The 57,671-nt window shown below is 73.7% G+C and carries 23 protein-coding genes (2 of these 23 running past the window's edge); 10 read left to right on the forward strand and 13 right to left on the reverse strand.

Translation table 11 applies throughout. The annotated features are described in order from the left end of the window. On the forward strand, positions 1-11,038 hold the 3' portion of the coding sequence (locus PWG71_RS11240; protein WP_274809616.1) for a WXG100-like domain-containing protein. Its footprint begins 899 nt before the window's first position; 11,038 of the gene's 11,937 nt are visible here — the last part of the coding sequence; its start codon lies beyond the left edge, outside the window; it ends in the stop codon at positions 11,036-11,038. A 123-nt stretch (positions 11,039-11,161) separates the two neighbouring features. Further along, positions 11,162-11,512, forward strand: a complete 351-nt coding sequence (locus PWG71_RS11245) for a hypothetical protein (protein WP_274809617.1) — start codon at positions 11,162-11,164, stop codon at positions 11,510-11,512. A gap of 88 nt (positions 11,513-11,600) precedes the next feature. Here the strand turns inward: PWG71_RS11245 and PWG71_RS11250 are convergent, their stop codons facing one another. From PWG71_RS11250 to PWG71_RS11305, 12 genes are read right to left on the reverse strand one after another with little or no spacing between them, the layout of a single operon-like run. Then, positions 11,601-14,966 carry an OmpA family protein gene (locus tag PWG71_RS11250; RefSeq protein ID WP_274809618.1) on the reverse strand — a complete coding sequence of 1,122 codons (3,366 nt, stop codon included), beginning with the start codon at positions 14,964-14,966 and terminating at the stop codon, positions 11,601-11,603. Between the two features lie 19 nt (positions 14,967-14,985). Beyond that, entirely contained in the window at positions 14,986-15,396 is a 411-nt protein-coding gene (locus PWG71_RS11255) for a TadE/TadG family type IV pilus assembly protein (RefSeq protein ID WP_274809619.1), read from the reverse strand. Beyond that, the gene (locus PWG71_RS11260) at positions 15,393-15,803 is read right to left on the reverse strand and encodes a TadE/TadG family type IV pilus assembly protein (RefSeq protein ID WP_274809620.1); all 411 of its coding nucleotides are present in this window, start codon (positions 15,801-15,803) and stop codon (positions 15,393-15,395) included. The genes PWG71_RS11255 and PWG71_RS11260 overlap by 4 nt, the downstream gene beginning before the upstream one ends. Continuing rightward, on the reverse strand, positions 15,800-16,162 hold the full coding sequence (locus tag PWG71_RS11265; protein WP_274809621.1) for a TadE/TadG family type IV pilus assembly protein: 363 nt from the start codon (positions 16,160-16,162) through the stop codon (positions 15,800-15,802). The genes PWG71_RS11260 and PWG71_RS11265 overlap by 4 nt, the downstream gene beginning before the upstream one ends. A 9-nt stretch (positions 16,163-16,171) precedes the next feature. Then, positions 16,172-16,384, reverse strand: coding sequence for a hypothetical protein (locus tag PWG71_RS11270; RefSeq protein ID WP_274809622.1), 213 nt, complete (start codon positions 16,382-16,384; stop codon positions 16,172-16,174). A gap of 25 nt (positions 16,385-16,409) precedes the next feature. Beyond that, the gene (locus PWG71_RS11275) at positions 16,410-17,303 is read right to left on the reverse strand and encodes a type II secretion system F family protein (RefSeq protein WP_274809623.1); all 894 of its coding nucleotides are present in this window, start codon (positions 17,301-17,303) and stop codon (positions 16,410-16,412) included. Continuing rightward, a complete protein-coding gene (locus PWG71_RS11280; protein ID WP_274809624.1) occupies positions 17,300-18,148 on the reverse strand; it encodes a type II secretion system F family protein in 849 nt (282 codons plus the stop codon). Before PWG71_RS11280 ends, PWG71_RS11275 begins: the two co-directional genes overlap by 4 nt. Next, positions 18,145-19,503, reverse strand: coding sequence for a CpaF family protein (locus tag PWG71_RS11285; RefSeq protein WP_274809625.1), 1,359 nt, complete (start codon positions 19,501-19,503; stop codon positions 18,145-18,147). Before PWG71_RS11285 ends, PWG71_RS11280 begins: the two co-directional genes overlap by 4 nt. After that, complete coding sequence (locus tag PWG71_RS11290) at positions 19,500-20,246, reverse strand: hypothetical protein (RefSeq protein WP_274809626.1); 747 nt, start codon at positions 20,244-20,246, stop codon at positions 19,500-19,502. The genes PWG71_RS11285 and PWG71_RS11290 overlap by 4 nt, the downstream gene beginning before the upstream one ends. Continuing rightward, positions 20,246-20,917 (reverse strand): SAF domain-containing protein, encoded by a 672-nt coding sequence (locus PWG71_RS11295; protein ID WP_274809627.1) that lies wholly within the window; start codon positions 20,915-20,917, stop codon positions 20,246-20,248. The genes PWG71_RS11290 and PWG71_RS11295 overlap by 1 nt, the downstream gene beginning before the upstream one ends. Positions 20,918-20,941: 24 nt before the next feature. Next, complete coding sequence (locus PWG71_RS11300; protein ID WP_274809628.1) at positions 20,942-21,820, reverse strand: hypothetical protein; 879 nt, start codon at positions 21,818-21,820, stop codon at positions 20,942-20,944. Then, positions 21,814-22,320, reverse strand: a complete 507-nt coding sequence (locus tag PWG71_RS11305; RefSeq protein WP_274809629.1) for a hypothetical protein — start codon at positions 22,318-22,320, stop codon at positions 21,814-21,816. The genes PWG71_RS11300 and PWG71_RS11305 overlap by 7 nt, the downstream gene beginning before the upstream one ends. Before the next feature lie 598 nt (positions 22,321-22,918). On the opposite strand from PWG71_RS11305, the gene PWG71_RS11310 reads away from it, so the two are divergent. Together PWG71_RS11310 and PWG71_RS11315 are read left to right on the forward strand one after the other, a co-directional pair. Further along, positions 22,919-44,419, forward strand: a complete 21,501-nt coding sequence (locus PWG71_RS11310; protein WP_274809630.1) for an ADP-ribosyltransferase — start codon at positions 22,919-22,921, stop codon at positions 44,417-44,419. A gap of 290 nt (positions 44,420-44,709) precedes the next feature. Then, positions 44,710-45,987, forward strand: coding sequence for a S8 family serine peptidase (locus PWG71_RS11315; protein ID WP_274809631.1), 1,278 nt, complete (start codon positions 44,710-44,712; stop codon positions 45,985-45,987). Positions 45,988-46,252: 265 nt separating this feature from the next. Here the strand turns inward: PWG71_RS11315 and eccCa are convergent, their stop codons facing one another. Then, positions 46,253-50,224: a type VII secretion protein EccCa gene (gene eccCa, locus PWG71_RS11320; RefSeq protein ID WP_274809632.1), complete on the reverse strand. Its 3,972-nt coding sequence runs from the start codon at positions 50,222-50,224 to the stop codon at positions 46,253-46,255. A gap of 223 nt (positions 50,225-50,447) precedes the next feature. On the opposite strand from eccCa, the gene eccD reads away from it, so the two are divergent. The 6 genes from eccD to PWG71_RS11350 form a co-directional block, all read left to right on the forward strand. Beyond that, positions 50,448-51,848 carry a type VII secretion integral membrane protein EccD gene (gene eccD / locus PWG71_RS11325; protein WP_274809633.1) on the forward strand — a complete coding sequence of 467 codons (1,401 nt, stop codon included), beginning with the start codon at positions 50,448-50,450 and terminating at the stop codon, positions 51,846-51,848. A gap of 1 nt (position 51,849) precedes the next feature. Further along, positions 51,850-53,289 (forward strand): type VII secretion protein EccB, encoded by a 1,440-nt coding sequence (eccB, locus tag PWG71_RS11330; protein WP_274809634.1) that lies wholly within the window; start codon positions 51,850-51,852, stop codon positions 53,287-53,289. A gap of 24 nt (positions 53,290-53,313) precedes the next feature. Further along, entirely contained in the window at positions 53,314-53,640 is a 327-nt protein-coding gene (locus PWG71_RS11335; RefSeq protein WP_274809635.1) for a hypothetical protein, read from the forward strand. A gap of 116 nt (positions 53,641-53,756) precedes the next feature. Beyond that, positions 53,757-54,053, forward strand: coding sequence for a WXG100 family type VII secretion target (locus tag PWG71_RS11340; RefSeq protein ID WP_274809636.1), 297 nt, complete (start codon positions 53,757-53,759; stop codon positions 54,051-54,053). Between the two features lie 213 nt (positions 54,054-54,266). Beyond that, positions 54,267-56,756: a hypothetical protein gene (locus tag PWG71_RS11345; RefSeq protein ID WP_274809637.1), complete on the forward strand. Its 2,490-nt coding sequence runs from the start codon at positions 54,267-54,269 to the stop codon at positions 56,754-56,756. Positions 56,757-56,804: 48 nt separating this feature from the next. Continuing rightward, positions 56,805-57,671, forward strand: the start of a protein-coding gene (locus tag PWG71_RS11350) for a hypothetical protein (RefSeq protein WP_274809638.1). The gene runs 2,364 nt beyond the window's last position; the window shows 867 of its 3,231 coding nt (coding positions 1-867); it begins with the start codon at positions 56,805-56,807; its stop codon lies off the right edge, out of view.

The following is a 57,671-nucleotide window of genomic DNA, read 5'->3' on the forward strand; positions in this document are numbered from 1 at the left end:
CGACGGCCCGACCCCGCCGCCCCGGGATCCCCCCGGCGACGGACCCGACGTCCCCCCGGTGCGCGTCCCGACGCCCCCGGGAAGCATCACCCCGGAGTTCAACCGCGACCTGGTCAACCTGTTCGCGCGCAACTCCAACGAGTTCCTCGGCGCGGCCCAGCGACCCAACACCGCGAGCGTGGGCCTGGACCACGCCCGGCGGTTCGTCGACGGGTCCGGCGACATGTTCGCCCGCCACTTCGGGGACACGATCGGCGACGCCGCCGCCCGGAACCTGGGACGGGACTACGCCAAGACGCTGCTGCGCACCTGGAACACGCCGCGCATGACCTCCTCCCTGGACGACGTGCTGGCCTCCGCGCCGCTCCCCCAGAGCACCCGGGACCACCTGGCGCGGGACGTGCCGGAGGCCTTCGGCCGCACGGTGGCCGACTTCGGCGCCCGCTGGCGCGACCGGGCCACGTCGCTGGGCATCGGCGCGGCCTCCGGGGCGTTCGAGGGTTACGTGGGCGAGGGACTCACGAACCTGTGGTTCTCGCCCGAGCAGGAGTGGTCGGCGTCGGGCATGTCGGCGGTCGCCGGGGCCTCGACCTCGGTGGTCCACGACCTGGCCGTGGCCGGCGGCCTCAAGGGCCTCGACTCCCTCAGCCACCTGCGCGACCTCAACGACCGTCCGGCACTCGACCTCGACGGGCCGGGGCCGGGCCGCCCCGACCCGGGGTCCCGGGGGACGGTCTCCGACGACGACGCCTCCAGCGTGTCGTCGGGCTGGGAGACGCCCCCGCCACGAGGTGGGAACCGTGGTTTCGAGTCCGACGACGGACCGATCCTGCGCCTGCGGGGCGGCGGCGGGGACGACATGTCGTCCTTCGAGAGCTACGACGGGGACGGCGACGACGTGTCGACCATCGCCCCGTCGGACCTCTCGGACCGGTCGGACGACGGGGACGGCGGGGACGGCGGGGAGACGTCCCGGGGCGGGGAGGACTCCGCCGCGCGCCCGAGGGGTGACGAGGACCCGGGACGGCGGGCCCCGGGCGCCCCGCACGCGGAGTCCGGCACGGGCGGACGCGGCGGGGAGCGCTCCGCGCCGCAGTCCGACGGTACGGCCGCCTCCGGCGAGGGAGACCGGGACCGGCCCGGCCGGCCACCCGCCCCGGCACCGGAGCGCGAGGGGGCGGACGACACCACGGGCGGGGACCGCACCGGCGGGACCGGGCGCACACCTCCGGCCACCCTGGTGGAACCGCCCCCCACGGTCCGGGACACCGGCGGCGACCGGTCCGCGCAGGCACCCCCGGACCGGGAGCGCTCCGAGGAGGAGACCGCCCCGCCGACGTCCGGCGCGCCCACCGCTCAGGGGCACGGGGGCTCTCACGGGAACGGTTCCGAGACCCCGATCTCCCCCTCGTCCGAGGACGGGTCGTTCCACGGGGAGGGCCGGGGCACGGGCGGGGACGCGGACGCCGAGGGGGGCCTCCCACGTCTGTCGCCGGACGACGGGTCCGGACGGTTCGACCCGCGCTCGTCGGAGGGCCCGGCCGAGGGCATCGACATCGGTGAGTTCTTCCGCTCCCTGAACGGTGACGTCGGGGGGACCGGCTCCGAGGGCGCGCCCGTGCCGCCTCCGGTGGTGGCGGCTCCCGCGCCGCCCTCCGGGTCGCCCGCGTCGCCGTCCCCGTCCTCGGGCGCGCCCGGGGCTTCGGCCTCCGGACGTCCGGAGGGTGCGGGCTCGGGCCCGTCGCGGGACGGTGTCCACGACACCGCGGAGACGGGCGGCTCCGAGGACACCGCGCACGAGGACGTGCTCGCCTCCTCGGATCCGCCCGTGGTGACGGGCGGCCCGCCCGTCACGGAGGCGGACGGCACGCCGTGGGACGCCGAGCGCACCTCGGACGAGGTGCGCGCATCGCGAACGGAGAGCACGCCCGCTCCTCCGGAGGCGGTCCCCGCCGCGCCGTCGGCGGAGCCGCCGTTCTCGGACGGCCGCGGGCCGGAGGCCACCGGCTCGGACTCGGCCGCGCCGCCCACCGGGGAGGAACACGGTCCGGTTCCCCCGGTCCGGGAGGAGGGCGGCGAGGAGGACGCGGGGTCCCCCCTCCCCGATCCGGAGAACGACCTCACCGGGCACGAGGAAACCCCCGCCGCCCAGGGCGAGAGCACCCGGGGCGAAGGGCACGGGGAAACCCCCGTCACCGACCCCACCGAGGACACCGGCGTGGAGAAGGGGGGTGAGAAGGGGTTCTCGGTCGCCGACCGCGAGGGCGAGGCCTCCGCCCGCCAGGACGACCCCGTGTCCCTCCATCGGGAGGAACCGGCCGCCGAAGGCGAGGAGACCCCGGACACCGGGGGCGCCCCGCCCTCCTCGGGCGAGTCCGCCGAGACGACCGTGTCCGACACCTCCGTCGTGGGAGCGCCCCCGCCGGTCGAGTCCGCCGACCGCAGGAGCGGCTCCGAGGCGGAGACCTCGCGTGCGCCGAAAACGGGCGGTGGCCGCGATCCGCTCCAGGGGCCGCCCCGCCGCGAGAGGGAGCCGGGCCTGCTGCCGGAGTCCGGTCCCGAGGAGACGCCCGGTACCAGCGGCCTCACCGAGGAGCCGGGCCCGCCCACTCCCCCGGCCACGGAGTCCGAGGTCGCGGCGGAGGACGTGTCCGTCGGCTCCGAGGGCGGATCGGTCGACCCGCGAGGCGAGCGCGACGGCCTGCCGGACCCCTTCACGGAGGTGAAGGACCCCGAGGCGGAGGAATCCGGGGCAGGGGGATCCGAGGAGAAGACGCCCGAGACCAGGGAACCGAAGGGCAAGGAGGTCGAGACCGAGGAATCCGGCGTGAAGGCACCGGAAACGGAGAAACCCCCGGCCGAAGGCCCCGAGGCAGAGGAGTCCGAGGCCGAGGGATCCGAGGAGAAGACGCCCGAGACCAGGGAACCGAAGGGCAAGGAGGTCGAAAGGCCCCCCACGAAGCGGCCCGAGCCGACGGCCGAGCGGACCGGGACCGAGGCGACCGGCGGTGAGACCGGCGGGGACCCGGAGTCGGGCACGAGCAGGGCTCCGAAGGAGACCGAGGCTCCCGAGCCCGCCCCGAAGGCCCCCGCCCTTCCGGAGGGACCTCCGGGCAGGGTCCCGCCACCTCCTGTGGGCACCTCCCGTACCGAGGGGGACCCGGACGCCCTACGGCTCAACTACCTGATCGAGTCGCGGTGGATCGAGTCCTACGGCGTCCGGGTCGACCCCGACGCCGTCCTCGACACGTTCCCGGGGCTGCCCGACGACGTCCGCGCCCTCCTGGGGAACGGACTCACCACCGACGCCCGGGACTTCTTCTCCCCCGACGGCGTCAGCCGGACCTCCTCCGACGGCAGGACCTACACGCTGCGTCTGAGCTCGGAGAACGCGTGGCGCAGCGGCGGGCGGGACCGGCCTGGTGCCGCGACGGCCAAGTACAAGGGCCTGCACGACGAGCAGACCCAGACGTCGAGGGGCGAGTCCGGACTCTCCGGTAAGGCCCGACGACCGGTCGTGGGCGTCCAGGCCAACCTCTTCGGCGTGGACGCCATCCCGGCCCCCGCGGTCGGCGGCCGGGTGTCGGCCTTCGGGGGTTCGGCGGTACAGCAACAGTCCGGCGACACGAACCACACTCAGCTCCTGACCACGGAGATGGCCGGTGCGGGGGAGACCTACAACAGCGACCTGACCGCCACATGGCAGGTCGAGGGAGGCCCGCGCCCGGCGAGGGCCACCCCCGAGGCGACCGGTGGAACCGGGCGGAACGACTCGGGGGACCCGCCACCGACCACCACCGAGGGAACCGGTGGTACCCGAAGGGACGCCTCGGGGGATCCGCCAACGGCCACGACCGCCACCGAGGGGGTCGACGGCATCGAGCTGCTCACCCGGCGGAACCCGCCACCGACCACGACCACCGCCGACGGGACCCCACCGGACACCTCGGGAAACCCGCCACCGACCACGACCACCACCGACGGAGGTGGCGGGACCCGACGGAACGCTCCGCGGACCCCGCCCCCGGCCCGCATTCCGCAGGGGGTGGAACTCGTCCTGATGGGCGGGGTGCAGCACCGTGACGACCTGCCCGCGCGGATCACGTTCACGGACCTGTGGGCGCCGCCGGTGACACCGCCCTCCAACGGCACCGGAACCGGTGGGGCCGGAACGAACACCACCGGTACCGATGGCACCGGGACCGGCAACGGCACCGGAACGGGCACCTCCGGGAACAACGGCACCGGCTCCACCACCCACGGCACCGGGGCGGACACCGCCACCGCCACCGGCACGAACACCACGGAAACGAACACCACCGGCGGCAACGGGACCGACAACACCCGCGATACCAGGACGAACAGTGACGACCGCAGGTACGGCGGCTACCTGGCCAACTCACACCCCATCGCGATCGACTCCATCACCCGCCGCGCCACCGGCGAGTCCGACGGGTCCGGTTCCGAGGGGAGCGGCACGTCCCGCTCGGAGGACGACGCCCCGCCCACCACGTTGAACTCCTGGATCGCCGAGCGTCTCGGGTTCGAGCCGCCGGGGACGGGCGCCGGCACCCGCAGGGTGCTCCACCGCACCCGGGGGGACGCTGACGCCCCGGCCGTGGTGTCCCAGCCCAAGACCGGGTCGCGGGCCCTGCACCGCGAACTGGACCGACGCGGTGTGATGGAGGTGTTCTCCGACGACATCGTCATGACCCAGCTGCCCACCATGACGAGCGAGCCCCGGACCGTGAGCGTGCCCGACGCCGAGGGCGGCTCACGGCTGATCACGCTCTGGTCCCATCCGATCTCCATGGAACTCGTCCCGGACATCCCCAAGAACTTCAACATCAAGATGACCGACCGCCTCACCCGTGGGTCCGGTCAGCTCTCCAACCGCCTCAAGGGCTTCTTCGTCGGGGTGTCGGCCGGCATCGTGTCACGGTTGCCCGGCGACATGTTCCGGGTGGAGGCCCCCTCCTTCGAGACGCGCTTCCAGAAGGTGTGGACCCGCGGCCGGGGGCGCTCGGACAACACGTGGGACTCGCACCTGTTCCACAGCACCGACACGGCCGTGTACAGGACGCGGCGCACGATCGCCGTGTGGCTCGACGGCGACACCGCTCCCACCCTGTTCGACGTCTCCGCGACCGAGGCCCTCACCGCGGACGACGTCCGCCGGCTCGCCGAGGGAAGGCCCGAGACGAAGCCCGTCACTCGGACGGGAGACCCCTTCCTGGACCGTGAGGGCGGACCGACCCACCTCGGCGACGCCCTGGTCCGCGACGTGACCCACCCCGACGGCACCGAGATCCGGACCCCCGACGAGGAGCCGGCGCGCCCCTTCTTCCGGGACTACGCGCACCGGCTTCTGACGGAGATCGACCGGCAGTACCCCGGTCTGGTGCTGCCGCACCTCGCCCTGCCCGGCACCCCGGAGCCCAGGCGCTCGCACGCGGGCTGGAACCACCGGCGCAACAAGGCCCAGGCCCGGAAGAACACCGAGGCGCTCCTCGCCAAGGTCAACGCGACCTCCTTCCGGTCCGACCCGGACGCCTGGCTGTCCGGGCAGCTGGAGATCAAGCTGGTCGAGACGAAGGTGCTGCCCTGGCTCAACGAGTTCAGGGAACGCCGCGTCACGGTCCACGACCACATCTCCGTGTGGCCCCGGGCCAGGATCACCGGTTACTCCGAGGCCGATCCCCTTGAGAAGTCGCACACCGGCACCACCACCGGTTCGTCGTCGGGCCTGAACCGCCAGGCGGGCAAGATCACCTCGGTCACCGCCGAGGGACGGTTCGGTTTCACGGCCCGCAGCGTCGGCACCGGCCTCGACTCCTTCGGCAACCCCTCCGAGGCGGGCGGTGTGTACGTCCGCGCCTCCAACGAGTTCCGCGCGAGGCAGCGAAGCGAACACGGCGTGTCGTCGACGGGCGAGACCAACGTCAAGGACAAGAGCGGTAGTCGCCGTCTCTTCGCGAACGCGGAGTTCTCGGCGTGGTTCGGCCCCAAGGACGGCCTGGTCCCGCGCTCCTCGCGGTCCGAGGCCGTGTCCAGCACCGGCATGGGGCGCGAGATCTTCGGCAACGGCGACGGGGACGTCCCTTCGCCCCGGGCCCGGGTGGAACTGCACACGCCCCGGGTGGGACGCCGCGTTCCGCTCGACGTCCCACCCGCCGAGAATCCGGCACCGCCCCGGAGACTCCCGGCGCCCACGGCCTCCCGCCTCTTCCGGGAGGGGCCCGACGGTTTCGTCACCACCGGCCCGCGCATCGTGCGGATCCACGGGTCGGCCCCGCACGCGCTGGAGACGGTCACGGAGGTACCCGAGCCCCGGGAGTCGGCGCCCCGGACCGACGGTGGGAACCCGCCCCGGACCACCGGCGGCGATCCGCCGGGGACGACCACCGTCACCACGCCCCGCGCCACGACCGGGAACCCGCCCCGGACCACCACCCCGGGCGACGTCACCGCGACGACGACGGGGCGGCAGGAGGGGACCGACCGTCGGACCACCGGAAACGACACGACGGGCCGCACCCCGCGGGGGCGCGACGCCACACCGCCGCCCCTGGCCATCCGACGCACCCCCCGGGCGGAGCTGCTGTCCGACACGTTCGGCACGGTCCAGGCCTTCAACCCCGCCGTCTTCCGCCGCGGCGAGCACGTGATCACCGTGGGGTCCCTCACCTACGCGGCCCTGGACCGCGACCACTGGTCGTTCTCGCGATCGGTGGCCTCCCGCGACGGCAGCGCGGCCATCATCGCCGCCCACACGTCGTCGCAGACGCTGGCGGCCTCGCCCGGCCTCACGCGGAGCACCGGCGACCGGTTCCGGCTGCAACTCGACGACGGCATCGCCCCCCAGCGGACCCGTCCGACCACGGTGACCTGGTACGTGCCCACCCACGTCGTGTCGGCCGTCCTGCGCGAGTTCGCGGTGATGGAACCCAACCGGGTGCGGGAGATCTCCTTCGGCTTCGGGCGCTCCCACGAGACCACGTTCACGATCTCGGTCGCCGCCCGAGGGGCCTTCAACCCCCAGCCGACGGCCGAGACACCCGGCCAGGCCCCGCGCGGCACCTCCGGGCCCATCGTCCAGCCCGGCCTGGAGGCCCGGTACACGCCGTACGGGCACGGTCAGGGCCAGTCGTCCTCGGTGTCGTACCGGACCCGACACGAGGTGAAGTTCACCGGCGCCACCTTCGAGTTCGTCACCGACGGCGTGATCATCCAGGCCACCGAGCACAAGAAGGACTTCGACCTCCTCTTCTCGGTTCCGCGGTCCACGAAGGAGAGCGATCACTCGGCCTGGTTCGCGCCGGTCAAGGACGCCCAGAAGATGATGGTGCCCGCGCTGTGGGTGTTCTCGCAGGGGCTCGTCCACGACCGCCTCACCTGGCTGCCCGACGGCACGGTCGTGCCGGGTACCCAGCGCCCTCCCCAGGCTCCTCCCGGCGGTCTGGGCGTCAAGCCGGACCTGGCCGGCAAGGGGTTCGACTCACGCCCCGTCCGGGTCCCCGCACTGGTCGACGACCTGGTACGGCAACTGGAACGGGACGGGTGGGAGCTGACGGTCCACTCCCGCGAGGATCTCATCAAGGAGGTCGGCGAACACATCGAGGGCAACCGGTCGAGCATGGACGTACTGGTGAAACCCACGGGGACACGGCTGGACCCGCTCGAACCGGATCTGCGGATCAAGAACCGGTCACGCGTCGCGAAACTCACCCTCGACATCGAACGGGGACCCGCCCGCGTCGACCAGCTCGGCGGGCAGATGGAGTACGTCGACCGCAACATCAAGATCACCGCCGACTCCGAGACCAACACGAGGATCCGGGGTCGGGGCTTCGGCGGGGCGGTCGACCTGCTCGCGCCCATCGGGAACAGGGAGGACCCCGCGACCGGGAGACAGACCGGTGCCGTCAACGCGGGCGGCACCCCCGCGTTCCGACGGCAGTCGTTCACCGAGGACTCCTCCTCCGGGGGCACCGCGCGCGAGGAGACGCAGGAACGGGTGCTGTTCTCTCCGTACGCCAAGGTCACCACGTCGATCCGGGTGAACGCGCACCTGTCCATCGGCGATCGGGTGTACACCGCCACGGCCGACGACACCGGGCAGGAGAGCGTCCATCCCCTGCCCTACCTGGAGACGACGGAGCCCACGGGGGACGCCCCCCGGCCCGGCCCGCACTACGAACCGGCGGTCATCGACCTGGACGGCTCCGCCTACGTCGACACCTGGGTGGCGGGCCGCAAGGGGCCGCAGGGGACCGGCTTCCAGGACGGGGAGGGTGGCCTCGCCGCGATCCCCGTCGCGATCGAGGGCGAGGCGAAGGTCCTGCTCGACGCCGCCGTGGTCAACACCGCCCTGATCAACGGGTGGACGAGTCCGAACGGCAGGCTCGACCTCAACGCCGCCGAGGTCGCGTCGGCCACCCGGTACCTGGACGACCGCATCTCGAACATCGACCGGGCCGAGGGGATCACCGCGCGCAAGGACGAGATGCTGTTGCTGTCGCTGACCCCCGACGCGACGCGGGAGCCCACCGTGCTGGCGGAGTTCGGGAAGTCGGTGGTCAAGGCGCGGGCCCTGCTCGACACCGGGTCGGCCACGATCGAAGGCGTCAGCACCGACAGCCGCGCCCGCGACTCGGACCAGGAGGGCGGGCGACAGTCGCACACCACGGCGGAGCAGAAGGTGGGCAACCTGGGAGTGGGCGGCCAGGCCACGGAGACCGGGCGTCCGCAGGACCGCGTCCGCGAAGCCGGGGAGGCCGAGTCCGCCGCCCTGAGCGGTGCCCGCGGAGGCAACTCCGCCGCACAGCGGCACGGAGCCGTGGCGAGCGGCCCGGGGACCAAGCGGATGTTCCTCGTGCGCGTCCCGGCCCGCTGGCTCATCTGGGCGGAGAGCACGAACGGCACGGCCCTTCCGCGAGGGGGACAGGCCAACTCCTCGGTGCTGCGCTGGGTCGACGCCGACCAGGCGCGGTCCTGGGGGCTGGACACCGACTCCCCGGCGATCGAGCGGTACGCGAAGGCGGAGTCGGCGTTCACCAAGGCGGACGCGGCGTACTTCAAGACGCGCGGGGAGCTGTTCTCGTTCGTCGGCCAGGTCGACGACCCCGGCGCCGGCGGTCTGAGCCTCCAGCAGCGCTACCGCGAACTGGAGGACGCCTACCACGCAGCGGAGAGGGTCCGGAACTCCACGATGCGGGATCTGGTCGACGCGTTGCGCGACCTGCGGGGGGCGCGGACCCCGGCGGTGCCGCAGACGGAGTCGGAGGGCGGCCCGCCGCGCGGCGGGGAGAGCGACGCGAAGGCACCGGAACCGACGCTCCACGACGACTTCTTCGTCTCGGACGGTGTCGGCGGCTCCGAGCGGCCCGCGTGGAGCATCGGGCTGCCGCCGTTCATGACGTCCCCGATGGGCCTGGCGGAGGAGGGTCACGGGAGCGAGGGGCCGACGGGCAGCGTGCTTCCGCCACCCGCGCCCACGGCCGAGACCACCCTCGACGACACCGACATCTACGACGCCACCCCACCCGGCTCACCCCGCCCCCGACCCGCCCACACCCCGCCGACGCCCCTCCCGCCCGACCCCGGACACGCCGAGACCGACCCGACGGACACCGCGCCCACGGGAGAGACCACCGGAACCGAAGGAACGACCGGCGGCGAGACCCCGACACCACCGGCCCCGAAGCCGGCGAGCACGGTCTCGGAGGAGACCACCTCCCACGAGGACCCGCCCGCACCGCGCACCGACCCGCGCACCACGACCGAGGAAGGCTCTCCGCCGCCCTCACCGGAACCGCACGCGACCGAAACGGCCGAGGAGAGCAGCGGAACCGAGGAGCGCGGCACCCTCGGGTCCCTCCCCCCCGCCCCTCGGGAGACCGAGGTGCCCGGTACCGAGGACACCACCGCCCTCACCGGCCCCGCCCCCGACGCCTTCTCGCGCGACACGGGCCCGACCGACGAGGCGGCGTCGTCCGAGATCCCCGACCACGGTCTGGGGCGGCGGGACTCCACGGGGATCCTCCGGTTCCCCTCCGAAGCCGACGTCCTCCCCTACGGCCGGCTCCTGCACGACCCCGGCTTCAACGCCAACACCTACGACGCGCTCCCGCCTCGGACCCGCAGATTCGTCGACGCCTACACGGCCGAGGGCTGGGTCGCCGAGTTCTCCCGTCTGCGGCCACTGGACGAGGCCACCGTCCAGGCCGAACTCGACCGGCGACGGGAGGAGAGCCGCGCGCACCCCGGCTGGACCCTCTACGAGATCAACGGCGGCCGGTGGCCGGCCCTGGAGATCCTGCCGCGGCTCCTGGACGGCGGGACGCTCACCCCGGAGCAGGAGGCGGTCGTCAGGAGCGTCGTCGACGCCCCCCATCCCGACGTCGCCCTGGAGAACCTCCGGAGCCGCGCGGGCGGCGCGGGCCTGATCGCCGACACACTCCCCGACAAGAGGGGACGCGGGAGCTACCCCGACGCGCGGGACGTCCTGAACATCATCGAGCACCTGGACCGCGCCACCGGGCAGAGCCTGCCGGAGGGGGTCGAAGCGGTACGGGGGGTGTTCGGTTTCGAGCACCTGGCCCCGGGCGGCACGACCGACCCCGCGTCCCTGATCGGTCGAACCTTCACGGATCCGGGCTACATGTCCGTCTCCCTGGGCACTCGTCCCGGCGCGGCGGGCGGCTCCCCGACCGATCTCATCCGCTTCTCCCTACCGCCGGGCACGCGGGGCCTGTGGGTGGGCGACCGGAGCCTGTACCCCGGCGAGCGCGAGATCATCCTCGCCCGGGGGGCCTCCTACCGGATCCTCTCCGTCGAACCGTGGGGCCGGGGATACGTCCTGCACGCCGAGATCCTCCCCGCGGGACACGCCTCGGAGGCCGTCGGCGGGCCCCCCGGCCCGACCGCGTCGACGGCCGCCCCCTCCGCCGAAACGGGCGGCGAGGCCGGGCGGTCCCGGCAGGAGAAGCTGAACGCCGCGTTCTCCGACGTCCTGAGTCCTTCCCAGGGCGCCTGACGCGCGTCCCCCCGTGTACACCCGAGCGTCGACGGCCCCACGCGTTCCCTTCACCCTCCGCCGCTAGAACGTGGAGGGAGCACGGACGCGCCGGGGCGGCGCCGCGCACGGCAGGGGAGGACGATGACGTACAACAAGCTGACGGTGAACCCCGAGGAGATGGCCCGCGCCGGGGAGGCCCTGCGCGAACCCGGGCAGATGATCCGGAAGGCGTTCACGCGCCTGGTCTCGGAACGTGGCGAGTTGAGGAGGATCTGGGGGTCCGGCGACGAGATCTCGGACTCGCTCAACAAGAACCTCACGCCCCGGGTGGACATGCTGGACCAGTTCGGCGAGGCGCTGGTCGTCGCCTTCGACCGCACCGCGGACGAGGTGATGCGGTCGGCCCGCAACTACCAGGTCTCCGACGAGGAGGCCTTCGACATCAGCAACACCCTCGACCTCCCGACGGGGCCCGGCGGCGGACGACGCTGACCCGGCCGTACGGAAGGCTCACGCGGGCGACCCACGCGCATGCGCGTGGGTCGCCCGCGTCATCGGGCGGGGACCCGACAGGCCGCGCTCAGTCCTCTTCCCTAGGCCTCCACGCCCGCCCCCGACCGGCCTTACGCGGCTTGGCGGGCTGTGGGCGCTCGGAGGGCGGGGCCTCCTCCTGGCCGACCAGGACCTGTGCGGCGACGGCGGCTCGGGCCTGCTGCTGTGCCCGCCGGGTCGCGCCGGTGTCCTTGAGCGGCTGGGCCGCGCGTGGCCGCACGGGATCGCGGGTCGACCGTTCGCCCTGCTCCGGAACCGTCGGCCGGTCCACGCGGACCACGCGGACCCGGCCGGCCTTGCGGCCCGGCACGCGCTCGTGGCGGACCTTCGTCTCCCCGCCGTGGTCGTTCGTCTTCGGTGCCCGCCGGGCGCCGGCGGCGTTCCGCGGCGCGGCCGCCGGGGGCGCGGGGCGTGCGGCGCCCTTGCGCCGCGCTGTGGTCGCCGCCCGGTCCTCCTCGGTCAGGGCGGCCAGGAAGCCCTCCGAGGTCGGGTTCGCGACCGGCTCCGCCGAGCGCTCGGCACCCGGGCCGGTGACGGCGTCGCCGGAGCCCTCTGCGCGCGCGGTGGTGTCCGCACCGGCCGCCGTGTCTCCGGACGGGGCGGCGGTGTTCTCCGCACCGGCGGCGCCCTCGGGCTCCCGGGCGGGAGTGTCCCGGTCACCGTCGCGGTGGGCACCGGACCCACCCGACAGGTCGGCGAACGGTCCGGCGGCGTGCGCCGCGCCCGAGTCGGCCTCCGCCGGGGTGGCCTCCGCCGGGGCCGCGGCGCGGTCCTCGTCCCGGTCACCGGCGGCGTTCCCCACGGGCACGATCGGCGCGGCGGTCTCCCCACCGGAACCCGCCGGGGAGGGCGCGGCGGCGGTGGCCTCGACGGTCGGCTCCGCGACCGGGGCCGCGGCACGCTCTGCGTCGGCGTCCGTGAGGGCATCACCGGAACCCGCGCCGGGCGCGGCGGATCCCTGGACGGTCGAGTCCGCGACCGGGTCGGCCGCGACACCGGAACCCGCGAAGGCCTCGGCGGCCGTCTCCTCCTCCCCCGCCGACGGGGCGGCGGTGTTCTCCGTGCCGGTGGCGTCACCGGTCGCACCGGACTCCCGAACGCGGGCGGTCCCCTCCTCGTCGCCGCGCGCGTCGGCCTCGGCGGTGGCGCCCCGCTCCTCCCCGGACAGGTCGGTGACCGGGGCCTCGGCACGCTCGGTGCCCGTGTCGGCCGCGACACCGCCAAGGGCCGTGGAGGACGCGTCGCCGTCCGCGGTCTCCTCCCGGTCCGTGACCGGCGCGACGCTCGGGGTCTCGTCCCACCAGGAGTCGTCGTGGTCGTCGACCACGGCCGCCTCCCGCGCGCCCGTTCCGGTGGCGGTGTCCGCGTCCTGCCCGTGAACCCCGCGGAAGACGGCGTCGACGGACACTCCGTCGTCCGGAGCCGTCCGGTGATCCCACTCGCGGTCACGGTCCGCGACGGCGTCGGTGTCCTCGTCCCACGTCGCCTCGCCCCCGCCCGACCACGCGTCGCCGAAGCCGTCGTCGGCGAAGGACTCGGACTCCTCGTCCCAGGCGCGGGTGAGCCGATCCCAGACGGCGTCGTCGCCGACAGGCGTGAAGGCGTCGTCATCGTCCCAGTCCTCGGCGACGAGCACGGGGCGCCCGCGCTCCGCTTCCCACGCCTCGGTGTCGCGACGAGAGGAAGGCCGCTCCGGCCGCTCCGACAGCGCGTGGTCCGCCTCGTGGTAGGCGAGGACGGCCTCGTGGACCTCCTCCGCGGTCGATCCCGCCCAGGAGCAGTGGAACAGGGTGGAGAGCGGCTGGCTGGTCTGCGAGATCAGCCCGTCGAGGTCGACCACGCAGTTGCCGCCCAGGGGCCAGCTGCCCAGGATGACGGCGGTGACGCCGCGGTGCTGGCCGTGCAGCAGCAGCCCGGACAGCGCGTGCTCGTGCTGGGGGTCGGGCGAGGTGATCAGGGCGAGCGGCGCCCGCTCCTCCTCGGCCATGGCGTGCAGCTCCGAGGCCAGGACCGACAGCGCGTCCTGCATCGTGGGCACCATGGTGACCGGCTCACACGGCCGATCGCGCAGCAGGTCGCGGCCGGTCTCGCCGAGCAGCCGAACGGCCTCGCGCTCGGTGATGAGGACGCGCACCGCGAGGGGCTCGAACGGGTCCAGGGCGTTGGCGATGAGACGGCGGGCCGCGGCGTCGGCGCCCTTGCCGCTGAGGCCCAGACCGGGGACGTGGTCGAGTTCGACGGTCACGCGCTCGTCGATCTCGTCGGTGGGCACGGGGCGCTCGGGCGGCGACGTGAGCTCCAGGCGGCGCGGACGGCCGGTGAGCAGGCGCGGCCGGGGCAGGCTGAGCGCCATCCTCGGGACGAAGGAGCCGCGCCTGCCCAGCAGGTAGCCCCCGGCGAGGCCGGCGAAGCCCACGGCCCCGGCGACGGCGCCGTCGGGGATCTGTAGGACGACGACCCGGGGGCCGTCCTGGCCGTCCTCGGTGACGGCGGAGGCGTTCTCCACGGTGACGACGGGCGGTTCGGCCTCCTCCTCCAGGACCTCCGCCGGGGCGGCGGCCTCCTCGGGGGCACCGTCATCCCCGCTCTCCTGCTGCGGCGCGGGCGCCGGGGCGGGGGCCAGGGTGTAGGCGATCTCGACGCGGCGCTGGCTCTCGGGCGGCCCCTCGACCGGCTGGTCGGAGCCCACGCCCCGCACGTCCGTGTCGGGGGCGTCCTCGCCCAGGGACTCCTCCAGGTAGTCGGCCACCGCCTGGGCCCGCTTCTCGGACAGCTCCTGGTTGCGGTCGGGATCGCCGCTGGGGTCGGTGTGGCCCGTGATCTCGACGGGGACGTCCTCGTCCCAGTGGTCCCCGAGCATCTCCACGGTGGGCGCGAGGTCGTCGCGCATCCGCTCGGTCAGCTCGGCGGACCCCAGCTCGAACCCGCTGACGGTGCGGGTCCGCTCGACGGCCCCCTCCCGCCGGTCTCCGGTCGGGGTGGGCGGGACGCCCTCCTCCCGTGCCGAGCCGCTCTCCTCCTCCCCCCGGTCCACCGCCTCCTCGACGGTGTCGGCGAAGGCGGCCGCGGGGGTGACCGCGGTGGCGGCCACCGCGGTCGCGGCCACCGCCTGGAGCGGGCCGAGGGGGCGCAGCCGCAGGGGCACGCCCCGGAGCCGGGCCGTGATCTCGGCCGCCATCGCCAGGGCGAACAAGCCCCACAGCACCCACAGGGCCGAGATCAGCGCGGCGGTCGGCACGCCCGGGGGCAGGCGCCGACCGCGCAGGTGCGCCATGGCGACGTCCCACGAGGGGGGAAGCTCCGGCCAGGGGACGTACCACAGGAGCACGTAGGGGATACCGACCAGGAAGGCGAGCGCGAACACGGCCGCGCCCAGCCTGCTCAGAGGATGCATCTCCGCCTCACAAAGGGTGTCAAGGGGTCGCCTGCGTGTAGGGGCGTGCGGTGGCCGTCGTCTCGACGGTCGTCGATCCCGCCGGGATCAGGGTGAACGAGTAGGGGAGCGTGCAGGTCACGGTCACGGAGTCCCCGCTCACGGTGACGGTTCCGGTGGCCCCGGCCGCGGCGAGGAAGGCCTGGGCCGCGGCCACGGCCGCGGAGCCGTCCAAGGGCACCTCCTGGGCCCCTTCGCGGTAGGCGTCCCAGTCGATCTGCTGGACGCCCACGCGCGCGGCCTCCTGGGCGAGCGTCGCCGTCTGGCGGCGGGCCTGGAGCAGTTCCCCTCCCTCGTAGACGAGACCCAGGCACACGATGAAGCTCAGGGCCATGATGGCGACGAAGGCGGTGACCTGTCCGCGATCGTCGGTGGCGTCGGTGGTCTTCACGGGGTCCCCCTGAAAGTGTCCACGGCGACCGTCGAGCCGCCTTCGACGTCGAGGCTGCCGGGGAAGGCCACACCGAGCAGGTCGGAGAAGGAGACCGTGCACCGCACGGACACGGTGACCGCCCCGCCGGGCACGAGCCCACCGTGGTCGACGGTGGTGCCGTGGTCGACGCACGCCAGGCCCTGTTCCCGGAGGGTGGCGGCGGCGATCGCCGTACCCGTCGCGGAGGCCGCCGGGGCGGTGCGCTCCAGGGAGGCGGCGCGGGCGGCGGAGTGGGCGACCTCGTCCACGGTGGCCCGGGCGTCGACGACGCGTCCGGCGAACACCATGAGCATCGCGAAGAGCAACAGGCCCGGCGCGACGATGGCCAGTTCCACCGACGCCGAGCCGCGGTCGCGGGTCGTCACGGGGCCTCACCTCCGGGGACGTAGCGTTCGACGGGGGCGACCGACACGTGCTCCACCGGCCAGGAGAGGCCGGGGATGACGCTGGGGACGTGGCCGGTCACGGTCACGCGGACCTCCTCGGCGCCGCGGTCGACGGCGACGTTCACGTCGGTCAGGACGGAGCCGGCCGGCGGGCCCACCGAGGTGGACCCGCCGTCGACGGTGCGCGACTGCTCGGCCGTCCGGCGGGCGAGGTCGGCCGCGACGTGGTCGCCGTGCATCCACAGGGCGGCCTGGACGACCAGCATGACGAGGAGGAGCAGCGCGGGGGCGGCGATCGCCATCTCGGTGCTGCCCCTGTCGTCTCGAAGCTGTCGCAACGGTGATCCCTACTCGACGCCGGTGCCGCCGGTGCCGCCGCCTGCGCCGGGGGTGCCGATCTGGCCGATGTACTCGGTGGCGACGCCTCTGATGGCGGCCACGGCGAGCAGGGCGATGCCGACCAGGACGGCGGTGATGATGACCGTCTCGGTGGAGTAGCCGTCGTCGTCGCGGGACGTCAGCGCGTGGTGGACGCGCAGGTACAGTTCGGTCAGTTTCATGTCGTTCTCCTAGGAGGATGCGAGGTCAGGTACCGAAGAGGATGAGGCTCATGGCCGGGTAGCCCAGCAGGAGGAGGAAACCGGCGAAGAGGAGGACGACCGGCAGGCTCATCCGCTCGGTGGCGGACTGGGCCTCGGCCTCCATCTCCGCGAGGAACTGCACGCGCAGCGTCCTGGCCTTGGCCGCCAGCGAGGTGCGGACCCGCGCGCCGTCGGCGCCGGCCAGTTGCAGGCTGGCGGCCAGCTCGGTGAACTCCGGGGTGTCGTAGCGCTCCCCGAGGTCGTGCAGCGCCCGCCAGATGGGGACGCGCAGGAGGGAGGACTCCCGCAGCGTCTCCCGGATGGTGGCCATCGCCCACCCCCCGCCGTGGGCTGAGGCGTCGGTGAGGGCGCCGTTGACACCGGCACCGCCGGCGAGGGACACCACCACGAGGTCGGCGAAGCCCGACAGGGTACGGCGCATCTCCTCGCGGCGCTTGCCCGCCTCGTCGTTGAGGGACAGGTCCGGCGCGAACCACATGACCGCGGCGAAGAGCGCCCAGGCGGCGATGGACACGACCGCTCCGGGCAGCGCGCCGAAGGAGGCCAGGAGCATCCCCGCCACCGGCGGGAACAGCGCTCCCATGAGCACGCCCGAGGCCTTCTCGGCGAGGTAACCGCCGGGGTCGCGGTCGCACAGGCGCAGGTTCTTGATCGCACGGGGGCCGGGGAGGCCGGCCGCGCTGAGCAGGGGGATGCCGACCTTGCCCATCCGGGTGAGCAGACCGCCCTCGGAGGGGCGCAGGCCGAGCCGGACCGGAGGCCGGGGGTCGGAGAGTCGTTCGGCCAGAGAGGGGCGGGCCCAGCGCGCCGCGGCCAGGGCCCACAGGGCCAGGCCGAGGGCGGCGCCCGCGACTGCGGCCGCGGTCAGAGGGCTCACAGCGCGGCCTCCTTGGTCGGGGTGGGCGCGAGCACTCGCGGCCCGAGGGAGAAGCGGGACATGCGCGTCATCCACACCACAGCGGTGGCCCACAACGCCCCGATGACCGCCAGGAAGACCTGGCCGAGGAAGCCGTCGAACGGTTCGAGGTAGGCGGGGTTGAACACGAGCATGAACGCCGCCATGCCGAGGGTGACCCCCATGATGATGCGCGAGGACGTGCGCAGGCGGGCGCGGCCGGCGGACACCTTGACCAGCATGGCGGCCTGGTCGCGGGCCGATTCGGACAGCGCGCCGAGCAGGACGCCCAGGTCGGTGGCGTGGCGGGTGGTGGCGGTGGCCAGGGCGGAGGCGACGAGGTCGGCCGTGGGGTTGTCGACGGTCTCGGCGAAGGTGTGCAGGGCGTCCCGGGGGTCCCGGCCGCCGCGCAGGTCCTCCGAGAGGCGCACCACGGCGTCGCGCAGGGGCTCGGGGGCGATGGAGGCGGTGGCCGTGATCGCCTGGTTGAGGCCCGAGGAGCCGGCCATGAGGTCGCGCAGCATCTCGGTCCAGGAGGCGACCGCCTCGATGCCGGCGACCTGTTCCCTGTGCTCCCCGTCGCCGCCCAGGAGCCGTGGGGCCCACCAGACGGCGGCGGCTCCGAGCGCACCCGCCACGGGCCAGCCCGTGAGGAGCCACAGCGCGCAGCCGACGGCGATCGCGACGACGACCTTGCTCGGACGGGGCAGGGGCCCGGCCCTGCGGGACCGGAGGGAGTCGCGCACGATCGGGGCGATCCACACGACCAGGAGGAAGACGCCGAGACCGGCGACGCCGCCGGCGGTGGCGAGGAGGACCGTGTTCATCGGGACCATCCCGAGACCTCCGTCTGGAGCACGAGGGGGTCGAAGCCGTGGTCGGCGAGCGCGTCGAGCGTGTCGGGGCTCGGCGGCGCCGCGGGCAGTCGTCCCTGGCGGGCGGAGTAGCGGTAGATCTCGTTGGAGACCACGTTCTGTCCCTCGGCGCCCACGACCTCGCGCACGCTCGTGACCCGGCGCCCGCCGGTGGGCAGGGCCGAGACGTGCACGACCAGATGCACGGCGGAGGCCACGAGCGAGGCCGTCGCCTCCAGCGGCAGGCGCTCCGCGGACTGGGCGGCGTAGGCACCGAGCTTGGTGAAGGCGCCGGCGGAGTTGGCCGCGTGCAGGGTGGTGAGGCTGCCGTCGTTGCCCTGGCTCATGGCGTTGAGCAGGGGGACGGTCTCGCTGCCGCGGGTCTCCCCCACGATGACCCGGTCGGGGGACATGCGCAGGGCGGTGCGCACCAGGTCGGCGATGGTGATCTCGCCGACGCCCTCGATGTTGGCGGGGCGGGCCTGGAGCGCGACGCAGTCGGGGTGGGCCTCGCGATCCCGGTCCAGACCCAGTTCGTAGACGTCCTCGATGGTGACGAGGCGTTCCATGGTCGGGATCTCCGAGGCCAGGGCGCGCAGCAGCGTCGTCTTGCCGGCGCCGGTGCCGCCGGTGACGACCATGTTGCGACGGGCCGCGACGGCGGCGCGGAAGAGCGAGACCAGGACGTCGTCGAGCGTGCCGAGTTCCTGGAGGCGGCGCAGCGACGAGTGGGTGTACCGGTGGCGGCGGATGGAGACCGAGGGCTGCCGGGAGACCTCCATGACCGCGTTGAGGCGCTCGCCGCCGGAGAGCTGGAGGTCGAGGATGGGCGCCCCGGGATCGAATCGGCGTTCGCCGGAGGCCGAGTCGGCGGCCAGACGGCGCACCAGGGCGATCACGTCCTCACCGCTCTTGAACAGTCCGGCGTGCAGGCGGCGGCTGCCGTCCGCGAGGCGCACCCAGGCGTCGACGCCGTTGATGTTGATGTTCTCGATCTCGGGGTCGTCCAGGAGGGGCTGGAGCGGTCCGACACCGGTGACCTGGGCCAGCGCGGCGGCGGCGATCGCGGCCTCGGAATCGGAGGACAGCAGTGCGCGGCCCTCGGCCAGGGCACGCCGGGCGGCCTCGTCGAGGATGTTGGCGATGATCCGCTCGGCGCGGGCCCGGTGCTGACCGGGGGTGTCCGGTTCGGCGCCCCGCGTCTCGTCGCTGATCCGCTGGGCGGCCTCGCCGGACACCCAGGACACCCACTGGGCCTGGATCCGGTCGGCCTCGGCGTCCAGGAACCGGTTGTCGGTCAGACCGTCGAAGTCGTCGGGCGCGCTCATGCGATCACCCCCGGCGGGAGGGGCGCGTACACCAGGCGTTCGGGCGCCGACGCGACGATGTCGCGGGCCAGCCGGTCGACCGCCTTGAAGAGCGGTCGGCGCTGGGGTCGTCTGATCTCGCGCTCCCCGCGCAGGAAGGCGGCGGAGCGGGCGTCCTCGGGCACCCGACCCCAGACGGCGGAGCCGAGGGCGCCCACGATCTCGCCCGTACCTCCGCGTCCGCCGGAGACGACCACCTTGAGGTCGCGGGTCGGGAAGGCCGGGGAGAGCAGGTGCTCCCGGGCGCGGCGCAGCTCGGTGAGCCGCTCGGAGACGACGAGCACGGCGTGGTCCGCCTGCGCCGCCAGGGTGCGCGCCGGGGAGGACGGGGACAGACGTCCCAGGTCCAGGACGACCACGGGAGCCGATATCCCGGCGAGGACGCGGTGGTTCTGGCCGATGAGGCGGACCGCGCCCTCGGCGGGGTCGCCGGTGACGGGGGCCGGACTCACCCGCAGCCCGCCGGGCAGGTCCCGGGTGTGGGCGTCGGGGTCGGCGCCGCCCCCCTTGCGGGTGGCGGCGGCCAGGCTGGTGAGACCGGGTTCGGTCGGGATCCGGCGCCAGACGGCGATGGCCCCGCCGTGGGGGTCGGCCTCCACGAGGACCCCCGGCGACCCGCCCGGCCAGACCGCGGCCAGGGCCATGCCCAGGCTGGTCACGCCGGGCGCCCCGCCGAGGGAGAAGACGGCGACGGTGCGCGTCATCACGCGCCCCCGCGCGGGTGGACCTGGACGAGGCTGATCCGGCCCGCGGAGGAGGCCGAGGCGATCCGGGCGGCGTCGGCCGACGAGACCAGGAGCTCGACGACGATGGCGCCCTCGACCCCGGGGTCGGGGGTGAGGCTGCGCACCAGCGCGAGGTAGGCCTGGGGTCCGGCCTCGCTCTGCTCCTCCCCGTTGACGACCACCGACACGGCGGCGCCCGATCCGAGGGAGGAGGGGTAGTTGCCGGCGGTCAGGACGGCGCCGACCAGCGCGCGCTCGGCCTCGGGGAACTCGGCGTCGGCGCCCAGCGCGCTCTCCGGCAGGACCCCGCCCTCGGAGACGGGGAGGGTGAGGGTCTGTCCGACGACCTCCTCCAGGCGGGAGGCCGCCACGAAGGAGATGTCGGCGGAGACGCTCATGTCGGAGACGCGCAGGTCGTCCATGGTGAGGACGTGCCCGGCGGGCAGGTCGGCGTCGGCGACGACGATGCCGGTGCGGTCGTCGAGGCGCTCCAGGGCGATGACCCCGCTGAGCGCGCCCGCCGTCGTCAGCGTCAGGGCCAGGACCAGCCACCGCCAGCGCTTGCCGCCTCCGCCGGAGAGCCGCACAGCGGGGGTGTGCTGCGTCTGTCGGCCCGCCCCGGGGGGCGGGGCCGTCGTCGTCTCGACCACGTCTGTCTCAGTTCTTCTCGGTGGTTACTGGGTGTCGGTGACGAGTCCGTGCGATTCACGGACGGTGAGGTCGACCTCGGAGGTGCTGGTGAGCTGGTCGAGGGTGCCGCTCCCGCCGTCGGAGAAGCTCCACTCGGTGTCCCAGAGCACGCGGACGGTGACCGTGTGGGTGCCCTCGGCCGCCGTGTCGGAGGCGGAGGTGTAGACGTATCCGCAGTCCGGGGAGGCCGATGCGGCGTCGTGCGTCGACGCGTCGAACGGCGTGCCGGGGCCCTCGCACTCCACGGTGGAGCCGTCGCCCATGGTCCAGGCGGTGCGGGCGGGGGTCGCCGACACGGTGAGGGACGTGGATCCGAGCTGGGCGGAGACGGATTCGGCGTCCCAGTCCTCGGGCTCGACCCACAGCCACAGGGGGGTGTTGACCAGGACGAGGGAGTCGGTGCCCGGAGAGGTGGCGATCTTCGGCTCGGGGAGTTCGAAGGAGGCCATGACCTCCTCCAGGGCGGTGAGGGGATCGGTGCCCTCCTCGCCCTCGGCCGCCTCGGCGAAGATGGCGTCCCAGTCCATGGAGTCCCAGTCGATCTGGCTCCAGTCGATGGCGTCCCAGTCGATGGCGTCCCAGTCGACGTCGTCGTACTCGCCCGATCCGGTGCCGCCGGCCCCGCCGGTTCCACCGGATCCGCCGGTGCCCCCGGTACCGCCGGTGCCGGGCGTGCCCGGGGTCCCGCCGTGCTCCAGGAGCCAGCGCAGCAGGATCTGGCAGCCGTTGCCGCCGGAGGTCCCGCACTGGACGCTGCCGAGGAAGGAGCCGTCGTCGGCGTGGGCGGCCGGTGCGGCGCCCACGGTGGCGAACACCAGCACGGCCGCGACCGCGGTCGCCGCGGGGGGTAGGGGTCTCAGCATGATCCGGCCTCCCAGATGCGCAGTTCGGACACGCGCCAGGCGAGTCCGTCGTGGATGAGCGTGGCGTCCACCCGGCGGGGTGCCGCCGTTCCCCCGGCCCCGCCCGTCCCCCAGGCGGAGTCGTCCACGCAGTCGTCGACGATCGCGCGTTCGGGGCTCTCGACGCTGACGGTGGGGTCGAGGACGGGCTCGCCCTCGGTCGCACCGCCCGCGGCCGCGTCGGCCAGCGCCGCCCGCATGAGTTCGCGGGCGCCGTCGACCGCGTGGTCGTCCAGGGCCCGGGAGGCGTCCTCGTCGCCCTGGGAGGCCGCCACCACGGCGTCCCACATGCCGGTGTAGGCGGCCAGGGCGGCCTCCTCGTCACCGGACGCGGACGCGGCGGGACGCGGTTCGGCGTCCTCGGAGGGTCCGCCGTCCCCGGCGCCGGGGTCGGAACAGCCCGCGGTGGCCGCGAGCAGGACGCAGGCGGCGATCGCCAGGCGGGGCGAGCCGGAACTCATCGCGGCTGCTTCCCTTCGATGTGCTCCGTCCGGGCGGGACGGGGGTGCGGGGGGACGGACGCCGGGACGGGTCCGCGGAGGGAACGAAGGTCGACACCAACCGATGTGGTTTTGCGTGTGTTTCACGCTGTCTCAGCGTGAGGATACTGACAGCGCACAGTACACAACAACCCCCCAAGGCGAGAAATAAACCCTGAACTTTAGGGATACAACCCACCCGAAAAATCAGAGGCGATACAGATCACACACAAACGGACACAAGCAGTCCTCCCGAAGGGGCCCTGCGCGCCGCCGGCGAGGGCCGCGCACCCGGGTCACGGGCGGGACCCGCGCACCCCGTCGGAACCGTGCCTACCCCCGAGAACAGGGTGGAACACCCGTGCCACCGGGACACCGGGACGAGGTGAACCCGAGAGGAGCACCCGGCGAAGCTTGGGGAGGCCCGGCCATCGCACGGATGTTCGTTCGAACAAAAGCCAACGTTTCCATGACACACCAACAGGGGCGGAAGGAGAAGCACCATCACTTCCACATGAGCGGTTCGTAGTGCTAACGTGACCGCTCTCCACGGTCGGTTCGAGGGGGAAGGGGATCGCGCGTGCCTCTGGACCCCAACATGTCCGAATCCAGCCGGACGGCCATCAAGGTCCTGACCGGCATAGAGGTCCCCACCGCCGATCCCCCGGCCATGCGCGCGGCGGCCGAGGTCTACGAGCAACTCGGCATGAAGCTCCGCACGGACCTCACCGAGGTGATGAACACGGTGCGCGGCCGTGTTCGCCGGAACTTCGGCGGCCGGGCATCGGATTACTACGATCGCTCCGTCAAACAGTTCACCGAAGGCGAGAACGACTACATCGGCGCGGCGGCGAACACCGCCCACACGCTCAACGTGGAACTGCGCAAGGGAGCGGCGAACGCCGAGTACATGTCGGCGATGGTGTTCGTGCAGTTCGCCCAGCTCCTGGTGGAGATCGCCTGGGCCATCGCCACCGCCAAGTTCACCTTCGGCGCGACGCTGAAGTTCATCCCCATCTTCAAGATGATCCGCAGCCTGGCCATGCAGCGGATCCTGGCCTGGTTCCTGATCACGGTCCCGGGCCACCAGATCATCAGCCAGATCTTCGCGAGCATGGACAGCGTCATCCAGCGCATCCAGATCGCCAACGGCACCCGCGACACCTGGGACCACGACCTCACCAAGGGCGCCCACATCGGGGGCGTGGTCGAGGGCCTCGTCTCGGCCGGCATGTCCGGTGCCCTGGGCGCCGCCTTCGACAAGCAGATCACCAACATCATCACCAACCGCATCGACCTCCTGCGGGACCTGCCCGACCCCGTGCCCACGGCGGGCCTGGGCAAGGCCGTCCCCGACCCGCTGCCGACCCCGCCGCCCCTGCGCGACATCGACGACCTCGTGACCCCGCCGGGCGCACCGGGACGCCCCGATCCCGTTCCGACTCCGACACCGGACGGCCCGCCCTCGCCCCCGGGAGTCGGACCGACACGGCCGGACGCGGACGTGCCGCCCCCGCCCCCGCCCTCGGGGCCCCGGCCCGACCCGGAGGCTCCGCCCGTTCCGCGTCCGGACCCCGACACGCCCCCGGGGTCCCGGCCCGATCCGGCGCCGACCCCGCGCCCCGACCCGGAGGGCCCCCCGCTCCCGGGAGGCGTCACGCCCACACCCGTTCCCGGGGCGGGCGCGGGCGGGCGCGGACTCAACCGGGACCTGGCCGACGTGTGGGCCCGGCACCGGGACGAGATGGTGGTGCCGTTCGGCTCCAACGCGCCCCCCGGTGCGGTGGCGTGGAACAACGCGGCCAACCGGGCCCGGTTCCGCGAGGACATGGCGGGCGTGTTCGAGCGCAACTTCGCCGACCGCCTGGGCGTCGACGCCGCGCGCCGTCTGGGCTCCGACTACGCCGACACGATGATCCGCTCGTGGAACAAGCCCGACCTGGGCCCGCAGCTCGCGCGCACCCTGGACGACCACCTGCCGCCGCACGTGCGCGACCACCTGGTCCGGGTGCCCGAGGACATGCTCGGCTCGGTGTACGCGCACTTCCGGAGCCCCGGCACCTACGTCACCCAACTGGGCGTGGGCGCGGCCTCCGGCGCCGCGGAGGGCGTCCTCGGCGAGGGCCTGAGCAACGCCGCCATGGGCCAGGGCTTCAACGCGTCGGTGTGGTCGGCCACCTCCGGCGCGAGCATGAGCACCATCCAACAGGTGTCCACCGACGGGGCCCTGGCCGGCATCGACGCCCTGAGCGGCCCGCCGAAGACGCCCCCGCCGGAGGGTGCTCCCCCGCCGTCGGGTGACGAGGACGCCGTCCACGACCCCGCGAACTCCGACCCGGTGCCGAACCGGACTCCCCCCGTGGCGGAACCCGCCGGTGACGGCCCGGGGTCCGGTCGCCCCTCGGGGCCGGGTTCCGGTCCGGGCCGTGACACCGTCGACGTCATCGCGCACGGCGGACGCCGGGACGACCCCGACTCCGACGGCGGCACCGACACCGGCCGGCGTGGCGAGGACCCGAGCACGGCCGACGAGGACGAGCGCGTCCTCGCCCCGCACCGGCGGGACCGGCCGATCGAACCGCCCGAGACCGGCGGCCCCGCTCGCCTGTCGGAGACCGGCGACGGCCCGGGAACGGAGCGGACCGCTCCCGGGCGGTCCTCCGGAGGCGACGGGGACCGGGAGGCGTCCTCCGCACAGGACCGGGACGCGCGGGTCCGGCCGCCGGGGCAGGGCGCCGACGCCGGCCCCGACGGGACCCGCCCGTCCCCGCCCCGCGACGACACCCCCGTGTCGCCGCCCACCGGCGTGCCGGACCCGGTCGCGGGCGACGCCCGCGCGCCCTCCGGCGACGAGAACGGGGCTCCGGTACCCGAGCACCCCGGTTCCGGCGGCGCGGGGCGCCCCGACCCCGCAGGCGACGGAAGGACGGAGGGCCCGGTAGCGGTCGCGGCTCCGCCCCCGGGGGCGGTCCCCGACCGCGGGCCGGCCCAGCCCTCGACCGGCCAGGGCGGCCAGGGCGGCCAGGGCGCCGACGCCGCGCGACCCTCACGCCCCGGATCCGAGCAGGGACCCCGGAACGGTGCCGGGGAGCACGGAACGGACCCGGCCGTCCCACCCGCACCCGTGGTCGGGGGCCCCGAGGAGCAGGGCCGGGACGGGAGGTTCGAGATCCCCACGACCTCCACCGCGGATCCGGTCGAGACCTCCCTCGACGGGGGGCACGCCCCCACCGAGAGCACGGCGAACGACGGGGCGGCCTCCGACCCCTCCGGGGCGCGGCCACGCGATACGGACGCCCCGGCGGCTCCGCCGAGGACCGAGGGCTCCGACCCCGACGCGCGCGACACCGACGCGGGGCACCGGGACGACCCGCGGGACGTTCCCGGTCCCGAGCGAACGGACGAGGCAGGTCCGGAACGGACGGACGAGGCAGGTCCCGAGCGAACGGACGAGGCCGCGCGTGACACGCCCGCGCCCGACCGCGCCGACGCCGTGGACGGGACACCGGACGGCGCCCCGGGCGGGGACCGGGACCCCGCCGAGGCCCCCTCCTCCGTTCCGCACGGCCCGCCCCCGGCCTACTCCTTCGACTCGCAGCTCAACCCGGACGCCGCGCGCGCCGACGCGCCGACGCCCCCCGAGGCGGGGACGCGGGACACGGACCCGGCAGACCCGGTGTCCGACGACACGGACGGCGTGTCCGGCGAGGACCGGGAGTCGGTGGTCACCGACGACGAGAGCCTGTTCGACGACTCGGAGCCCGGCGAGGCGCCGCCCGCCTACGAGGACGAGCGGTCGTCGCCGCCGGCGTACCCGTACAGCGACCTGATCGACGTTCCCGGGACCAAGGACGCCAAGCCGCCCGTGCCGTCGGCGTCGGTGGTCGGCGACCTCACGTGGCTGCTCGACCCGCGCTCCGTCCTGCCCCCGCCCCTGCCCGTCACGGTCCAGGTCTTCACCGCCGAGGTGCCCGCGCCCCGGTTCGACAAGGACGGCCGACCGGTCCCCCCGGGCGCCGACCTCACGACGGACCGGTCCGGTTCCACGCGGACCGGACCGGACGACCCCGGTCAGGGCGCCCCGGAGCCCCGGAACGACCCGCCGGTCACCGAGAGCCGCACCGAGGCCCCGGCACCGCACACCGAGCGGACCGGGAAGACCGACCCTCCGAACGGCACCGGGCGCGACGGGCGCACGCCCGAGGCCGAGGGCCGGGACGGGACCACCGAGGAGGCCCGCACCCCGCCGCACGACCCCGGGGAGGCACACACCACCGAGGACACGTCCACCCACCGGGAGTCCTCCCTCCCGGACCCGAAGGGCAAGGGGAAGGCCCGCGACACCGAGGAGTCCCCCACCCCCGTCATGGAGGACGGGCGCGAGTCCCTCGGCGTCGTTCCGGTGCTCGACCACGCCACCGGCGACCCCGCGGGCGACGGCTCCCCCGTCCCGACTCCCGGGGACCGGTCCCCCGAGCGGGACACGGCCCCCATGAACCTGGACTACCTCGTGTCCTCGCGCTTCGTCGATCTGAACGGCGTGCACATCGATGCCGACGCGGTGCGCGAGGCGATCGCCGTAGCCGTGGACGCCCAGGGTGTCCGTGTCCCTCCGATCGTGCGGAAGGAGGCCCTGGCCCACTTCGAGCGGCGTTCGCGGCGGGGATCGGAGGTCCGGGCGTTCTTCGGCCGCGACGGGGCGAGCCACACCGTGCGGTACGGCTCGGACGCGTGGCGTTTCACGGTGCGGCTGAGCGGGGACCGGGGCGACGGTTACCGGCGTGCGACCGTCACGGAGGACGGCGAGGTGCGGACGCCGACCATGCGCACGCACGGCTCGACCCACGAGGGCCAGGTCGGCGGTTCCTCCTCGCAGGGCACCAAGAAGGGTCTCAGCGCCAAGTTCAACGTGAACCCGCTCTTCCTCAACGCCACCCCCGACGGCTGGGCCTTCGGACCGGTGGTGTCCCTGGGGGGCAGCGTGGGGATCGGGCTGCGCACCATGACGTTCGGCGGGTCCGACAAGGGCTCCACGGCCCTGGAGGTGAAGGGCAAGGGCGCCCCGGAGGTCTACACGGCCGGCCTGCGCGTCGACGTCGACGTCGCCCCTCCCCCGGGTCTGGGTCCACCGCCCGCGCCCCCGGGGGACGGCCCGGAGCGCGGCCCCGCCGTCGTGCCCCGCGGCGTCGCCCTGGTGCTGCCGGGCGAGGTCAAGCCGCGGCCCCCCGCCGCACCGGAACAGATGCGGTTCCGACCGGACGGCACGGGCACCGCGCCGCGAGGGCGGCCGCGGCTGGAACACGGCGGTCTGCCGATCACCGTGTCCGCCATCGTCCCCAAGGGCCCCGGGCGCGGGAGGGGCTACCACGACCTGGGGTCGTGGCTGGCCGACACGTTGCTCCCGCCCGTCGACGGGAAAGGCGGACCCGCCACCGGGAAGCGGGCCGAGACCGACCGGGCCTGGCGCGAGGAGTTCCGCGGGAAACTGGACAACGAGTCGATCAAGCAGTACCTCCCCGCGATGGACCAGGGGCCGATCCGGATCACGGCGGTCCTGCCCGACGGCACCGTGCGGACCGTGCACATCTCCTCTCCGGCCACGGACTACCGGGCCAAGGGGCACAGCCCCCGCGTGGACGAGTTCGTCCGCCGCGACGGCGCGGAGGAGTCCCGCTCCAACCAGCAGGGGCGCGGCGCCAAGGCCGGGTTCACCGTGGGCGGCGGCTTCGGCATCGATATCCGCCTGCCCGGGGGCGGGGTCCGGCTGGACGCCCCGTTCGTGGAGTACGGCTACACGAGGACGTGGTCCTCCGAGACCCGGACCTCCTCGAAGTCCGGATCCCGGGAGACCTTCGCCATGGCGACCTCGGACACGGACGACTTCATCGCCTACCAGGCCGAACGCGACCTGGTGGTGGAACTGGACGGGGAGGACACACGGTACGAGTTCACCGGTGACACCGTGGAGATCCTCTCCCTGCGGGACGCCCTGACCCTGGACGCCGCGGCGCGCGGACTGCCTGACCCGCACACCGGCCGTGGCACGGACGCCCCCGCGCCGCCCTACCCGCACCTGCGCGGCGACCGGATCACGCGGTTCCACGGAGCGCGGCTGGACGGCTTCTCCTGGCCGAACACGGGCAACGGCGAGACCGCCCCGACACCGGAGCGGGACACCACCGGCCCACAGGACGCGACCGACGGCACGCCCACCCCCATCACCGGTGACCCGGAGTCGCGCCCGGTCACCGAACGCCTGATCCAGGAGGTCCTGACCGGGCTCGCCCGGGAACTGCCCGGCATCGTGATCCCGGAGCTGTCCCGGACGAAGGACGACTACGCCCACCGGCCGGGCAGGAAGGACGCACCGTACTTCGACCGCTCCCCGCGCGAGCACCGGGGTCTGCGCCGCAACCGCAGGGTGGCACAACTGAACACCGAGCGGATCGAGAAGGCGCTACGGGAGGAGTTCCTCAACAACCACGGTGAGGCGCTGGCCTCCCGCGACGGTCTGGCCGTCCACCTCGACGAGAAGGCCGTCATCGACATCAAGAGGACGGTCACCCTCAAGGAGGCCCACCGGCCGGGTCTGGTCACCGTGCGGGTGAAGGCCGACTTCGGCGCGCTCACCCACCAGGGCTCCAAGGACGGCAGGACGGGGATCCACCTCGGCGGCGGCGCGAAGCTGGAATCGGGCAAGGGCAAGGGCGCCACGCACTCCGGAACCCTCACGGCGGGCCCGGGCCTGGCCCGCGGCAACCCCGAGGACGCCCGGGGCATGGCCAAGGTCATGGGCAGCGGGGGCCTGGCCGCGAGCATCGCACGCACCTGGAACCGCGTCCGCTCGCACGGTTCCGAGCACAAGTCCGACCAGCTCCTGCTCTTCCCCGACGGCTCCGACACCTGGCGGGGGAGCGTCCGCTTCGACGCCCGCCTGCACGAGTACGACGCCTCGGACCAGGTGAAGGGCGAGGACGAGAGCGTTCCGCTGATGTCCCGGCCGATCGTGGCGGACTACTCCGTCGTCACCCCCAAGATGCTCTCCACGCCGACGCCCGAAGCGCCACGGGCCTCCGACGGCGAGGTCCGGGCCTTGAGCACGGACGACGCGCGGGCGCTGGTCCAGGGCCCCCTGGCGCCTCCGCCCACCACCCCGCCCCCGACGAGCGGGGAAGGGGGTGGGGGACGGACCGACGGCCGGGGGACCGAGGGCACGGGTCGGACCGACGGCGAGGGGACGAACGACACCGGGCACACCGACGGACAGCGGACCGACACCACCGAACGGACCGACGGCGAAGGAACGAACACCACCGAGCGCACCCCGGAGCAGGAGCGCGCGGAACGGGTGAGACGGGAGCAGGCCCGCCGAGCCCGCGCCCTCATCGACAACGGCGTCGTGGAACGCGTCAACACCGACCTGGGCGCGGACAGGGGCGACCTGGGCGGTCAGGCCCGACGACTCCTCTCCGAACGCGTGTCCCTCGCACAGATCGCGCCGGGCCGCAAGCTCCTCCACTTCCTCGACACGCGCGGCGGCCGGTCCTTCTTCGAACGCCTCTTCTCGCCGACGGGCATGGCCGCCGATCCCGCCACCTTCTCCCCCGGCGGCCAGCGGGACGTCATGGACATGACCGGTGGCCTGTTCTCGCCCAACGACGGACGGGCCGACCTCGTCACCAAGGCCGACCCGGACCAGGTGACGCGGATGCAGCTCACCAGGATGCAGCCCGTGCTGCACGCCGAGACCTCGGTCAGCGCCGGCACCTCGTACAGCGTCACCCACAGCGGGAGCGCCCGGATCGGCGCCAACGCGGGCGGCTCGACCAACCCCGTCAGGGGGGACGCCGAGGGACCCGACGCCCTCACCCCGGCCGACGCCCGGGGGCCGATCCCGCTCACCGGACTCTCCGACACCTGGAATTTCTTCCGCTCGGGGCGGACCGAGGAGACGCGGGCCACCTTCACCTCGTCGCTGACGATCGTGCCGAAGGCCGCGATGGGCTACGCCTTCCAGGTGGGCGGAACGGTCAGCCAGGCGGTCGAACTGATGAAGGGCTGGGGTCTGGCCGTCCCGGGGATCTGGTCGACGCGCCACCGGGGCTGGAGGGCCGTGCTCTCCGACCTGGCGTCCGGCTACATCACCGCACGCGACGCCCGCCAGGCGGGCATCGTCATGGACCGACTCCGGGAGGCGGAGGACGGGACCCTGGAGGAGAGCGCCCAGCCCGACCCGGAGACCATCGAGGGCGTCAAGGTCCGCGAAGGGTTCGAGTACACCGGCCAGCAGGTCCGCCCGGCCGACCCGACCGCGGCACTGGAGTCCCTGGCCCGGCGGCTCGACGAGCAGGGGTACGAGCTGACCCGGAGCAGCAGGAAGCGGCTGCTCGACAAGCTCACAACACAGTTGGCCAAGGGTCCGGGGACGAACGCGCCGGTCGCCGTCAGCGTGCGCCACAAGGGCGCCCCGATCGGCCACGCGTCGTCGCCGGGGACCGTCAGGGTCAACCTGCGCACGTCCGAGCCCCGGGTCGAGTACCTGGCCTCGACGGACGAGATCGTCGAGTCGCACACGTGGAAGTCCGAGGGGGTCCAGGGCCGGTCGCGGGGCGGCGCCAACACCGTGGGCGCGGACCACACGCACCTGGTGCCCGCGCCGTTCGAGGGCCAGCACCTGGGACCCGACGACCAGCCGGGGCACCGACCGCTGTTCCTCACCCCCGGGGGGACGACGGGCCACACGGCCTCGCAGGACACGTCGCACACCGAGACCGTGGAACGGACCCGAACGGCGCAGCTGGAGACCGCCGGCCCCTACGCCAAGGTCGTCCGGCAGAGCACGCTCGAACTGAGCCTGGAGTTCGACAGGCCCACCACCGTGACCCGGGGCGAGCTGAACGCCCCCCTCACGGACAGGGCGGTCATCACACTCGACGCCGACGGGGACGGCGGGACGATCCAGACGCTCTACCCCTACGCCTATCTGGACTTCACCGGGGCGAACGACACCCCGCGGACCGCATCGGCGCCGGACGGCGGGTCGGACAGCGGCTCCGACGGCGGCGGAGGCGGAGGCGGACGCCGGATCGACGACGGCTCGGCCGACGACCACCCGGACCTGGCCGACGCGATGGACCGGCACACGTCGGGACGCCACACCGCCGGCGAGGCCACCGCGTTCGAGGACGGCGTCGTCATCATGCCGACCGCCGTCGGCGAGCACGGGGCGCACGTCCGCGACACCGCGATCGTCACCATAGCCAGGGCCCTCGGCTGGACGCCCGGCTCCGACGATCGCACCGAGGGCGTCTACTCGGCGGACGACCTCTCCTCCGCCCGCGCCCACATGGCCGAGAGGCTGGGCCTGGACCCCCGGTACACGCCGGTCGACAGCGTCCTGGACGCGATCGCCCTGAAGTCGCTGTTCTCCCAGGCGGCGGGCGTGACCGAGGGCGTTCCGCTGATGAAGATCGGTTCCATGGACTGGCGTCTGGGGGTCACGCCCGACCTGCGCAACGCGCGCGTCCTGGAGGTCCTCCCCGACTCCCGTCTGACCTGGAGCGACAGCGAGGACCGGTCGTCCGTGGACGGGGTGGACCACAGCGGGGGCGCGGTCGCCGAGGGCGGGTTCCGGCCCACGGGCCTCAACACCGAGCACCGCTCCTTCGATGACCACGCCGCCGTGATGACGGGCGTGCCCACCGTGTCCGCCGCCTCGCCCGCGAACGCCGCCTCCGACGAGGGCGGTACCAAGACCGACACGCCCCCCTCCGCCGAGCGCGAGAAGCGGGGGCCCGTCTACCTGATCGAGTTCGACACCACCTGGACGGTGGGCGCCCGGTCCGAGCAGGGCCTGCCCTTCCTGAAGCGGTCGGCCCACCAGCACATCGGTGACACGCGCGGCACGATGAGCGCCTGGGTCTCCCAGGAGGACGCGATCAAGCTCGGTGTGGTCACCGAGGAACACGCCCGCGGCCTGGCGGCCAAGGCACGGGAGACGCACACGGCCGCGGAGGCCATGGGCAGGGACGAGCAGAGCTACGACGAGACCCGCGGCCTCCTCTCGGACCCGGTCACCGCGTACCGGGAGGCGCACGCCGCGCACCTCGCCGAGCGCACCGCCGACGGCGCCGCACACGCGTCCCCCGAGACCACCGAACGACTGCGGAAGGCACGGGAGGCCTACGAGGCGCAGGAGGCCAGGACCGAGGACGCTCGCCGCGTCCACGAGGCGAGCACCCGGAACTGGGTGGACTCGGTGTCCTCCTCACGGGACGCTTTCCACGCCCCGCGCGCCCTCTTCGAGTCGCGGGTCGCGCACGACACGGCGACGGCGGACACCCTGCACGAGCGCGGCGAGCGGGTCAGGACCCGGTTCGAGTCCGCGTCGGACGACATCGGTGACGCGGAGACGGTGCTCGGCGGGCACACCCCGGACCGGGACCGGCTGCTCGACCGGGAGGGCCTCACCGCGCACCACACGCGGGTGCGGCGCCTGGGAACGGACGTCCAGGACCTCCTGCGCGACCTGGGCGACCCCTCGGCGCCGAACACCCGGAACGAGGCCGAGAACACCGCTCTGCGGGACCGGCGTCACGCGCTGCTGGACGAGGTGAACCGGTTCCTCACCGAGGCCCGGGACCGGAGCACGCACCTGGCGGACGCGGCCGCCCGGGTCCACGCCGCCATCGACGGGGCACTGGACCTCGCCGAGTCCTCGCGGGGGGCGGCCGACGGAGCGCGCGGCGACCTCGCCGGTCTGCGGACCGCGACGACGAACGCCACGAGCGACCACGGCCGTCTCGTGGAGGACGCGCGCCACCCGGACGTCCGGCGGACCCCCGCTCCGGAGGGATCGTCCCGGGACGGCGGGGACGCCGCTCCGGACCCTCGGATCACCGCGCTCGACGACGCCGGACGGACCCTGGAGACGCTCGGCGACACCACGCGCGCGCTGGGCGCGACCGACGACGCGATCCGCGACCGCATCGCGAACGTCCTGGCCCGCACCGACGGCCTCACCCGCGACGAACTGATCCCCTCGCGGGACCAGGAGCGGTTCCACCGGGAGATGGAGCGAACGCTCACCGACCTGGGCGAGCGGCTGTTCGACGGCGCGGTGGCGGAGATCGACCGGGACAGCGCCCCGACGGGCACCGATCTCGGCCGTGAGGCGCACGGCACCGCGCTGGACGAGGCGGACCGCCTGCTGGACGACCACGCGACCGCCGACGACCTCTCCGAGCGCGGGGAGGACTTCACCCTGCCCGGGCAGGTGACCGGTCTGGACGCGCGGGTCGCGGACTTCGAGCGCGACCTGCGCGCGTTCAACGACCAGGCCGACCGGAGCCCGGCCGAGGTCGCGGACATGGAGCGGCGACGTCGGGAGCTGATCGACGAGACGGCACGGCTCACCACCCCGGTGACCGCGCAGGAGGGCGGGGTCACCTCCCGGCTGGACTCCGGCCGCGAGACGGCGACGGCCGTGGCCGAGCGCACCGGGCCCGTCCGGGCGGCGGTGGACAGGGCCGAGAGGCTGCTCACGGACCTCCGGAACAGGGTCGACGGGATCGATCGGCGGTCCGCGGCGCTCCTCGCGGGCGACGGCGCGGTCAGGGACTCCCTGACCAGGGTGCGGACCTCCCTCGGCGACATGGAGAACCGCAGGTCCGTCCTGAACGGACGCCTGGACGGCGTCGAGTCCCGTCACCGCTTCCTCGCCGACACGGAGATCCCCGCGCTGGAACGGCGGGCACGGGACCTCGGCGGCCTGCGGGAGGACCTGGAGGGTCTGCGCACACGGCTGGACGACGCCACCGTCGCGGGCCCGACACCGCGCGGCGACGACGGCGCCGACGACGGCGGGGACCCGCCGCCCGGCACCGGCGGGGACCGCGGCGCCGAGGGCGACCGCGACGCCGGCGGCCACGGGAGGAGCCCGCGCACGACCGGCGACACCGCCTCCGCGGGCGGGCGCGACGGGACACCCCCGCCGGACACCGACCGCGGGAACGGCGGGGGGACGTCGCGCTCCCCCGGCGACGGCCGGGTACCGGTCACCGACGACGGCGGCCGGGAGGCGGTCCAGGACACCGTGGGCACGCCCGAGACCCCCGTGACCGCCTCCCGCGACGGCGACACCGGCGGCGCCCCGCACGACCGCGACACGGACCACGTCCGCGACACGGTCGACACCCGCTCCACGACCCGGTCCGACGATGTCTCCGGTGACCGTTCGGACCCTTCCTCCAGGGACCGGCGCGGCCTCTTCGACGGCGTCGAGGAGGTCGACGGCGTCCGTGAGGAGGCGCCGCCCGCCTACGACGCGGAGCCCTCGCCGCCGCACTACCCCTACACGGAGCCGTTGGAGGCGCTCGGGGCCAAGGACGCCAAGCCGTCCGTTCCCGACCCGTCCGTGACCGGCGACCTCACGTGGCTGCTGAACCCCCGCTCCATGCCGCCCCCGGCCGTGCCCACCGACCTCCAGGTGTTCACGGCCGACATCCGCCTGGATCCCCTGGGCCCCGACGGACGTGCCCTGCCCTCGACCACCGGGGACACGGGAGGCGAGGGATCCGGTTCGCGTCGGCCCCCCGGCGAGCGCTCCACCGACGGGGGGCACGGCCCCGAGCGAGGGGACGACCCCGGCGACCCCGACGACGGCGGGTCCGACTCCGAGGACTCCGACTCCGAGGGCTCGGACTCCGATGCCGAGGACGGCGACGACCCGACCGAGCCGTACGTGTCCCACGGCTCGCTGCCGGTGGACCGCGACGGCGAGGCACACGACCTCGACTACCTGGTCGGCTCCCGGCTGGTCGGTCCGGGACGCCTGCGCACCGACGGCGTCCCGGACGCGATCGAACGATCCCTGCGCGGCATGCGGCCGCGCATGCCCCGCGCCCTGCGCACGCAGGTGCTGGCCGAGGTGGAACGCGTCGCGGGCGAGCGGGGAATGGACCCGTTCTTCGCCGGCGACGGCCACGAGGTCACCGTCGGTGCGGACGGGTCCCGGTGGAAGGTCCGCGTCAAACTGGCGGCCGACCGCCCCGACGGCGACGAACCCCCGGCCTACCGCCACGTGCCCATCCGCGAGGGCGAGGGCACCGACGCCGCCGTCATCGGAGGCCAGGAGCGCACCCGCACGGTCGGCTCCGGTGACACCCTCACCCGCGGCGCCCGCCGGGGCGTGAGCGTCAAGTTCACCGCCAACCCGCTCTACTTCGGCCCGACCTTCGCGGACCAGCCCGTGGGGCCCAGTCTCACCGTGGGGGCGAGCGGCGGCACCGGGCTGCGCGCCGGCGGCACGGGCGGCTCCTCCAAGTCCACGGCCGTGCAGGCGATGGACAACAGCGGACCCGCCGAGGTCTACACCGCCGACCTGCGCATGGACCTCGGCGTCACCCGGCCGACCGGTCCCCCGACCCGGGCCCCGCGTCCCTCCGTGGTGCGCGACGGCATGGCCGTCATCCTCTCCGGCAAGGCCGAGAGACGTCCCGACGACGCCCCCGCCCACATCAGCCTCCCCCGGCGCCCCGCGGGTGCGGCCGCCGCGGACGGCGCCTCCGCCGGGGCCGACCGTCCCGCGCCCCGCCGCAACCCCCGGACGACGCACGGCGGCCTGCCCGTCAAGATCGAGCGGATCGTCCCGCAGGGAGGCGAGGAGGGCACCGAGCCCACCCACACCGACCTGGGCTCCTGGCTCGCCGACCACCTCGTCCCGGAGGGTGCCGAGGGTGCCACCGGCAAGGGCACCAAGGGCAAGGCCGCCCGCGACCTGCACCGCACCGTCCAGGCCCTGTTCGACAACGACTCCCTCCAGGAGTACCTGCCCCACCTGGCCCGGGGTCCCATCACGCTCGAACTGACTCTGGGCGACGGCACGCACCGCATGGTGCGCCTGGCGTCCTCGGCCAACGAGTACCGCGCTCTCGGCCACGCCCCGCACCTGGGCGAACTGACCCACCACGACGGCGCCGAGCACACCGTGTCCTCCTCCGGAAGCCGCAGCAGGACCATCGGCTTCTCCGTGGGCGGCGGTACGAACATCCAGCTCTCGCTCCCCGGCGGCGGGATGACACGCATCGACGTGCCCACACTGGAGTACGTCCACTCGCGCACCCTGGACTCCGAGACGCACTCCTCGTCCCGGACCGGCTCGCGTCGAACGATCGCCCGCGACATCGCCGACACCGAGGACTTCCTCGCCTACCGTGTCGAACGCGACCTCTTCGTCCACGTGGAGGGGGAACCGACACCGCACGCCTTCACCGGCGAGACCGTCGAGATCGTCTCCCGCCGCGACGCGGAATCGCTCAACGACGCCGCCGGCGGCGGACCGCGCGGGCGCGACCACGGCGAGCAGCCCCGGCCCTCCATGGCCCACCTGCGCGGGGACACCGTCACCGACCTCAGCGGCACGACCGTCCTCGGATTCGACCGGCCGGATCAGGCGGCGGACGCGGACGACGGCGCCGAGGACGGCCCCTCGGCGACCGAGGACCGGGACGGGGGGCCCACGGTCTACGAGCGCCTTCAGCAGGAGATCCTGGACTCCATCGCCCGTGAGCACCCGGGCATGGTCATCCCGGACATGGCGCGCGACCGCGCGGACTACGCGCGCCGACCCGGCGACGGGGAGGCCCCTCCGGGCGAGCGGACGTGGCGCGAGCGCTACGGCCTGCGCCGCAACCACGACATCGCGCGAAAGAACACCCTGCGCGTCCTGGACGCCCTCACCCCCGAGGCCCTGCACTCCCGCGACGTGGAGCTGACCTCGGACCAGGGCCTGATGATCCACCTCACCGAGAACGCGATCGTCGACCCGAAGCTCATGGCCGAGGGCAAGGAGGTCCTGCGCCCGGACAACGTCACCGTGCACGTCCACGCGAAGTTCGGCGGGCTGACCTTCGACGGGCGCACCCCCACCGAGACCGGCGTACGCCTGGGCGGTCAGGCCATGAGCGGCGACACCCGCGGCAAGGCGAGCTCGCACGGACTCAACCTGACGGCCGGGGCCGGCCTGCTCCGCTCCCGTGACGCCGACGCCCGGGGCATGGGGCGCCGGATGGGCGGTGCGAGCGCCACCCTGGGCGGCTCCCGGAGCCACACCCGGGGCACCTCGCGCGGCGTCTCCCACACCGCGGACGACACGATCTTCTTCCCCGGAGGCTCCGACCTGTGGCGGGGACCGGTCGAGTTCACGGCCCGCATGAGCGACTACGAGGGCTCCGACCAGGCCCGCGGCACCGACCAGGGCAGGGACCTGCTCGGTGGACCGATCCGGGCCGACTACTCGGTGATCACTCCGCGGGTCCTCACCGAGAGCGCACCGCCCGCGTCCCGACGCGACCACGACGAACACCGGGCCCTGTCCGAGGAGCAGGCGCGCTCCCTGATCCAGGGGCCCTTCTCCACGCGGGACACCGTGACGGACGGCGACGGCGGTACCCGCCGGACCGGGCGCGGCGACCGGGACGGGAAAGGCCGCGAGGGCGGGGACGGCCGCCGGGACCGCCGGACCGGCGGGGACGAACGCCGCGAGGGACGCGGCGAGGGCGGGACGGCACGGCACGGCCGTGAGGACCGTGACGGTGGCCGACGCGAAGAGGCCGGCGGCTCCGAACGGACGTCGGGGGACCGAGGGGTCCGCGACGGGGAGACCCCCGAGCAGGCGCGCGAACGCCGGCGCGCCGAGGACCTCGTCCGCGCCGGCGGTTCCGTCGAGCGGATCGGCATCGGACCGCCGAGCCGCACCTTCGAGCTGTTCACCGACTTCCCGCGCGGCCTGTTCCAGGGGTTCGAGCGCAAGCTGCGCACCTATCTCAACACCACCGGCGGCCGCACCCACTTCCAGGAGTTGCTCTCGCCCGACGGCATGGCCGACGACCCCTCGACCACCGCCCCCGGTGGCCGGCGCTCCCGCCCGGAGATGAGCGGCGGCGTCCTCTCGCCCGGCGACGTGCGCGCCACCACCGCGACGCGCGTCGAACCGGACCGGGTCGCGGAGTTCCAGCAGGTCGAGATGCAGATGATCTCCCACGGCGAGACCAGCGTCGAGATCGGCACCTCGGACACGGTGACCAAGAGCGCCGGGGTCCGCGTGGGCGCAACGGGGGGCGGGACGAGCAACCGGATCGTCGACGACGCGGCCCAGAAGGACCCGGCCACGGCCGTCCCGCCCGCGGACGCCGTCGGCCCGACCCCGGTCGGCGGTCTCAACGACACCTGGACCTTCTTCCGGTCCGGGCGCGGCACGTCCGCCAAGGCGTCCTTCACCGCCTCCACGACCATCGTCCCCAAGGCCGCCCTGGGGTACGCCTTCCGCCTCGCGGGCCGGGCCACCCAGGCCGTGGAACTGCTGCACGACCGGGGCAAGGCCAGGCCCTCCTCCTGGAACCCGAAGAACCTCAAGGACCTCCCGAGGACCGCGAAGACGTATTACCGCGGCTGGACGGCGCGCGTCCACGACCTGATGTCGGGGTACATCTCGGCGCGCGACGCCCAGGAGGCGGGCATCGTCCAGGACCGGGTCGCGGAGGACGAGGACGGCACGATCACGCTCTCCCCCCAGGACGACCCGGCCGACATCACCGACGTGCGGGTGCGCCCCGGCTTCGAGGACTCCGGCAAGCGCGTACGCCCCGCCGACCCCACCGCCGCGCTCGCATCGCTGGTGGAACAGCTCCGGTCCCAGAGGTACGAGCTGACCGCGGGCAGCCGCGAGCGCCTGTTCGAGGCGCTCACCACCCGGCTGGGCAACACCTCCGGCACGAGCGAGCCGGTCTCCGTGCGCGTGCGCCGCGTCTCCGACTCCGACGAACCGCGTTCCGGGCACCGGGCGCACGACGCGCAGGTGCACCTGGAGCTGCTCACGAGGGAGCGCAAGGTCGAGTACCTGGCCTCCAGCGACGCGATCATCGAGTCCCACACCTGGACCACCGGCACCGGGAGCAGCCGCTCCGACGGCACCGGCAACGCCGTCGGCGGCGAAGGCGTCCTGCTCCAGCCCACGCCGTTCCGGGGGGACGAGAACCCGCCCGGCCAGGGTCCGGACAGCCGACCGCTGTTCGCCGCGCCCGCCGCCTCGGGCGGCGTCTCCTCCTCGGACACGAGGAGCCGGGGGGAGTCAGGTGAGCACACCCACACCGTGCAACTGGAGATGAGCGGCCCCTACGCCAAGGTCGAACAGGACAGCGAACTGGTGCTGCGCCTGCGCGGCCCGAAGGACCTGTCGGTGACGGCCCGGGGAGAGTCCGGACCGATCCACACGTACTACCCCTACTCCTACCTGGACTTCTCCCCCCGCGCCACGGGCTCGGACACGGTGTCGGGCTCCAGCACGGAGCGGAACCTCGACGCCGTGGTGTCCAGGTCCCGTGGGCGGAATCTCGCGCAGGCGGTCGGCGACGACGCCCGCGCCCTGTTCGCGGAGGGCCGCGCCACCCGGATGCCCGAGGGCGTCGTCATGATGCCCGCCGCCGTGCGGAACGGCGGACGCGAGGTCCGCGACACCGCCGCCATCGTCATCGCCGGCTCCCTCGGCTGGAAACCCGGGAACGGCGACCTGGACCGTCGCGGGGACCACACCCCCGACGGACTGCGCCACGCCCGCCGCCACATAGCCGACAAGCTGCACCTGGACCGCCGCCACTCCCCGATCGACAGCGGCCTGGAGTCCGTCGCCCTCAAGGCCCTGTTCTCCCGCACCGCCGGCCACGAGGAGGGCGTGACGCTCACGGACCTGGGCTCCACCCGGTGGAGCCTGACCGCGCTGCCCGACCTGTCCGGGGCCCGCGTCCTCGACGTGGTCGCCGGCTCGCGCCTGAGCACCACGACAGAGAGCAGGCACGGACTGTCCGGCTCCTCCGAGCACGCCTCGGGGACGGCCCTGGACCCGTCCGTGCGACCCTCCGGACTGACCACCGGCAAGGACGTCTACGAGAAGCACGAGGGCGTCCTGGTCGGTGCCGTCAACGCCTCCCTGGGCTCCACCACGACCACCGCCGCCGACGGGCGCGAGATCGGCACGGCGGGCCCGCCCACCTCCCGGTCCCAGCGCATGGGACCCGCCTACCTCGTCGAGTTCGACACCACCTGGATCATCGGTGCCTCGTCCGCGGGCAAGGACCCCCACACGGGGCGGACCCGGAGCACCGTGGCGGCCTGGATCGCCCAGGCCGACGCCCTGCGCCTGGGCCTGGTCGCCCCCGAACAGGCCGCGCGGCTCAACGCCGAGGCCGAACGCGTCCACGACGCCGCGGAGACGATGGGCGACGACGAGCAGTCCTACGGGCGCGAACGCGGCCGTCTGGAGGAGCCCGTCCGCGACTACGTGCGCGCCCACGAGGTCCACCGGCGGACGCTGGAGGACCGGACCGGACGCCCGAGGAGGGAGGCCCGGGACGGGTCCTCGCAGACCTCGGAGTGGGCCGCGGACCGGTTGCAGGAGGCCAGGGACGCCTACCACGCCCAGGAGGACCGCTACCGCCGGAGCCTGCGGCAGTACGAGGACAGCACCCGCACCTGGGTCGACACCCTCAACGCCGCACGGCGGGACTTCCACCTCACCGCGCCCGGCGCCTCCGTGCCCACCGCCACCGGGGCGGGGACCGGCACACCGGTTCTGTCCGACACCACCCTGCGCGACACCGTCGCCGTCGAACTCGACCCCCGCGCGGGGGACCCGACCGACCCCGACGCCGACCTGCGCAAGAAGGTCGACGGGATCCACGACATCGTCTCCGACCTGCACCGACGGGAGACCCTGGCGCGCTCGGACATCGACGGGGCCGCGCCCCTGGTCCGGGCGGCGGACGACCTGCTGGCCGGGCGCCCGAACCGGGCCGCGTCCCCGGCACGGCCCGAGTCCGTCGCCCCCGACCCTGCCTCGGTGGCGGACCTGGGGACCAGGGTCGAGGCCTTCCGGCGCGACCTCGCCGACATGGCCGCGCGCGACGCCCAGGGCACCGAGGACGTCGCCGCCCTCGACGCACGGCGCGACGCCCTGCTGGAGGAGGCGCGCGGGCTCCACGGCGCCGCCGAGGAGCACGGCGCGCTGGCGGAGGAGCAGGCCCGCGCCACCCGCGTGACACTGGACCGTGTCATCGGGCGCATGAACCGCACCCGAGCGCTGTTGGAGGCCTCGGGCGACCGCGTCAGCCGCATGCGCACGGAGACCCTGAACACGTGGGCGCGGCACACACCGCTGGCCAAGGACGCCCGGGACTCCGAGGACACCGTGGCCCGGAACGAGGTCGAGCGGCTGGGGAACGACCTGGCGGCGCTGCACGACCACGGCCGCGACCTCGCCGCGCGCAACCACGCGACCCGGGCGGAGGTCGACCGGGTCCTGAACGACGCCGACGCGGTCGCCCGCCGAGAACTGCCCCGCTACGAGGAGCGGGCGCGGATCCAGCACGGCCTGTCCACCGCCCTCGCCGAACTGGGCGGGCCACTGGTCGCCGACGTGATCGCCGACCTGCGGAACGAGGGCGACCGGGGACGGCGGTTCTTCGACGACGCCTCGGACTCCCTGGACGGGGCGGACCGCCTGCTGGACGCCCGTGCGACGGAGGCCTCGCGGGTGCCCCCGCCCGCCCCCGACCTCGCCACCACCGCTCAGGTCACCGCGCTGACCGAGCGGGTCGCGGCCTTCGAACGCGATCTGGCCGCCTTCGCCGCCCGACCCGACCGGAGCGAGGTCGACGTCACGGCGATGCGGGAACGGCGCGACGCGCTGCTGGAGGAGACGGAGGGGCTCGACGGCCCGGTGGCCGAGCACGGCCGACTGATCTCCGGCGAGCGGAGCGCCACCGAGACGGTGCTCGCCCGAGTGGACGAACGGACCGGTCACGTCCGGAACCTGGTGGACCGATCCGAGGAGCGCCTGCGCGGACTCCGTGAGGAGGCCGACCGGATCGCCGCGGAGGACGCCCCGTTCCTCGGCCCGCGCGAGGACCTGCGCACCTCGCTGGACGAGGCGCGGACGACCCTGGACGACCTGGAGACGGACAGGGCCGCCCTGGGCGGGCGCCTGGACGGCCTCCGGTCGCGGACCGACGGCCTGACCACGGTCGAGATCCCCCGTCTGCGCGGACTGGAGAACGGACTGCGGACACTGCACCGGGACCTGGACGGTCTGCACACCCGGATCGACGGCCTGGAGGTGCCCGCGGCCACGCCGCGCACGGAGGACGACTCCGACGGCTCCGACTCGGACTCCGACGACGACGCTCCCCCGGCGCCCGGCACCGGACGCGACGGCACCGACGGCGGTCGCGCACCGCGCCCGGGCGAGGGGGGCACTCCCCCGGGCCGGGACGGCGGGTCGGACCGGGGGACCGCCGGGGACGGGACGCGGGGCTCGCGGTCCCGGTCCACGGCGACCGGTACCGACCCCGAGGGCGCCCCCGCCGACCGGGACGTCCGCCCGACAGGCCCGGAGCGGCCGGTGCGGACGACCTCCGCCCCCGTCGACGCGTCCGCGATCCGCTCTGCGCAGGACGGGAACGGGGACGCTCCGCGCCGCGCGCGGACCGTCTTCGACGACGCCGAGAGCGCCGAGCGGGACGAGCCCCCGCCCGCCTACGACGCGCAGTCCCCGCCCCCGGCCTACCCCTACTCCGCGCCGCCCACCGGCGATAAGGAGAAGGACGCCGTCGCGTCGACCGGCTCCGGCGGGTTCAAGGGCCTGCCGGACCCGGCCACCCTGCCGCCGGCGGTGGGCGACACCGACCTCATCGTGTTCCCGACCTTCGTGCCGGACCCCGACCCGGTCCCGCCCCCGACACTGGCCGAGGCCTTCGCCGACGTCCTCAACCCCACGCTCGCCGAGGCCTACTCGCCGACCGGCTCCGACCAGGACATGCTCGACGTGCACCGCCGGTACACGACGGGGACCGACGGCACCCGGGAGGCCGCCGCGGCGGACGTCACGATGGGCGACGGCGCGTCGGCTCCGGCGTCCGACGCCGAAAGCCCCGACTGGGACGCCTACGTCGACCTGCCCGGCAGCCCCCGGACCGGACCGGTCGGGCCGGAGGGCTCCGACGTCCGCATGGTGGACGCGGACTCCGACGGAGACGGGTCCGACGACGGCTCCGACGCCTCCTCCGAGGGCTCCTCCGAGGGCTCCGGGAGCGAGGGCGCCCCGCCGCCGGTCCCCGGCGACCCGTCCACCTACCCGGGGCACCTGGACGCGCATGGGATCCGCCGGTTCGCCGGGGCGGACGAGGCCGACGACTACGGCTCGCTGATCCTGCACGACCCGTCCCTGGCCGGCCCGCCCCTCGGCACCCGGCCACGGGACCAGCGCCGCGCCGTCTTCACGTACACGGCCTCGTCCTGGATCAACGTCGTGGCGCGCGCCGAGGACCGGGAGACGGGGCGTCGGGTGCTGGAGGAATGGGCGGACGCGACCCGCGACACCGTGACCACCGACCCCGAGGCCGAGGGCTGGGACCTGTACGAGCTGAACGACCGCACCGCCCCGACGCTGGAGGACCTGCGGGCGGCGCGGCACCGTCCCGACCTCACCCCGCACCAGAGGCACCTCGTGGAGCGGATCCTCGGCGCGTCCGATCCCCAGGCCGAACTGGACCACTACCGGGACAACTCCGGGGAGAGCGGGGGCATGGCGGACCTCAACGACGGGCGCTACCCCCGGCTGGAGGACGCCGACCGGCTCATGGGGCGGTTGGACGCGACCATCACGCAGCGCTTCCCCGAGACCACCGTGGCCGTCCGGACCCTGTTCACGATGGACCACCTCGCGGGGTACGTCCCCGGCGACCCCCGCAGGCTCGTGGGGACCGTGCAGCGGGACGCCGGGTACATGTCCGCCGCCCTGGGGGACGAGCCGGCCGTCGTCGGTGACGAGCCCGACCCCATCCGGATCCACCTCCTGCTGCCCGCCGGGACACCGTTCGTGTGGGTGGGCGACGCCAGCGCCTACCCGAACCAGCGGGAGATCCTCCTGCCGCGCGGCACCCGGTACCGCATTCGGGGGGTGCGGGTCGAGGGCGGGGACACCGTCCTGTTCGCCGAGGTCCTGCCGCCCCCGGCGGGGACGAGCGCGTGACCGGTGTCCCGGCGCGACCCCGCGATCGGGTGTCCCCGTGCCCGAGGCCCGCTCTCGGGGCGGTGCCCACCCGTTGGCGCGGGCACCGACCGCGAAGAACCGGTGGCGTGTACGGAATCGGAAGGGGATCCACCACCGCGTATCGGGGTGAACGGGGCGATGACGGAGGTACTACTCTGGGTTCGCGCCCCCGGTGGGCGGGGACCGCGCCCAGCGCGCGGTGGCACACCCTCACCGGCGACGACCTGTGAGGACGTCCCCAGCCCCCTTCCTTCCTACAGGAGAACCCGTTGAGTCAGACTCCGGTTCCGGGTGCCCGCGGCCGCCGGGCCGCCGGCCTCACCGCCGCGCTGGTGCTCGCGCTGGGCCCCGCGGTCACGCCGTCCGCGGCTGCCGCGGACACCTCCGACGAGGCCCCTCCGGCCTTGAACCAGGTCTTCGAGTTCAAGAACGCGCAGCAGCCCTGCGCGCCCCCGGGCACCGAGGTGGTGGAGCGCGAGCCCTGGACCCGTTCCTTCCTCGGCATGGACCGGGCCCACAGCCTGAGCACCGGTACCGGGGTGGAGGTGGCCGTGCTGGCCCCCGAACTCGACTCCTCGGGTCCCGCGCTCGACGGGGCGGTCACCGGAGGGGGCTCCGCCGACTGTCTCGGTCACGGGACCTTCCTGGCGGGCGTCGTGGGCGGACGAGAGGTACCGGACAGCGGCACCCTGGGCGTCGCGCCGGACGTCTCCCTGCGATTCGTTCCGACCGGTGATCCGAACACCGGGGTGACACCGCCGGGCCAGATCGCGTCCGGGATCTCCACGGCCGTGGAGGCCGGCTCCGACGTGATCCTGGTCGGGACCGCCTCATGGGAGAACAGCGGCGCGCTGGACTCCGCCGTGGCCGCGGCGACGGAGGCGGGAGTCCTGGTGGTGGCGCCGGCGACCGTCAACACCGCCCGGGGCCCGATGGCGGGCTACCCGGGGCAGCACCCCTCCGCGCTGAGCGTGGCCGCCCACGACCCCGAGGGCGTGCCCGTCGTCGGCGCCCCGCTGCTCCGGGCCGACGGCGACCTGACGCGCGTCGATCTCCTGGCACCGGGGGACCTCACCGTCGGCCCCGGCCCCGGGGGCGGACACGTCATCGGCTCCGGATCAGGGGTGGCGGCGGCCTTCGCCGCCGGTGCGGCGGCGCTGACGGCCGCCCGCGTCCCCGAACTGACGGCGGAGGAACTGCGTGCCCACCTCATCGCCACGGCCTACCCCTCACCCGGCGGGGCGGAGGACCCGGTGAACGGGGGCGGGCGGGTCGACCTCATGGGCGCACTGGTCACGGGCCCCTCGGGCGAGTCGGTGACGGTGGCCGGGGAACGGTTCACACCCGATCCCTCCCCGCGCGGTTCCCTGGAGGCCGTGCCCACCGCGGTCACCGTGGGGGCCTTCACCCTGTTGGTGGTGATGTGCGTGCTCGGCGCCGCGGTGGTGCGCAACGGCAAGGCCCGCGGGTGGCGCCCCGCCGCGCCGGGCGAGCCCGTGCCGATCGGTCCGCCTCCGGAACGCGACCCCGAATCCCGGTGGCGCTGACCGGCGCGCCCCACCCCACCGCTCCTGCGCGGCGAGGCCCTCCCGGTCCCGTTCCCCCGCCCCGGCGGCGCCCCTCCGCGTGCCCGCGAACACGACGCGGAACGCGGCGGGGCACGACGCGGCCAGGGCCACACCACCCGTGCGATCACGGTGGTTCCGGTCACAGGAACCCCGTGCGCACCAACGACCGGAACCCGGACCCGGACGCGCGCGGCGTTCGGGCCCGGGGCGGACGCGGTGTCGGACGGCCGTGCGCCGTCCGCGGTCAGTCCTGCTCCTCCTCGACATGGGCCAGCTGGACCTCCACCGGCTCGCGCCGCGAGATCCACAGGGCACGGCCCGGAGGCATCCGGCGCGCCCGGACACTGCCGAAGAGCATGCCCTCCGACGGCGGCGAGGACAGCATGATGCTCGGTGTGTTCAGGTCGATGAGCGACCTGATGAACGGGTCTCCGGTCGCCCGGCCGAACCCGCCGGCGGCGTGCACGAGGATGACGTGCATGCCGATCTCCGCGCCTTGGGCGAGCATCGGGGCCAGGGGGGCCATGGGGCTCGCGCCACTGCCGGAGACCAGCTCGAAGTCGTCCACGATGATGAACAGCTCGGGCCCGTTCCACCAGTCGCGGAGACGGATGCGGTCGGGGGTGATGTCGGGGCCGGGCATGCGGGCCTGCATCGCCTGGGCCGCGGCCTGCATCATCTCCCGGACGTTGTCGCCCGAGACGGCGTACCCGAGCTGCATCTCCTTGGGAACGGCGTTGTAGAGCTGGCGCCGCTGGTCGCCCAACACCACCCTGGCCTCGGCGGGGCCGTAGTGGCTGCGGATGGCGTTGGTGATGTGGCGGACGAGGTTGGTCTTGCCCGACTCGGTGTCGCCGACCACCAGCAGGTGGGGGGTGGCGCCGAAGTCATGCCAGAACGGCTGCATCCGACGGCTCTCCAGCCCCAGTGGCACACGGAGGACACCGCTGGTCCCGGCCAGGTCCGAGGGCGGCATCTCGGCGGCGGGCAGCATGGCGGGCAGCGTCCGCACGGGCGGCGCGACCGGACCGTCCCAGAGGTCCCTGACGCGGGTGATGATCTCGCCCATGCCGGCGGACACCGTCATCGGCCGGGGTTCACCGTCGGCCCGGGGCAGGCCGGTGAGGAAGTGGTGCTTGTCGTCGGTGATACCGCGGCCAGGGACGCGCGGCACGGTCTGGGCGGCGCGCATGTGGACCATGGAGTCGACCGGGTCCCCCAGCCGCAGCTCGAACCGGGTGCCCATGAGGTCGCGGACGCTGGTGTTGAAGTCGGACCAGCGGGGTGAGGCGACCATGACGTGCAGGCCGTAGTTGAGTCCGCGCTGGACGAGCTGCGCGATGGAGGCGACCAGGTCCATGTTGTCCTGGCGGATCGTGGCCCAGCCGTCGATGACCAGGAAGACGTCCCCGTAGGACTCCTCGGCGAACTCCCCCTCCGCGCGGCGGGCCCGGTAGGTGGTCATGGAGTCGATGCCGTGCTCGGCGAAGAAGGTCTCCCGGTGCGTGAGGATCTCGTGCATCTCCAGGACGGTGCGCACGATGCGGCGCTCGTCGGTGCGCGCCGCCACGCTGCCCATGTGGGGCAGGCCCTTGAGGGCCTGGAGGAGGCCACCGCCGCAGTCGATGCCGTAGAACTGCACCTGGGCCGGGGTGTTGCGCAGCGCCAGTCCGAGGATGATCGTGGCCAGCAGCGTGCTCTTGCCGCTCTGCGGGCCTCCGGCGATGCCGACGTGCCCGCCCGCACCGGACAGGTCCGCCAGGAGCGGTTTGCGCACGTGCTCGAAGGGCCGGTCGACGATGCCGACGGCGATCTTGAGCACGCCGTGATCGTCCCACAGGACCCCGCCCTCGGGGATGCGGACACCGATCATCCGGTACAGCTCGTCGAGCAGAAGGGGGACGTCCAGCGGGGGGAGCCACACCTCGCGCGCCGCGGGGCCGTGGCCCGACAGCCGGTCCAGCGCCACCCCGAGCAGCGCCTCGCTCTCCTCCGGCCGCTGTTCCTCCACGACCGGTTCATCCTCGACCTTGGGTCGCGGCACGGGGGCGTCGGTGAACAGAACGGTGGACGCGTCGACCGTACCGGTGCTGCGCGCCGCCCGTCGGCGCACACGATAGGGGCCCGAGACGTAGGCGGCCTTGAAGCGGGTGAGGGTGTCGGTGTCCCACTTCAGGTAGCCGTTACCGGGCGACGAGGGAAGTTGGTGGGCGTCGGGGACGCCGAGGACGCCCCGGCTCTCGATCGCGGAGAAGGTCCGCAGGGCGATCCGGTAGGACAGGTGGCTCTCCAACTGGTGCATCCGACCCTCGTCCAGGCGCTGGGAGGCCAGAAGGAGGTGGACCCCGAGGCTGCGCCCGAGGCGGCCGATCATGACGAAGAGGTCCATGAAGTCCCGGTGGGCCGCCAGCAGCTCGCTGAACTCGTCGACCACGACGAAGAGCGTGGGCAGCGGCTCCATCGTGGGGTCGGTCTCGCGGGCCTTCTCGTACTCGTGGACGGAGCTGTAGCTGCCGGCGGCGCGCAGGTGCTCCTGGCGGCGCACCAGCTCGCCGTGCAGGGCGTCCTGCATGCGCTCGACCAGGATCGCCTCGTCGGCGAGGTTGGTGATGAGCGCGGAGGTGTGCTGGAGCTCGTCGAGGCCGATGAAGGTCGCGCCGCCCTTGAAGTCCACCAGGACGAAGTTGAGGGTGTCGGGGGTGTGGGTCAGGGCCAACCCCAGCACCAGGGTGCGGAGCAGCTCGCTCTTGCCCGACCCGGTGGCGCCGATGAGCATGCCGTGCGGGCCCATCCCGCCCAGCGCGGACTCCTTGAGGTCGAGTTCGAGGGGGGCGCCGTCGGAGGTCATGCCGATGGGCACGCGCAACCGGTTCTTGGGGTGCAGCTCCCCCCACATGCGCTCGGGGTCGTGGTGGTGCAGGTCGCGAATGCCCAGCAGGGTGGTCAGCTCGAAGTCGGTGGTGAGCGGTTCGGTCACCTCCGCGGCGATACCGCTCGCGCGGTAGGGCGCGATCAGGCGGGCCAGGGCGGCCGCGCGGGCGGGGGTGAGCGCGTCCGGACGCCCGAGCTCCTCCTCGGTGTCGCGGCCGGAGTGGTCCCTGCCCAGCATGACCAGGACATCGGGCTCCACCCGCAGGGCCAGGGTGTAGGGGTCGTCCTCGGGCGGCATGGGGTCGGCCACGTCGATGACGACGGCGTTGCGGTAGCCGCCGCCCAGGAGTCGGGAGCCGGGCGGGACATTGCCGCCGTCGACCACGATGACGAGGAAGGGCTCCTCGCGCCCCGGGGTGGCGGAGGGGTCGAACCGGGGCCGGTCGGCGACCTCCTCGCCCAGGAGCTGCTCCAGTTCGATGGCGTCGGTGCAGAGCATGCGGGCCTGTCCCGCACCGTCTCGGACGGTGGGGTGCTGGGTGTGCGGAAGCCACTTCAACCACGACCAGTGCCGCATGGAGGCCGCCGAGGCGCACACCGCGACGCGCAGTTCGTCGTGGGAGTGGAAGACGGCGAGCTGGCCGAGGAGCGCCCGGGTCAGCGCCCGGGAGGCGTCGAGGTCGCCGCGCAGGGTCACCCTGGCGTAACCGCGCAGGTAGACCTGGACGGGCTGGTCCTCGACCGTTCCGTAGGCACGGATGAAACGGCGCAGGGCGTGCGCGCTGAGGGGTTCGAGGTCCTCCACCGGCTTGGACGAGACGGGCGAGATCTTCATGGACAGGGCCTGCTCGCCGACGGCGACGCGCACCTCTCCGAAGTCCTCGTCGTCGGCGCGGCGCTCCCACAGACGCGAGGTGCGCACGATGGACCACAGGGCGTCCGGGTGGGGGGCGCGCCAGAGCATGGCGTCCCGCTGCTCGGTCACGACCTCACGCAGGCGGGTGCGCATCTGCCGCAGGTAGCGCAGGTAGTCCCGGCGGTCGTCGTTGAGCTTGCGTCGCCGTTCGAGGACGGTCCGCAGGTACTGCCCGCCGAGCATGGCGACGGCCCCGACGAGCATCATGCCGCCGGCGATGAACGGCATGACGCTGTTGCCCATGCTCCCGGGTCGGATGAACATCATGAGCATGGCCAGTGAAGTGAAGGCCATCGGCATGTACATGAAGACCGAGGACATGCTGGACTGCTGTTCGGCCAGCTCCGGAGGCTCCTGGAGGGAGATCTCCCCCGAGGGGAGGTCGGGTCCGGGACGCCGCGGCGGGCGCCGCACGCGGATGGTGCTCACGGGGATGGGACCTCCTTGGTCGGAACCACGCGGTCCGTGACGCGGGGGGATGAAGGTGTCGGGAACGAGCAAACCACGGCCGGGTGAGGGACAGGCCACGGCAAAAGCTACCGATGTCAAACAAGGTCACAAATTCGGGTACTTGAACCAACGTAATACCAAAAACCGATATCTGAGTGTTAGTGTCTGTGCCGTTGTGTAGCCCCCTGTCGATCGGCCCCGGATGAACGAGTCCTCCGCCGCCGACCTCTGCCGCCTCATGATCCGCGCCCCCGAGCGGGCCTTCGAGATAGCGGCACCGGTCGAGGTCCCCTTGTCCGAAATCATCCCCACCCTCGTGCTGTACGCCGAGGGTGACGATGGCGAGGACTTGGACGAGAGCGGCCTGGAACATGACGGCTGGGTCCTCCAGCAACTCGGCGACGAGCCCTTGGACGAGGACGAGACCCTGTCGTCCCTCGGCCTGTGCCACGGTGAGACCCTCTACCTGCGCCCGCGCCGCGAGCAGCTGCCCCCGGTGCACTTCGACGACATCGTCGACGGTGTGGCCACGGGCATGTCGGAACGGTCGGACCGGTGGCAGCCCGAGCACACGCGGATCCTGCTCCAGATCATGGGCCTGGCCGTGCTGTTCGTCGGGCTGGCCGTCCTGGCCGGCGGAGGACGCGGCCTGTTCACGGCGCTGGGCGCGGGCGTGTCCGCCGCCCTCATGCTGCTGTCGGCCTGGGCCGCTTCGCGGGCCATGACCGATCTGACCGCCGCCACCGGCCTGGCCGGCGCCGCCACCCTCGCCATGGGACTGGCCGGCGCCCTGGTGCCCGCCGGAGACCCCGGAACGCTGTTCTCGGGAGCCGTCCTGCTGACGGCCTCGGTGACCGCCGCGGGCGCCAGCGTGCTCGGGGTGGCCGCCGTGGCGGGCTCGGTCCCGTTCTTCACCGGCCTGTTCGTGGTCCAGGCGATGGGCGTCATCGGCGGACTCTCCCTGATGTTCCTGCCGGGCACGTCCATCCCCGACGCCGCGGCCCTGGTGGCGATGGTGGCCCTGTTCGTCGGCACCTACGCGCCCCAGCTCGCCTTCCGGCTCTCGGGCCTGAAGCTGCCCGCCCTGCCGTCCAACCCCAAACAGCTCCAAGAGGAGATCGACCCGCTGCCGGCCAAGCGGGTCCTGGACCGCGCCGGGCTGGCCGACCGCTTCCAGACGGCCCTGTACGCCGCGACCGGCGCGGTGCTCACGGTGTGCGCGGTCGTGCTCGCGCTGACCGAGGGCTGGATACCCAGGACGCTCGTGGTGATCCTGGCCCTGGTGATGCTGCTCCAGTCCCGCGGGCTCGGCAGCGCCTGGCAGCGCGTCCTCATGGTCGCGCCGGCCTGGATCGGCCTCGGCACCCTGGCCCTGGCCCTGGGGTGGGGCTCCGAGCCGCTGGGGCGACTGCTCGCGGTCCTGGGCCTGTTCACCACCACGACGATCCTCGCGGTCGTGTCCTGGAGCCTGCCGGGCCGCCGGGCGCTGCCCCACTGGGGCCGGGCCGCCGAGATCATCCAGTCGCTCCTGTGTGTCGCCCTGATCCCCCTGGTCCTGGCCCAGTTCGGGGTGTTCGGCCTCCTCCGCGGGATCGGGGGCTGACATGCAGTCACGCCGCGACCGGGTCATGGCCCACAACTTCACGGTGGGCCGCCTGGGCACCGCGATGCTGGAGGCCGACCCCGACGCCGTGGACGCCCCGATGCGCCGGACGCGGAACGGCGGCTACATCGGCCTCGCCATCGGCGTCCTGCTGTGCGTGGGGTTCCTGGTCTTCGGCCTGATCTTCCCCGGCGGCGCGAACTCCTGGCGCCAGGAGGGGAGGATCGTCATCGACCGCGACGGCGGCGCCACCTACCTGTACTCGGGCGGCGTGCTGCGGCCGGTGGACAACCTCGCCTCCGCGCGGCTGATCCTGGGCGAGGGCGCCACCTCCAGCCTGGTCTCCCAGCGCTCCCTGGAGGGCGAGACCGTCGGCGGGCCGGTGGGCATCGCCGGAGCCCCCGACACCCTGCCCGAGGGCGAGGGCGTGTGGCGACTGTGCGCCATCGAGCCCGCCGCGGGGCGCGAACCCGTCCGGGGCCGGACGGCGCTGACCGTCGGCGAGGCCCCCGAGCCGCGGGTCCCCGGCGCGCGACACGCGGTCCTGGTCTCCGGGCCGGACGAGACCACCTACGTCCTGTGGCAGGGGACCCGGCTGCGTCTGGAGGAGGACTCCGGCGGCGTCCAGGGGCTCGGCTACGGCACCAGCCCGGTCCTGCCCGTCTCGTCGGCCTTCCTCAACGCGGTCCCCGAGGGACCGGACCTGGTGGCCCCGACGGTCCCGGGCGCGGGGGAGGCGGGGCCGGCCCTGGCCGGCTCCGAGCGCCGGGTGGGCCAGGTCTTCTCCGTCTCCACCCCGGGCCAGGAGGACCAGCACTACCTGCTGACCCGCGACGGTCTGGTCCCCCTCACCCTGACCCGCGCGCTCCTGCTGCTCGCCGACACCGAGATCTCCGGCCCCGCCTACGACGGGGCCTCACCCGAGGCCGTGCCCCTGTCTGCCTCGGAGGTGCACGCCGACCTCGCCGGCGAGGAGACGGCCCCCGAGTCCGAGGGCCTGCCCGCGGCCCCGCCCGTACCGGTCGAGGTCGGCCCGGGGGTGCCGTGCCTGCGCTGGGAGACCGACGGGACGATGCTCCTGACCATGGACGCCCCGTCATCGATCCGGGCGTGGCCGGTGCAGGAACGGCCGTTCGTCGAGGCCGGCTGCCCCACCCCGGACCTGGTCGGCATCCCCGCCGGGGAGGGCGGCCTGGTCCGGGCGCGCGCGGCGGCGGGCTCGGAGGCGGCCCCCACCCACTACGTGGTGACGGACGCGGCCGCCAAGTACCCGGTCGCCGACGACGCCTCGTTGCAGGCCCTGGGATACGCGGCCGAGGAAGCCGTCCCCCTGCCCACGTCCCTGCTGCGCGTGCTGCCCACCGGGCCGCAGCTGAACCAGGAGGCCGCCTCTCTCCCGTTGGCGTCCTCTCCCCGAGCCGGGGGCACCTCCTGCCCCTAGCGACCACCACCAGAGGAGATGCACATGTCGCAGAGAACACGTAGTACCGATGAGGCCAACCGGCTCGCCCAGGAGGCGATGCAGGAGGCCTACACCAACTGCAACAACATCTACACGAACGTGGACGACACGCGTGACGGGCTGCGGGGCTCCTGGCAGGGTGCGGCCTCCAACCGCTACAGCGAGGCGCTCGTCGGCTGGCTGGAGGAGCTCCGGCTCATCACCAACGACATGAACCAGATGATCGGCACCTTCGGCGGCACCGTGCAGGCCATGAACGTCGCCGAGGACCAGGCCATCATGACCGGTTCGCGGTGGATGGACGACCTCAACCCGAACCAGTCGGGCTGACCCCGGGCCCGCCCGGCCCCCCGACCCGACACACCGGACGGCGGCCCGCCCCTCGCCCCGAGCACGGACGCCGCGTCCGCAGACCACGGAACACCCTCCACACGAAGGCGGCACCCATGAACGGTTTCGACGTCAGCTACGGCCATGTCGACGACGCGACGATGCGTCTGGGCCAGCAGACCGAGGCGGTGGCCAAGCAGATCGAGATGCTCGACGCCAAGATGCAGAAGCTCCTCGCCGACCTCGAAGGTGAGACGAAGGAGAACTACGAGGCCAAGGTCAAGGCCTGGCGCCTCAACGTCGCCGACATGCGCACCCTCCTGGGCAAGGCGCAGAACGCCCTGAACGACATCCGCAACAACTACTCCGGCACGGACCGTCGCGAGGCGATGAACTGGGCGGCCCTGCTCTGACCGCGCCGGGGCCGACGCCCCCGACACCCCGCCGGGGCGTCCGGGCGCGGCTCCGCCCCCCGCGTTCCCCGGCACCATCGCGGTCGGGCGGTACGGCGGCCCGGCCGTACCGCCCGACCGTTCCGGGGTCGGACCCGTCCGTACTCGGGTCCGACCCACCTCCCCCTACGTTCGGATGACGCCCGCCGTACGGGCGGCAAGGAGACAGAGAACGTGTCCGAATCGCTGTACGACTTTCGCGCCGCCCTCTCCGGCCAGCCGGATACCCCCGTCGAGGAGGACGAGGAGCAGGCACGGCTCTTCACCACGGTGAACGCCCACGAGTCCTCCTCCGGATCCGGGTCCGGCACGGGCGCGCCGCTCAGTCTGAACCTGGCGACCGGCCTGTTGACGATGAGCAACGGCTCCGGCTCCATGGAGGTCGACACCACCGACCAGCGGGTGGTCCTCGACCCCGAGTCGCCCTCCCAGGTGGGGCAGCGCGACGGCGAGATCGTCATGGGCGCCTTCGCGGAGGGCTCCCCCCTGCCGGCGGGCCGGGCCGTGGAGGGCGAAGTCCTCCAGCCGGTGATGGCGTCCAAGGGCGTCCCCATGTCCGAGGGCGTGCCCGCCGACGCCGAGACGGTCCCCGAGGGGGAGGTGACCGAGCCGCTGGAGACCCCGGTGCACGTGGTGTCCGTCCGCGAGCCCGATGCGTCGGACCTCGGCGAGGGCTTCTCGTCCACCGAGGGGACGCCCCTGGCGGAGTCGGTGCCCGCCGAGTTCACCCCGGTGATGGAGGGGATCCCGGCCACGGAGGCCGTGCCGGTGTCCGCTCCGATCGACGCGGTGCCCATCAGTGCCCCGGACGAGGAGTCCGCCGACGCGGGCGACGCCACCGGCCCGGTGGTCACCGTCGACCCCGAGACCGGTGAGACCGTCATCCTCGCCGAGGACCTGCGGATCACGGTCGGGCCCGAGAACGGCCGGATCCGGATCGAGCCCTCGGACGAGAACGTCCCCCTCGGCCCGGACGCGCCACCGATCACCGTCGATGCCGGCGGCATGACCATGGTGATCGACCCGACGACGGGCACCCTTGAGGTGAACCCGATCAAGGGCGAGTTCGCCGACGTCACCGTGGAGATCGGTGACCTGCGCATCGTCATGGACGGTGAGACCGGCGAGATCTCCATCGACCCCGGTGACGGCTCCGTCTCGGTCGACCCCGAGACCGGCCTGGTGAACATCGAGCCGCCGGTCGAAGAGGACGGGGAGGACGAGGACTCCGCCGAGGAGGACGAGGAGGGGCGTTCCCCGGGCGAGGGCCGGGACGAGGACGAAGAGGACGGCCACGGGGACGGGCACACCGGCGAGGACCACGACGGCAAACCCGGCAAACCCGGCAAGGACGAGGACGAGGACGAGAAGGACGGGGCGCCCGACCAGGAGGGCACCGATCGGCCCGGCCACCACTCCGGTGACTCCGGCGGCACGTCGGGCGGCGGGACCCCCGTGGCCCCGGGACTCGGCGGGCGCGACGAGGATCAGGAGCAGGACGGCGACGGCCTCTACGACCCCTCCCCCGACACCCCCGGCGACACCAACGACACACCCGTCCTCGTCGACGGCCCCGGCGTAAACGACGGCAACGGCAACGGCGACAACGACAACCGCGACGGCGACAACGACGACGGCGACAACAACGACGGCGACCGCGACGAGGAATTGCAGGCCGGGATCCGCGTCCCCGGCGACATCATCGACCCCGACCAGGAGCAGGACGGCGACGGCCTCTTCGACCCCTCCCCCGACAGCCCCGGCGGCACCAACGACACACCCGTCCTCGTCGACGGCCCCGGCGTAAACGACGGCAACGGCAACGGCGATGGCGACGAGGAATTGCAGGCCGGGATCCTCGTCCCCGGCGACATCATCGACCCCGACCAGGAGCAGGACGGCGACGACGAGGAGTCGCAGGGCAGGACCCGCGCACTCGGTGACGGCGACGGCCTCTACGGCCCCTCCCCCGACAGCCCCGGCGGCACCAACGACACACCCGTCCTCGTCGACGGCCCCGGCGTAAACGACGGGAACGGGAACGGGAACGGCCAGGACGACGAAGAGGACGAGGACCAAGAAGACGAGGAAGAGGAGGAAAACGAGGAGGAGGACGAAGAGGACGAAGAGGAGGAGGACGAAGAGGACGAAGACGAGGAGGACGAAGAGGACGAAGACGAGGAGGACGAGGAGGACGAAGACGAGGAGGACGGCGACGGCGACGGGTCCGGGAGCGGCGACGACGGGCCCGGCTCCAAGGAGGGCGAGGGCACGAAGATCGACGTGCCCCTCCTGAAGACCTTCCAGGAGACCTACGTCGGCGAACTGAACACCGACCTCGGGAACGAGCTCAGCGATTACTCGGACTACGACACCGGTGGGGACGGGGGTTCCGGCGGGGTCACCCTCCTGGGCAACCCCGCCCTGTTGCCGAGTGCGGGCCGCCTCGCGGGCAACGTCGACAAGTCCATGTCGAGCCTCTTCAGCATCATCAAGACCATGCGCAAGGAACTCGACGACATCAGCGACCGGCTACAGATCAACATCCACGAGTTCGAGGAACTGGAGGATGGCCAGGTGCTCAACGCGAGCCAGGTGATCTACCTGATCGGTAGCCCGTCGGCCGGCACCGGTGGCGACACGACGCCGGGCCCCCCCGCCTGACGACGGTGACCGTTCACAACGCCAGCTCGCGAGCCCTCTGGAGACAACGTGCCGGAACCGTCGAATTTCCCCGCTCTGCACAACATGATCAACATCGTGGCCGATGTGGACGACAGCGGAAACTACCCACCCGTTCCGGATGTCAACACCATCATCGGTCCGAATGTGAACTGGGTGGACCACGGCCGTTACCACTTCGCCAAGGACACCAAACCGTTCGTCGGCTTCGAGTTCGACTACGGCGGTCACGAGATGAACCGCTGGTGGCGCATGCGCAAGCCGGGACACCAGTACATGGCCGCCGGGGCCTACACCTACCAGATCCCCAACGACTGGGACTACGCCGGCTACACGATGATGGAAGAACTGTGGAAGGACCCCGGCTCGGCCGACCATACGTTCCGCAACGCCCTCAATCAGGTCGTGCACGTCATCCCCAACTCCATGACCGGGCTGGGATCGACCACCTTCCACGGCAAGCCTCTGTCGGAGCTCATCACCAACCTCGCCGCCCTGGGCACGGTCCTGGAGAACCACCGGGAGGCGATGAACAGCGCCTACAAGGAGCTCGACGTCCCCGAGGGGCCGATGACGGGATCCGCCGCCTCGGCCTACGCGGCACGGCTCTACGACTTCGCCCTGCGTCTGCGGGACCTCAAGCGCCAGGTCGACAACAACCACGACGCCCTGGAGGACATCCTCGCTCCGATCAAGGTGAAGGGTGACAACCTCCGGGAGAAGGTGCGGCAGACGCTCGAAAACCCCACGAGTGACATGCGCTCCATCCTGGACGAGTGGTATTTCGGGGTGACCACCGGCAGCGAGCAGTGGAACGAAAGCCGGAGCCAGTTCCAGGTACGGCTCCACGTGGACGAGAGGACCGGGGAGCGCTACGGGATCATCGGCGACGACCCC

Origin of the sequence: Nocardiopsis sp. N85, assembly GCF_028882275.1 — a bacterium.
Lineage (GTDB): Bacteria > Actinomycetota > Actinomycetes > Streptosporangiales > Streptosporangiaceae > Nocardiopsis > Nocardiopsis lambiniae.

Bases quoted from the DNA above. Each gene is read 5' to 3' on its own strand.
- PWG71_RS11245 (WP_274809617.1), top strand. From the start codon at position 11,162: ATGACGTACAACAAGCTGACGGTGAACCCCGAGGAGATGGCCCGCGCC.
- PWG71_RS11250 (WP_274809618.1), bottom strand. From the start codon at position 14,966: ATGCATCCTCTGAGCAGGCTGGGCGCGGCCGTGTTCGCGCTCGCCTTC.
- PWG71_RS11270 (WP_274809622.1), bottom strand. From the start codon at position 16,384: ATGAAACTGACCGAACTGTACCTGCGCGTCCACCACGCGCTGACGTCC.
- PWG71_RS11280 (WP_274809624.1), bottom strand. From the start codon at position 18,148: ATGAACACGGTCCTCCTCGCCACCGCCGGCGGCGTCGCCGGTCTCGGC.
- PWG71_RS11285 (WP_274809625.1), bottom strand. From the start codon at position 19,503: ATGAGCGCGCCCGACGACTTCGACGGTCTGACCGACAACCGGTTCCTG.
- PWG71_RS11290 (WP_274809626.1), bottom strand. From the start codon at position 20,246: ATGACGCGCACCGTCGCCGTCTTCTCCCTCGGCGGGGCGCCCGGCGTG.
- PWG71_RS11300 (WP_274809628.1), bottom strand. From the start codon at position 21,820: ATGCTGAGACCCCTACCCCCCGCGGCGACCGCGGTCGCGGCCGTGCTG.
- PWG71_RS11305 (WP_274809629.1), bottom strand. From the start codon at position 22,320: ATGAGTTCCGGCTCGCCCCGCCTGGCGATCGCCGCCTGCGTCCTGCTC.
- eccD (WP_274809633.1), top strand. From the start codon at position 50,448: ATGAACGAGTCCTCCGCCGCCGACCTCTGCCGCCTCATGATCCGCGCC.
- eccB (WP_274809634.1), top strand. From the start codon at position 51,850: ATGCAGTCACGCCGCGACCGGGTCATGGCCCACAACTTCACGGTGGGC.
- PWG71_RS11335 (WP_274809635.1), top strand. From the start codon at position 53,314: ATGTCGCAGAGAACACGTAGTACCGATGAGGCCAACCGGCTCGCCCAG.
- PWG71_RS11340 (WP_274809636.1), top strand. From the start codon at position 53,757: ATGAACGGTTTCGACGTCAGCTACGGCCATGTCGACGACGCGACGATG.